The sequence below is a fragment of the Bifidobacterium longum subsp. infantis ATCC 15697 = JCM 1222 = DSM 20088 genome (assembly GCF_000269965.1).
GTDB lineage: Bacteria > Actinomycetota > Actinomycetes > Actinomycetales > Bifidobacteriaceae > Bifidobacterium > Bifidobacterium infantis.
Map to the genome: position 1 here is coordinate 1,544,494 of NC_017219.1, position 54,736 is coordinate 1,599,229.

Below are 54,736 nucleotides of genomic sequence, written 5' to 3' on the forward strand. Positions count from 1 at the left end.
ATTCTGACCGGCCTGCCGTTCCCCGCGCTGAACGCCGGTCTGCTCGGCTTTCTCTACGGCAAGACGCCCGACAATATTCAGGGTCGGGCTTCTGCCGTATTTGAAACCACGGTCGGCATACTGGGCGCGGCATGCCCGGCGATGGTCGGCTGGCTGTTGCAACAGCCAGATCTCGGTTTCACGGCGGTGATGGGCGTGGCCGTGGCCTGTTCCGTAGCGGGATTGGCCATATCGTTGGCCGGCCCGCTGCGCAGCATTCCGACTCCCGAACGATGGTCGGAGGTTGCCCTGTAACGCCAAACGGCGGAGCGCCGGTCTTATATGAGGTCGTACGGCATCTGATGCTTGACCAGCCAGAAGATGCCGAGGCCGATGAACACCAGCAGATTGAATCCGCCGCTATGCCATGGCAGCACGATGACTAGCGTCGCCATACGCGCCACATAGAACGCCGCACGCCGCCAGCCTTCTCGCGGCCGGGTTTCCACTGTCATGTGCGTGAAACTGCCGCCGAACGTGCAGCCGCCGCGCAACCATGGCACCACGCCCTCGAAGAGGATGAGCGCCGCCAGGAAGAGGATCGAACCGGTCCAGTCGAACGGTTCCATCGACTGCCATGAGCCATTGGAGCCCGAGGGCAGGTTCGAGCGGACGATCATGACGAACAGATGCGTCGGCATCACGGCGAACGCGATCAGCGTCATGTCGATGATGAACGTGATCAGCCGCCTCATGAAGCCTGGTGTGGTGGTCGGCGTCATATCGGCGACCCGCGCCGGAATCAGGCGCAGCGAAAGCATGGCCAGCGCGAATCCGATCAGCGCGCCGGTCGTGTTCCACAGGAGATCGTCCACGTCGAACAGACGGTAAGCGCACGGGAACACGCCCATGAGGCCGGTCAGCTGCATCGTCTCCAGAAATAGCGACGTGGCGAACGACAGTACTGCGGTAACCGGCAGCGGCCAACGCCATATGCGGCCCATGATGAAGCCCAACGGCAGGAAGAACACGATATTAAACGCGATTTGCAGTACGGCGGTGAGACCATCGGTACGGATGTCACCGATGAACTGCAGTGGGTTGAGCTGCGGTGTCAGATGGTGCGCGGCGCAATAGGCCGCCGCATCGGCCGGCATCGGATACAGTGTGAAGCACAGCAGGCCGAGCAAGTACAGCACCGTGCCATACGCCACTATGGCCGACGACAGTAGGATGCGATTGTCGCGGTGATACAGCAGCGCCAGCACCGGCACGGTCAGCAGCATGGACACAAACGGCCACAGCGCCATCGCGAACGCAAACGGTTCGGAAAAGTTCTTAAGAAATCCCATCTTCAATGCTCCCTGCTTCGGCCCGCTCCGTTCGGTTTCGGACCTTGACTCTCGACTTCTGATTCCAAGGTACGGAACATGACGGCATGCGGGTATCGGCCACGAGAGCGAAATCATTGGGATGAAAGACGATTCGTATCATTCGCATGGATGAGGGAGATGCGCCAGTTACCATTGACGCCGACGAGGATGGCGTGGTCGACGCCGTGACCGCGCAGATGAGCGAGCGTACGTCGTTCATCGTGTTGGACCAGATCACTTCCGCCACCGCTATGCTGTTTCCGGCCCAGCGCATCGCCGCCGAAGCCCATCGCCGCGGCATCCGCATTTTGGTTGGTGGCGCGCACGCTCCCGCCCAACTGGCCGATCCGGTCGGCGGACTGCAGTCCGATTGGTGGGGCGGCAATTTTCATAAGTTCCCGTGTGCGCCGCGTGGCACGGCATTGCTGGTGATTCCGCCCGAAGGCGGTCAGGATGGTCAGGATTTGTGGCCACTGATCGACTCGTGGGGTTTCGCCGACCCGTTCCCGGAGCGATTCGATGAGCAAGGCACCCAGGATTTATGCGGTCCGATTGCCGCGCCCGAGTCCCTGCGCGAGATCGAGCGACTGTGGGGCTGGGATGTCGTGCGCCGGTACATGTCCGATCTTGCCGATTACGCGGAGCGTCGGGTATCCGAGGCGGCCAGCGAGGTCGGCGGCGAACTGTACCTGCGCCTCACCGCCCACGCCTACGTCACCACCGACGCCATAGACCGCTTCGCCGAACAATCTATCCCAACCATCGTCGGATGGCTGCGTGGGTAAGCGAATCGTATGTTGCGTGGTGCCTTAACTATGGATGATTAAGGCGCCAATGCAACAGTATTAGAGTTTTGCGGGTTGTAGAGCTGCTTACAGAAAATTTGCGGTTGAACGGCAGCCCCAATCTTCCGTCACAGTGGCTTGACGAAATCTTCGCCATTGAAGTAGCCGGCGATGGCGTTGTGCTCGATGATGAGCTGCGGGTCGATGGCAAGCGTGTGATGTGGGTCTTCAGTGCCGCTGATTCCCCCTAATGGTCGATTATCTCTTCCTCGATAATCAATATGCTGTCATGTGATCGCATGACAGCATATTGACATTCCCCGAACAAAGTGTTCTACTATGAACGGTATGACGATTCGTATTGTTCCGATTGAGCCGCAATGGTTTGAGGAAAAGGCCCAAGTTCAGTCGTACACGTGGCGCGAACTCAATCAGGGGCATATTCCGCAGGAAATCGTGGATGCGATCACTCCCGAATTCGCGCTCAAACTGACGCGCAGCCACGCCAAAGAACCCAATCAGGTCGTATTGGTCGCTTTGGAGAACAACCACGTGATTGGTTTTGCTGAGCTTCTGCAAACGCCGCGCTCGCCAATCAAACGGTCCGAGGCTGCGGAACTGGCTTCGCTATATGTGTTGGAATCTTGCCATCGTCATGGCGTTGGCCGTGCTTTGGTTGAGGCGGGCCAACGCGCCATCGGCAACGATCGGCTCGCCTTGTGGGTCGCCGGATTCAACACCAACGCCCAAAGTTTCTACCGTCACATCGGCTTCCATGAGACCGGCCTGACTCAAACCGAAGACATGGGCCCGGAACTCGAAATGATCAACTACTCTGACGGCGTATTCCAGTGAGCAGCGCGCGGCGACTATCCGCGAATTTCAGGAGAACATGAGCCGGCTGGGTCTGACCGCCGAACGGATCGGCAAGGATTTTGGCGTCAGCGGCAGCAGAGTGGAGCAAATCATCACCCTCAAGTCGGGCGCGCTGGAGTATCCGTGGATTATCCGCGCCTATCTGCTGAGCAAAGCCGCGGCGCAGGGCGTGGAACTGACGCCGCTCACGGCGCTACGCGGAAATCCACACGATTATTGGTTCCTCGACGGCGACTTTATCGACCGAGGCGAAATCGATTAAAACCGATTGATAATCGGCCATTTATACGCGAGAGGCGCCGTCAATCGCCTCGCGCATAGAGGCCATCGCTCTCCGTGCAGGTGGCGATGCGTGTGTAGTATTCCGTCTTGTCCTCATGGTCGATACGTGCGCCGCAATGCTGCTGCACCGCAAGACTTGCCGGATTGGTTTTGTGGACACTCAGGTAAGCCTCTTTGATGCCGAGCTCGCGGGCCTTGGCAAGCGTGAGCTTGAGCCCGGCGGTCGCGTAGCCGTGGCCGCGGTATTCGCGGGCGACACCGTAGCCGATGTGGCCCGGACCGTTGCGCAGGAAGTCGGTGAGCCGGTGACGCAGGTTGAAGATGCCCACATAGTCGCCCTCATCGTTGACGAGAATGTATGTGGTGGCTGGCACCCAGCCGTCCGGCAGGCCGACGCCAAGCGACTCATCACGCAACCCTCGCACATATGCGGCGAACCGTTCACGATTCATGCCGGCCGCTGGGTTCTCGAATCCCATCTCCTCCGCCGGGAATTTCGCGAACAAGTCAAACGCGCGTTCCTGGTCCGCCAGCCATGTCTCGATCAGCCGCATTGGTCACACTCCTCCTGTTTGACATAGCAAACCACACTACTACTGCTCGGCCAACGGCCGCAAGCCTTATCTAGGGTGTGTTTGCTCTAGTTGGTTTTGCTGGTGTTTTTGAGTTGGATGGTGATGAGGATGAGTTGGAGGTTGGCGAGGAAGGTGGCGTCGAGCCTGTCGTAGCGGGTGGCGGCCTTGCGGTGGTGCTTCATGCGGTTGAAGACGCGTTCGACCATGTTCCGTCCCTTGTGCGCCTGCCTGTCGTAGTCCCATGGGTCCGTGCGGTTCCTCTTGGGCGGCACGACCGGCGTCAGGCCGAACGACTCGGCCAGCAGGCTCATGGACCCCCCTCGTGCGCGCGGTCCATGAGCAGGCGCGCGCCCATGAACGCGCCGGGCGCGGCCATGGAGCGGCTCCCGTGGCGTGCTGGTGGACCTTCACGCTCGTGGAGTCCATGGCGGGCACCCGAACCTCGACGGCGATGATCCGCTCCTCCTGCAATGCCGTGAACAGGCGTTCCATCGCGCCGTTCCCGGACCAGCGGTTGAACCGCCGGCAGACGGTGATCCACTTGCCATAGCACTCCGGCAAATCCCTCCACGGAGCCCCGTCCTGCACATCCACAGCAGGGCGTTGACGAACCTGTAGTTGTCGACCGCCACGTTGCCCCTCTGTCGCGGCAACAGGTGCGCGACCCTCATGAACCGGTCAAGCGTGATGCCATACCCCGGCGTACGCATACGCCAATCATCACACAAAACCTAAATAATGTAAACACACCCTAACTATTCTGTTCGATGTTCATTTGATACGTATCGACGGCCATACTCGGTTTGTGTGTTTTTGACGGTTTTTGTGAGGTTGTAATCGCTTTCCAAAATGGTGAATACGCTTCAGCGGGAGAGGCTCAATGTTCAAATGACACTGTGCCGGTCTCACGAAATGCAAGCAAGATATGCGCGATTGAGGCAAATCGTTTCAGAAGCATCCGGCAAAGCCGTGTATCGCCTCCTTGAAATTTTTTGTATTTGGGACTAATTTGAGCACTTGGCAACGCAATCAGTGACATTTGCTGTCTGATTGCTTACACCCACGCAAAATATATTCAAGGAAGAAAGAGGGAGCGGCATGATTGATCTTGCTGCTGGAGAATCCGCGATTCGCCTGTCGCTGAGTTGGGTGGATTGGCTGATTCTCATCATCTATTTCGCCATGATCGTGTGGATTGGTTACTCCATCCACAAGCAGCAGAAGTCCAGTGAAGACTTTCTGCTCGCCGGCCGTTCCATGCCGGCGTGGATTGCAGGCTTGGCATTCTGTGCCGCCAACCTAGGCGCCACCGAGATTCTGGGTATGGCCGCTAACGGTGCCCAGATCGGTATGCCGACCATCCACTACTACCTGATCGGTGCCGTGCCGGGCATGGTGTTCCTCGGCATCTTCATGATGCCGTTCTACTACGGCTCCGGCGTGCGCTCGGTGCCTGAGTTCATGTACCAGCGCTTCGGCAAGGGCGCGCACATCATCGTATCGCTGTGCTTCGCCGTCTCCACGATTCTGCAGGCCGGCATCAACCTGTACGCCATGGCCCTGATTCTTCAGGCCATGCTGGGTTGGACCCAATGGACCGCCATCATCGTGTCCGCCGTGTTCGTGCTCGCCTACATCACGCTGGGTGGTCTGACCTCCGCAATCTACAACGAGGTCATGCAGTTCTTCGTCATCGTCGCGGCCCTCATCCCGGTCACTGTCATCGGTCTGTCCCACGTGGGCGGCTGGTCCGGCCTGACCGCCAAGCTCGACAGCATGCAGGACTGGAGCGGTTCCATCCACGCTTGGGCCGGCACCGGCCTCGGCAACGTGACCAACCCGGTCGGTGGCGACTGGTTCTCCATCCTTATGGGCCTCGGCTTCGTGCTCGGCTTCGGCTACTGGACCACGAACTTCACCGAGGTGCAGCGCGCCTTCGCCGCGAAGAGCATGACCGCAGCCCGTATGACGCCTATCCTGGGCGCCATCCCGAAGATGCTCATCTGGATTATCATCATCATCCCTGGCCTGATCGCCGCCGCTACCGTGGGCAACCTGTTCGCTGGTGACCACCCGGTGCTGCAGTACAACGAAGCCATTCCGTACCTGTTCAAGATGTACCTGCCGAACGGCGTGCTCGGCGTGGCAATCACCGGTATGATGGCCTCCTTCATGGCCGGCATGGCCGCGAACGTCTCCTCGTTCAACACTGTGTTCACCTACGATCTGTGGCAGGACTACGTCAAGCCCGGCAAGGACGACAAGTACTACCTGAACATGGGCCGCTGGATCACCGTCATCGGCGTGTTCATCTCCGTGTTCACCGCTTGGATCGCCTCGCAGTTCGGCAACATCATGACATACCTGCAAACGCTGTTCAGCTTCTTCAACGCCCCGCTGTTCGCCGTGTTCATCCTCGGCTTGGTGTGGAAGCGCGTCTCCAACGTCGCCGGCACCGTCGGCTACGTGTGCGGCATTCTCGCCCCGCTCGTCACCTACATCCTGTACTTGCAGTCCGTCGCGGCCGGCAACCCGATTTTCGGTTCCGCCACCGCCGAGACTTGGTACGGCGCCATCATCTCCTGCCTCGCGACCTGGATCGCGGCGGCTGTGCTTACGCCGTTCACCAAGTCCAAGACCGATGAGGAGCTCGAGGGCCTGACCTTCGGCACCAACGGCATCAAGTACTTCAAGGAGGCCTCCGCCGAGGAACTTGAGGACGCCAAGCACGCCGCCAAGGAAGCCGGAAAGGATGTCTCTACAGTGAAGGTTCCGTGGTACAAGAAGCCGCTCATTCTCGGCTCCGTGATCTTCACCCTCGGTCTCGTGTTCTACATCCCGTTCTTCTAAACCGCAGGTGGAAAGATTTAAGGAGTGTATGAAATGACTGATGAAACGCAAGAAACCAAGAGCCTGCTGACCCAGGCCGAAAAGGATCAGGCCGTTAAGGCGGCCCGCACCAACGACCTGCGTCGTCTGATCGCGATCCTGTTCGTCATCTACGGTGTGATCGTGACGATCGTTGGCATCGTGGCACCGAACATGAACGGTGCCGACACCAACGGCATTGCGATCAACCTGTGGACCGGCATCATCATGCTGGTCATCGGAATCCTCTTCGAGGTGTGGTGCCGCGTCAAGCCGCTGTCGGCCGACGACATCATCGCCTCCGCCGAGGAGTCGGCGCGTAAGGCGCAGGTTAAGCACGAAGGCGACAAGAAGTGATTCTCGCCTGACCTTCGTCGGTCGAAACGGGTCCGTGATCGGACGTGGTTCATAACCGACGCAAAAGGGACCATCGGAGCAATCCGACGGTCCCTTTTCGTGTTCGTTGTGTGCATACAATGCCGAAATATCCCATCAGTCGCACTAGGGTGTGTTTACATTATTTTTCCAATAAGAAACTGGAATATGAAACGCGCTCGGTAAAATCGTTGAAGGATGAGCAGCGCCGGATATGCTCATTTATCCGTTTTTTTGAAGATTTTTTTTCATACCTTATTTTGAATCAATACTTGAATGACGAGATGGCAACTCTTCTTCAAAGAATCGCTGATCTGTTTAGGCAGAGGCTTCAGAACATCAATATCATGGTCATCCAAGCAAATCGATTCAAAATAATTAACAAGGATGAGTACTACGAACTTCTTTCACTATTGACTAAAATGAAAGAAATTGTAGGAAAGCAAATACGTTTGCTTTCAAGCAATGGATACCTATTTGACCAATTTGAGGCATTCGTACGCAGCAATAACATAGGGTATCCAGTCAAAATTCCTACAGAACGGTGCGGCAGTTGCTGTTCAAAAACAGATTTCTTTGATTTTTCAAAACGCATTCTTACCAACTATGCATGAGGACATGTCCCATCTGCGGAATCTATTCCATCCAAGTGGGCAGCGAAAAGTTCATTCAGCATTATTCTGTGACTAATGAAGCAGGGAATACAGCATTCTCGATAGCCACTACAGGGTATGAATTTTACTATTTCCGACTGTATGATAAAACTCATGACACTCTTGCATATGAGCAATTCGGAGAGTGTGGTGAGAACATCAGAATGCACACGGACAGTCTGTCTCCCGATGTACACTCTTATAAGGTTTGGTAGGGATGGGGTCGCGTATTCACATGGAAAATTTATCAAGGAGGGGGAATAACTGGGTTTATCTGCTTTCCGTTGTAAGCGATAATCTCGGCAGTTCGTTGATGACTTTCGTGTTGCCGCTTATCGTGCTCGACCTTACCGGTTCCGGTATTCATCTTTCGATCATCTCTTCGTTCGAGACGCTGCCGTTCTTGCTGCTGGGTCTGCCTTTCGGCGCTATTGTGGACAGGTGCGACGTCAGGAAGGTGCTCATCCGTTCCGATGCCATCAGATTCGGAGGATACGCGTTGCTCGCGGCGGTTCTTTCGGCTCGGAGCAACGCGACCATGACGCTGATAGCCATCTATCTCGTCACCTTGGTCATAGGGTGCACCAATGTGTTCAGCTCCGTTTCCGAGATGACGTTCATCTCGTATTTCGTGTCGAAATCGGATTATTCGAAGATGAACAGCATCGTGTACGGCATCCAGTACACGGCCGGGCTGCTCATCCCGCTTGCCGGCGGGGCGCTCTACTCCGTGGTGCCGATGGGGCTGCTGGCCCTGATCTGCGCCGCGTGTTTTCTTCTCAGTGCGGGTGCCATTCTCCTGATGAGGGTCGGTTCCTCGAAGGGCGCCGGCGGGTTGAGGGGCCCCGTGCCGGCCGCGGTGCGAACGGTCATCGGCGACACCCGGCAGGGGCTTTCCTATCTGAAGACCAGGCGTGTGGTTCTCTACCCGCTTGTGCTGGCCGCGTTGTTCAACGTGCTGACCGGGAATTTCCAGAACGACAGCCTCGTCATCATGCGCAAGAGTCTGAGCTTCACGTCGGGCCAGGTCGGCTTGGTCATGTCGGTTACGGCCATGGGCGCGTTGGCGGGGACCTTCATCGTCAACCTGCTGAACAGAAGCTTCAAGTTCGAAACGGTCCTGATCGCGAACTTCCTCGTCCAGATGTGCTTCCGTCTCCTGTTTGTGGCGTTCGGCAACATCTTCGCGGTGGCGGCGACGCTGTTCGTGGTGGACCTGTGCCAGTCCGTGCTGAACATCATCATTATCACGAACCGGCAGAATCTGGTCGAAACCCGTTACCTCGGGAGGGTGACGAGCATATACAAGGCGGTTCTGATCGGGGTCAATTCGCTCGGTTTCATATACGGAGGCACCCTGTCGAACACCTTCGGCCAGAGGAACGCCGTCCTATGGTCAGGCGTCGAAATCCTGATACTGACCATGATTGGTATCGGAGCCTACGCTCATCTCAACAAAGAAAGAACCACCGATGAGTAATGTCAAAATCAAAGAAATTCCTGAAGATTTCATAGTACATGAAATCTCAATTCCGACTTCCGACGGAGTATACACTCATTCAAGATATCGTCTAGCAAAAAGGATATAGCCCATTTGAAGCAATCGAGTGCATGTCAAGTTTCTTCGCACTCTCTTCTTCGCAGATAACCTATTGCGGTCTAAAAGACGAAGAGGGAATTACCACCCAAGAGGTGTCCATCAAAGTCCATATTCCTGATGAAGCTTTAGAGCGATTCAATGCAACGATGTATGCCAGTTCAGCATATATTGAACTAACTTATATTGGACAATCAAATTCACAGGAAATAGGAAAATTGCTCGGGAACGCATTCACTGTCACATTACGAAATTTAAGTGGTGACGATGCAGAGGCCTTTTCAGAAATTCATAAAAGAGACTATGCATTCCTGAATTATTATGACTATCAACGTTTTGGCATTCCCGGATACCCTCAAGTCACGCATCTTTTAGGGAAGGCTTTACTGGATCAAGACTATCAGCGCGCATTCAAGTTATATAGACTTAGCGGAAACACAAAAATTGATTCAGTAAAGGACCCGGAGAAGTTCTTCACAAGTGACGTTGATGCTCGAAAGTTATCATTTTTCAAAAATGCCTATTCTTCAAGCATTTGGAACAACGAACTCATGTACCTTGTACAACGCAACGTACCGAACACCGTAATTGATGATTCAACGGGAATAACCTACAGATTCTGCAAAAATCTGAAAGATGTACTTTTGCTCTTGCGACAGGGGGATAATTTACCGTATCTGAAATATGACGTGCAAGGTTCTCATCAATCCGAAAGGTCTCTCATAACTCATACGAGGGTTGAATGTCTAAATACATCTGACGACGAAAGGCACGCTAACTGCAAAAACGCAACAGTTACCTTCATTTTGCCGTCTGGCTGCTACGCAACAACTTTTATACGTCAGCTTTGCACATGTCTCATGCATCAAGGAACGTACCCCTTCGTCTGCTGCACACGGAAGCTACCAGATGAACTCACAAACTGCAACCTATCCTGTAGTTTCCATTCAATCCAAGCTATCAACGGTAGTATTATTGCAATAGTTCCCTCATGGATAAAAGGCAAATGTTTTCGCTTACCAGAAAGTCTCTTAGTCTTAGGTTTTGTGTGATGATTGGCGTGTGTGTACGCCGGGGTATGGCATCACGCTTGACCGGTTCATGAGGGTCGCGCACCTGTTGCCGCGACAGAGGGGCAACGTGGCGGTCGACAACTACAGGTTCGTCAACGCCCTGCTGTGGATGTGCAGGACGGGAGCCCCGTGGAGGGACCTGCCGGAGTGCTATGGCAAGTGGATCACCGTCTGCCGGCGGTTCAACCGCTGGTCCGGGAACGGCGCGATGGAACGCCTGTTCACGGCATTGCAGGAGGAGCGGATCATCGCCGTCGAGGTTTGGGTGCTCGCCATGGACTCCACGAGCGTGAAGGTCCACCAGCACGCGGTCGTGCCGCCCAAGAGGAACCGCACGGGCCCATGGGACTACGACAGGCAGGCGTACAAGGGGCGGAACATGGTCGAACGCGTCTTTCAACCGCATGAAGCACCACCGCAAGGCCGCCACCCGCTACGACAGGCTCGACGCCACCTTCCTCGCCAACCTCCAGCTCATCCTCATCGCCATCCAACTCAAAAACGCCAGCAAAACCAACTAGCGTAAACACACCATAGGTTACTTTCCCCGATACACGGCAGCGACGCCGAATATGATGAACAGTCCCAGCAGGAAGATCAGAGCTCCCGGCCGGTACGTGCGGTAGAAGTCGACCATATCCGGCTGCGCCAAAGGTACTGCCATGATATACACCAGCGCAGCGAACACGGCGCCGAGCGCGGAAACAACCAAGAACGCGCCTACGGCAAAACGCAGCAGGCCACGATCCGAGGTCCTCCGGCGCAGACCACGGCATCCCACGAAGACGAATACCGAGATCAGCAGGTAGAACAGCAGCCCGTACGTGGGCAGCATGTCGATAATCAGCAGATCGTTCATGGCATATCCTTTCGTGGCGCAATCCCATTCAACCTGCGCATGGCCGCAAGCGCAACATCGTGTCAAGTAATCGCATGACAGCAGGTTTCGTCCGGCTGCGACCGTGGCCACGATGAGCGGCATGGGACATGATAACATGACCGGGGCTGCGGCGCGGTCGATCCGTATCGCCCGTATTGGACAATGATCCGTTCGCCCTGGATGCGATGTGCGCGATGATCTCGGCCGTTTCCAAGGACTTCCATGTCATGTGGGGCACGGGTTCGCCCGCGGTGGCGATCGAGCATTGCCATAACCCGCATACCAGGCCGGACGTGCCGGTGTCGGATCCTAAGGAATCTGTTGGTGTCGCTGCAGCTCATTGCCATTCCCACTGAAGAGATGATTGGCGAAAACGATACTCACTACCTATTCATTAGGCTTCAGCTCGTGTTCGAGCACAAGTTTCATCTTGCTGTTATCCATCAACCATGCGTGTAGGTCTCGGTCCAGGATCATCGCCAGAGCGAAGCACGCCTGCGTCGCATTCTCCAATGCAATCCGTCGATTCTCACCCGGCAGAGGTATGCCGTTGACAAGCGGCTCATGGTGAGCGACCCGATTACGCAGGGCATGCACTGTTTTTACGATATCCAGCGCGTACTTTCTCGTCCAGCGTTCTTCCACTGCACGGGCATACTGGCGCCCATTGGAGAATGTCTTATCGAGTCCTTTGCGCCATAAATCGTTCTCATAATCTGCACGGCGCTGGTCTGGCCACTTCGTGTGGATTGTTCCGCCGTCTTCCAAGAGATTGCGCCAAAATCCGAATGTCAATGACGCTATGAGATGGCCATGCGTATGATTTTTTCGCTGGTGCGGGGTGAGATGGTTCCACGCTTCACGAATCTGGTACTGGGTTCGGTCATCGAATTGTAGCCCTGCCATATACCAGTCTTCAGTGCCATTCTGCTCCAGAGCGAGGAGGGAGAGTTGCCGGTCCATGCGGTTGCGCAGAGCGACCTCGAGGATGGCGATGTCGCCCATACAGGCGCTGGCCATGTCGTGATCCCACAGGTACAGCTCTAGCGCTGGGCATGAACGTCTTTGAGCCTCATAATTGTAGGTGGCAAGCCGTTCATCGGTAATGCACGCGCGCAGCGCCTTCTCCCGCGGACTTCCTTTCCTTGGAGTCCGTGAGAGGAAATCAGTTGTTGAATTTGACTGTCGGCTCATGGCTCATTATGATATATCAAGAATTCCCCCAAAGGGCCTCTCCGGACGGTCTTCGACTCAGCCGTGATGCACTGGGGGTTTCTTTTTATCTGGATAATCGGGGCTTGGTTGGTCTGGGCTCTTCTTCAGGACAATCGCATATGTTTCGGGAGTGCTCAGCTTTCAGACGAGGCATTCGAAGAAATGCCATTCCGAGGAATCGGCATCATGGATGATGATCAGCGTGCCGCCCTCATTGGTTATCTCCTTATGAGGCCGGTCGTAGAGCGCATCGAGCTGTGTTCCCAGGTTCAATCGCAGGGTCGCATCCGCTTCCTTGATTATGCGGATGTTCTCCTGGGGCAGTTGGCCACTGGAGTAATCCCTGCCGTCCAGAATGGTGCCGTCGACTTGTTCTGGGTCAGCGGCGACCTTCACGTACCGGTATCCGTCCCCATGAAAGCTTTCCTCGTCCTTGCTGACGATTGCCCGCGCATCCTCGGAAAATGAGATCGAGAACGTCTGCGACAGATTCGAAACCGGACTATAGCCCTAGTATCGAGTCCATCCGAACCATACTCCCGCCACTACCAACGCCGCGATGCCCAAAGCGATGATCGTTCCGGCCCGGCCACCGGCGGAAGGCTCACCTTTCCATACGCGGTTTCCCATCGTCGGCCTCCTAGCCTTAGCCGTAGGGTCTGCTAGATCAAAGTGTGTATTACTGATTAGCGTGAGGTCGCCGCCACTACGTGAGCGGTCGAAAACCTCATGCCACCCGGCAAATCCGAGAAGCGGTCGGAGAACTATTCGAAGCCGTCAGCTAATCCAGTGTTGAACGTACGCGACGACACCCAGAAACGCTCCTATACCCGCTCCGAGGAAGACGAATCCCCATCCCAACCAGTCAGCAAATCGATTGACCGGGGATTTCGCAAAGCCCTCCATCACCGAATTCGTTCCAGTCGAGCCCTCCCCTGATTCATGGTTGTCCTCCTCGGCATCCCTACATAAAACCCGTTAGTCCAATTCAATCCGTTCGCGCCCGCAAGCGCAACATCGTGTCAAGTAATCGCATGACAGCAGGTTTTGTCCGGCTGCGACCGTGGCCACGATGAGCGGCATGGGACATGATAACATGACCGGGGCTGCGGCGCGGTCGATCCGTATCGCCCGTATTGGACAATGATCCGTTCGCCCTGGATGCGATGTGCGCGATGATCTCGGCCGTTTCCAAGGACTTCCATGTCATGTGGGGCACGGGTTCGCCCGCGGTGGCGATCGAGCATTGCCATAACCCGCATACCAGGCCGGATGCGCTGGTGTTGGATATGGCGTGGGGGGAAAAATCACGGGCGCTGACGTGTGCCGGCGCATCCGTCGCAGGAGCGGCGGGACGGGCAGCGTGTTCACGTACGTGCACCGCGTGGCCGACAAGCTGGGAGTCGCCAGCCGCAAGGAGGTGCTGGACGCATGCGCCAGATACGATCTGCTCTGCCCCGGCTTTCCGAGCGGCTTGGCCTGCGGCATGCCGGGCATCCGGTGATCGCGGCGTCCTGCGCCGTATTGTCCGTGGCGGTGCTCGCGGAGTACGTGTTCTCGATGGCGGCACGGGTCCCCGGCACCGCGACCGTGCGCGATATCATGTTGGCTCTGGCTGTGCTTGCCGGCCTGGTCGGCGGCATGTTCCGCCCGGACCGGTTCCTGTGGCCGGCGCTTGTCACGGGCGTAATCCTCATGCTGGATGTCCCGATGGTCACGCCGGGACCGACGGCATGCCCGCCGACGAACACGAATACCAGCAACAGCTCGACGAATTGCGCGACGCCGCCAGCCGGGCCATGGGCCACACGCACGAGGTCATCGACTCGCTCGAAGAACACACACCAGCGCAAGCCAGCCGGACACCGAACAAGCCCACTGGCAGCTGGAGGCCGTCATTCCCTTTACCGGCGTGTTACAGACAATGGAATGGTGATGTTCGCGTTCCAGTTGTCGGAATCATCGGTGATGTCGAACGTCCCGGACATGGATTCGATAACGGTTCGGTATCTCTTGAGGCCGCTGCCGAGTCCGAGCCGTACCGCTTCGTCCTTTAGTACGTCGCTTGCCGAAATGATGACGTGCCGCCGGTCGAAGGAGATCGTGACGGCGTACCATTCGTGCGGGGCGGCGTGCTTGGCGATGTTCGCGTACAGTTCGTTGAGCAGTCCTTCGAGAAGGTCGAGGATGTCGTCCGCCAGTGGATGGTCGAACGTCCCGAGGATGTCGTCACCTTGGAATCCGAGGCCGCCAAGGCGACGTCGTTGCGATTGAATGATGCCGTCAAGCCGTTCACGCTGCTGTTCGATTTTCCTGTCGGTTTTGTCGTCGTTATTTGTTTTGACGATGCGGCTGCGATCGTCTGGTTTGTCGGTGCGTTCAAGTTGTCGTATCACCTGGTGGGTGTGGTCGAGCGCCGTTTCGGCGATGGCGCGCAGATCGGTGAGTTGGCGCTGATATTGCTCCCGATCGGCGGGGCAATCACTGCGGCTTGCCTGGTCGATGCGCAGGATCATGTAGGCGAGGTCGTTGCTGATGGTGTCGTGCAGGTGACGCGCCGTGTGTTCGCGGTCGAGTTGTTGCCTGAGTGTCGCGGTCGCCTGCCGTTGGGCGAACAGCAGGTTGAGACTGAACCCCAGCGACAATGGGCATAGGCACATGATGATCATGCCTACGATGTTCGACGAGGTGAGGTTGTTCTGCATGTTGTTCGCGGCGAGGGCGGCGAGGGCCGCCAGTGCGGAAGCGGCTCCAAGGCGGGGTTTGACGAACGAGAGGACCGCTATGGAGGTCAGTGCGGCGATCATGATGGTCGTCAACGGCGAGAACAGCCACAGCAACGCGTATCCTGAGACCGCGAACAGCAGACAGGCGGCCCATACCGGTGCCGCTCCGAGCATGGCGCACAGGACGGCGACGAGCCAGCGATATGCGTATGGTCGACCATGACAGCAGGTTCTGGGATGAGTACACGCCCATCTCTACGGGGATCGCCACTGCGAGGACCAACCCCGCGGCCAGTATGGCTGGGTGGTGTATACGGTTCAGAGCAGATCGTATCGGGCGCATATGGCGAGGGCCTCCTTGCGGTCGGCGGCATGGAGCTTGCGGCATGCCCTGTTGACGTAGGTGAAGACGCTGCCCTTGCTGACATTCAGGAGCGCGGCTATCTCGTCGGTGGATGATCCATGCGCGTAGAGGCGCAGTACGTCCCGTTCCCTGGAGGACAGCGATGGCTTGTCGTTTTCCGGCAGCCGGCCCTCGGTCGCGTGTCCTTCGTTGAGTTTGCGATTGGCTTCCCGTGCGGTGGGGAATCCGGTGCCGGGGACGGGCTCCCCTGTGCCGCGCATCGTATGGCCTGCGGGAGCTCTTTGACGATGTCATCTTTGGCTATCAGGCATTGTGCGCCCGCCTCGACCGCGTCTTGCCGATATGGATCAAGGTCATAGGAGGTGACGCACACCAAGCCGATCGTCGGAGTGCGCCGACGGATTCTGGCGCATATGTCCGCGCCGGTGATGCCTCCCAAGGCCATGTCGACGACCAGCACGTCGGGTCGCGCGCCGTGGGTCATACAGCGCTGCAATGCCATCGCCGGGGACGTGGTGCTCCAGATGATGTGGAACCGCGGGGAGAGACGGCTCGTCATCACGGCTATGGCGTTGAGGGCGAGCGAATCGTTGTCCAGCACCCCGATGGAGATGGTATGCGAGTCCGATAGGTCTGTCATGCCACCCATCGTATGCGCATCCCATGCTCCTCGACGTATCGTTGTCATGCGCGCGCATGACAGTCTTTTGCTCCCGGATCGCCGTCTGTGGGCTAATGGTTGGCGACAGTTGTGCAATCGTCCGAAGGAGCATGATGATGAAATCGGGAACACGACGCAGGGCCGCCATTCTGACCGCAGTGATGCTGCTGTCCGGTTGCGGGACGACTCCGAACGGCGGCACCTCGGGAAGTGGCGGCATGCTGACCTGGCAGCAGGCGAACGAGGAATACAAGGCGACCGTCGAGGATTTCCCCTTTGAACTGATGAACGGCGATGCGTTTCCAGCGAATATACCCAAGGCGCAGGCCGCGTCCTCGCTGTATGCCAAGGGAAGTGGGGAAGGACAGGCGTATGTCTACTGGCAGTGCTCGGTGGAACGCGACATTCTCGACAACAGCCAGACCAACGCGGAAGCAGCCCGAGGCGCCCTCCAGCAGCTGCGCAAGCTGCTGGATACCGACTGGTTCAAGAACTACTACGAGGACAAGGATGGCATATACGAGAACGATGTGATCGGCAAATCCGAACTCGGCGACTATTCGACCATGCGGGACTTCTACACCACGGACTGCACATGGTACCGGCATGAGAACGGACTGACGAAATGAATGCGATCGCACCGTTCAAATGCCTGTTGGCGTGCGTGACGGCCACGACGATGTGCGCGATGATGACGGCTTGCTCGCCGTCGCGGACGCCATCGTCCGACGCCTCCTCCACGGCGAAGCGGCCAGCATCCACGGTCGAGGTGCGTAGGGGCGGCATCACGCCGTTGTCCTCTTCCTCCACCGGCGTGCAGGTGGCTCCTGTGTTCTCGCTTACGACTCCGGCGAAAGGCTGGTTCCACTCCACGACTGATCAAGGAGCATACGTGCATGCGGGCGACGTGTTGGGTACCGTCGGCGATCAGCAGGTCACGGCTCCGGTCGACGGCGTGATCGAAACGGTCGCGCAGGCCAACGACATGGCCGCGGACTATCCGCTGTTCTCGATACGGTATGGCGGCATGAGCGCCAGCGTGGACGCGACCGCGCTGCTGGCGACCATAGACCCGGACCAGCCGTTGACGGGCCGATTCCAAATCACCGACGCGCAGGGGCCCACGGACTGTGCCGCGGTAGTGAATGACGGCGTCGCCACTCCGCCCTCATCAGCGGAAGATACGGCCGGATCGGCGACGACTGCGCATGGGACGGAATCGACTCGCACACTGCAATGCCTGTTCCCAAAGGACGTGCAGGCGCGTCCCGGGCAGAACGCCACCGTGGTACTGACCGCGACGGCGGTCGAGGACGCCTTGATCCTGCCTGTCACCGCAGTCGCCGGCAGGCTCGCCTCCGGCCAGGTCAGCAGGCGTGACGGAGATTCGTTCGCCACCGTGAACGTGAAGTTGGGGGCATCGGACGGCACGTCGATCATCATCCTCGACGGTCTCGAGGAAGGTGACATGGTGTCTGCGACAGCTCCGAATCTCACACCGGGAGCGCAATCATGAGCACACTCATCCGGTTGGAACATCTGAGCGCCGAAGTCCGGCTGCCCGACGGCGAACGCCTGACGACGGTGGACGATGTCAGCGCATCGTTCGAGAGGGGAACGTCCACCGCCATCATCGGGAAATCAGGATCCGGCAAAACCAGTCTCGCCTCCATCGTCGGGCTGCTCAACAACGACTATGACGGAACGCTCTCCTATGACGGGCGGGACTGCGCCGCGTGGAACGACGCCGACCGGGCGCGCTTCCGCTGCCGGCATGTCGGCTTCGTGTTCCAGAACTACTCCCTCATACCGCATCTGAGCGCATGGGAGAACGTGGCACTCCCATTGCAATACCGGGGAGGTATCCCCCTGCGGGTCATCAGAAGACGAGCCTCGCGCATGCTGCACACCGTCGGGCTCGGGAGCCGGACGGTGTGCAGCATGCCGTCGCGCCTGTCGGGAGGCGAACAGCAGCGCGTGGCCATCGCCCGAGCGCTGGTGGGCGATCCCGATCTGCTGATCTGCGACGAGCCAACCGGCGCGCTCGACACCGAAACCGGCGACATGGTCGCCGACATACTGTTCCGACATGTTCGTGAACTCGGGGTCACACTCATCCTCGTCACGCACGACCCGCAGCTCGCCGCCCGATGCGAACGCCGACTGACGATCGACAGGGGGCGACTGTCGTGATCCGCATGATCGCCAAGGATCTGCGCATCAACCCGTTGCGTACCAGCCTCACCGCCCTGTCGATGTTCATCGGCATCATCGCCCTCATCGCCGGCGTTCTCGACGGCACGCTCGGACGCGACTATCTGGAAGCGGTCAACGCGCGACTGGGAGGCAAGTCACCCACCTATAGCGCCATCGTCGACGTGCCATCATCGGTGAACATACAAGTCGTCACGGCTTTGCAGGAACGCCTCGCGCATTTCCGTCCGGGAATCGCATCGGCGCAATATCACCTCAACGACCTCGCCATATGGGCGTCGTCCGGTGACGGCAACACGGAGATACGCCGCGTCACCATCATCATCACCGACGCCGAACGGACAAGAATCATGCCCGCCCCCATCATCGAGGGTACATGGCTGACCGGAGCGGACGAACCCGCCACGCTGGAAACCGCAGTCAACGAAAGCGCCCGCCAATACGTGCATGATGGCACCGTGGCACTCGCCCGGACAGGAAATCCGCAACAGGTGCCGGCACGGGTGAACGGTGTCATCGCCGACGGGACGGACACACCCACCATCTACGTCAACGCGACCACACTGCAACGCTACTGGCCGCAAGCCTGGGAACTGGATGGGCTGACCATCCTCGTCCATCCCAATGAAGGCGTGGACGATCAACACGCCAAAACCGTGTTGGACGATCTGTTGTCCGACGTCGGGACCGGCAGCATATCGTCATGGAACCGTTCCGACAACGCCGATGATTACGAGCAGGTCATCGGTTTTCTCCAACTCGGCGTCACCGTCACCGCGATATTACTGTTGTCGGTATCCGCCATCGGCATGATCAACATCGGATTGGCCGGCATCGAGCAACGCTCGCACGAGCTGCTCATCCGCCGCGCACTGGGCGCGACCAGAGCCGGCATAGCCATACAGGTCATCGGCTCGTCCGTGCTGCTCGGCCTCATCATCGCCTTCGCCGCGGTGCTCATCTCCGCGGTGCTGGTCTGGGCAATTCCGTGGATGATGCCCGCCGACTCGCCGCTGGAACCGCCCGCATACCCATATACGGCGGCGATGATTGCGGCCTGTGCGTCCATCGTCACCTCGCTTGTCGGCTCTCTTGCCCCGGCCATCAAAGCCATACGGCTGCAACCCGCGCTGGCGTTGCGATGAACCAGAAGCCATTCTGGACAAGCCCGCCGACAGCTGGATGGTCGGCATTCCGATCATCGATTGCATCCGGTAAACGATCCGCTTGCGGGATGTGTACCATGGTCGAGATGCCGCAACCGCAGAATGTTGACTATTAGCATACAAATACATACTATTGTCTTACGTAATGATGTTGGAGGTTAATGTGAGCATGGCATCCGTCACAGTCCGCGTGGATGCGGACACCAAGCAGAAAGCCGCAAACATTGCCGAGGATCTCGGTCTGGACTTGTCTTCGGTCACCCGCGCCTTCTACAAGCAGATTGTCCGGGAGAGGCGCATTCCCCTAAACCTTTCCTATACGACCGTGCCGCCTGAAACCATGGAGGCCCTTGACGAGGCGAAGAACAGGCTCGCCGACGGCAAACCTCGTTTCAACAGTGCCGATGAGATGTTCGATTCGTTGGTAATCTGATCAATGCTCAAACCGGATTACACAGCGGCATTCCAGCGAGATATCAAGAAACTCAAACGCAAGCACACTGATTTACGCCCGCTGAAAGAAGTCATTCGTCTGGTTCTTGAGGACACGGCGGACTCCAAGGAAGTATTGAGGCGTAGGCATCGCGCCCACACACTTACCGGTGATTTAAACGGCGTATTGGAATGCCACATCGGCAATGCCGGCGACTGGCTGCTTCTATGGATTCGCGATGATGGTACCGCCATGTTCATGCGAACCGGCAGCCATGACGAACTGTTGGGCAAATAGCGGGTTTACATCCTGCTTTGAACCGGCCGATGGCGATTTGAGTGCGGCAGTCGGCCCGTGCCCGCAGAAGCCGGCATCGCCTCGCAGCGTGCCGGTCTGCAATCGCTGATCGACGAGGAGGAGTCCAGGCTCGAAGCCCCGGGATTCACCGGCGACAACCTGCTCGCCGAACCACACCGGCCGCTCACGCCGGAGACCATGCGACTGCTGTCGGGCTTGCCGGCGGAACTGTACGCGAACATCGCCGAACACGCCGACCGGGGCGAATGGTACGCCATCTGCGTCACCTTCGACACGGACGCCATCCACGTCTCCGCCAGCGACACCACCACACCCGCCGACATGGGACTCGGCCTGGGGCAGCGGCCTCGACCGCTACCGGACCATCATCGAAACACACGGCGGCACCTTCCAAACCCACACCGAACAAGCCCACTGGCAGCTGGATGTCAGCATTCCTGCCAAGAACTAGCCAGGCTTGGGACTCGGTAATGCACGCGCGCAACGATTTCTTCTGTGAGTTTCTGTTCTTCTACACAACTTAATCCGATATGCCTTCCGGGCGTGTCGTTGCTCGTGTCGTGAACCGTCGGTTCGTTTCTAGCTACATACATCAATGAACGTTTGTTTACGATGTGCCGTGGAAGGAGCCGCATACGCAGGATGACATGACCTCGCCCGGTGGGGCGGTGATGCGCGACGAGGATCTGCTCGCGCGGGTCGCCTCCGGGGACGAACGCGCCTTCGAGACCCTGTATGGGCGTCACGCTGCGGCGGTGCGGGCGCTCGTGCGCGTGCGCGTGCCGGATGCCGGCACGGCCGAGGAGGTGTGCGCCGACGTCTGGCTGGGCTGCTGGCGGTCGGCGAGGGCGTTCCGTGGTGATGCGAAGGTGCTGTCCTGGCTGCTGGGCATCGCGAAACGGCAGATCTACATGCGCGTGCGGCGCGTACGCCCGAATGTGACCGCGTTGGACGATGCGCCCGAACCGCGTGACGATGGACCGAGTCCGGAGACGGCCGTGCTGTCCGAAGCGGGCGTGGATGATCTGATGGCGTTGTTGCGCCGGCTGCCCGTCGAACTGGTGGAGACGGCCACGTTGGCGTGGCTGCACGGCCTGTCGTACCGGCAGATCGCCGATTTGTCGGACGTGCCGGAAGGCACGGTCAAATCCCGTATCTCGCGTGCGCGCCGTCTGCTGCGCGCGCAACTCGACCGCTAAAACGATGCGGATGGAAAGGAACGGTGAATCCTGATGACCGATCATCTTGACGAAACGATCGACCGTTTGACGGACGAGACGCCCGACGGGCGTCTGCTTGCGGCATTGGACGCCGTGGAACGATCCCGTTCGGGAGACGCGCCTCCCGCTGCGGCGGTGATGGCGCGCATCCGCGCGTCGCGGTCCCAGTTGGACGGACCGGCATGGTCGTGGGCGCGCAGTCTGCGGTTGTTCATGCTGCTGCTGGGCCGGCAGTCGCGGGTGGTGCCGTGGCAGGTGGTGCCGGCCACACTGGCGTTGATGGCGTTCGCCGGATTGGGGGCGCGGTTCTTCGCGGTCGGCTGGAGTGCGACGATCGTGTCCCATGCGTTCTGCTCGATGGTGCTGGCCGGCGTGCTGCTGAGCGTGACGATGGCGTTCGGGGATTCCCGCGCGGACATGATCTCGTCGGCCACCCCGTTGGGTACGGGGGCGGTCACGCTGGTCCGGCTGGTGTTCATACTCGCCTGCGACGTCGTGTTCGGCCTGATGGTGACCACCGTGATGGGCGCGCAGGGGTATGGGACGTTCGGCGTACTGCTGGTCGGATGGCTGTCGCCCCTGCTGCTGGTCGCCGGCGTGGGCGCGATGCTCGCGATCCGTTTCTCCTCGGGCGTCGGCTTCGGCGTCGGCCTGCTGTTGATTATCGCAATCCGGCTGAATCCGTTCGGGTTCGCGGGTCTGGCGGACGCAAGCCGGTCCGGTGCAGCACAATCCTCCGGACAGCTAGGTCTGGCCGTCGCGGGGCTGATGGCCTGTGTGGGGGCGGTGGCGCTGGCCGGACGATTGTCCGGGGCGCGCATGGCGGCCGCGACCGTCTGACCGACTCGAAGCCGATAACTCATCTGGTCGTTCGGCATGTCGCGTGAACTTCAGGACAGGCGGCCGCTACCTACTTGGTGACGAACAAAAAGAATGACCGTCAACTTCATCGGACTTCAAGGAGGGTCGGCATGACGGGAATGATTCGCGCTCAGGCAAGGCGCATCGGCATGGGATTGCTGGCAATGCCCGTGGCCTGTGGGATTGCGGTGGCGGCAGCCGGCGTCATGGTATCCGGCGTGTGGTCGCGTACGCAAACATTGATGGTGGTGAACTGGCTCGCCCAGCTGATGGTGATCGGCTCGGGCGTGTGCGTGGCGGTCGCATTGACCGGTGACCCGCTGGTCGAGGCGAGCGAGTCCACGCCCGTGGGTTGGAGGCGCGTGCAAACCACACGGTTCGCGCTCACGGCTGTATCCACTCTTGTGGGTGCCGTGCTTATGTTCGCGCCGTTGCATGTATTGGGCCTATGGCCGCAGGATATGGGATGGATAAGTCTGATCGCGCCGGCCGGCGCGATACTGGTCGTGGGCCTGGCCGGGTTCGCGGCCGCCGCATGGTCCGCGTCCGCACAGGCCACGGTCATGGCGGTGGTCGCCGTATGGATGTTCCTCGCCCTGCTGTGGGACCCGTACGTGCTCGATCCGGTCACGCAACGCGGCATCCCAATCGCCGTCTCCATGATCGCCGTAGTGTTCGCGTGGCGTCTGCTGGGCGACGAGGAACGCAACGTGACGCTCGCAAGGAGAAGCATATGAGTCCTTGCACCGGTTTCCGGCATCTGACCCGCGTCCACATGATCATCGTGTGGCGGCAACGTTCATTATGGGTCGCGGTTGTCCCGCTGGCCTTGCTCGCGGTTCTGCTGGGCGTGATCTCCCCGGCAGGACCGCATGACCACGGTGCGGGCGATTTGGCGTTCATGGCCAAGGCGATGGCCATGTTCATGCCGATCGCCTACATGGCCGCGTTCACCGACTTCCACACGCGGCACTCCCGACTTGGCATTGGTCAATTGGAGGATTCCACGCCCATCCCCGCGCCCATGCTGGCCGCGGCTCGCACGCTCGGCGCGTTTCTGATCCTCATCACCCCGTCGCTCCTGCTGCTGGAGTGCGCCGGCGTCGTCCAGACCCTGCACGGCTCGTGGCGGGCCATACCACAGGCATTGGCCGCCGGACTCGCGATCACCGGGCCGGCCGTGCTGACCGCGATGAGCCTGTCCTCGCTGCTCGGCGCGATCCTGCCCATGATCGTCGCGCGCATCACCGGCGTGCTCGCATGGTTCGCGCTCGTGTTCTCCTCGCCGATGCTGCCCGTGCCGACCGTCAACGGCACCATCCTCAACGTGATCGGCGACGCCGTCGGCGCCGGATGGTTCGGGCTCGGCCCCGTCTACCCGGCCACGGGAGGCATCCTCGCGGTCACCGGCACGCCCGCCAACGCGGCCATATCCCTGATCGCGCAGCTCGCCGTCGCCATGCTGCTCATGGCGTTGGGTGGATGGTGCTCGGCACACCCGCGCACAACGCGCTGAACGGCACCGGCGGAACCCCCACCGAAAAAACATCACACGGAAAGAAGACGTCATGTTCATCTCCATCAACCACCTGACCAAGGACTTCCTGAGGAAGCCCCGCGCGCTGGACGACGTGACCTGCGACCTGCCGCACGGCATGGTCGGTCTGATCGGGCCGAACGGCGCAGGCAAGACCACGCTCATGCGCATCCTCGCCGGCATCATCCGCCCCACATCGGGCCAGGTACTCATGGACGGCCACGATCTGAAGGACGAGAGGACCCGCCGTGCGCTCAAACGCACGCTCGGCTACCTGCCGCAGGACATCGAACCCTACCCGCAGCTCACCCCGCTCGAATTCCTCGACTACGTGGGCGTCCTCAAAGGCATCGACGACACGCGAAAGCGCATGCGCCAGGCGCACGAGCTCATCGAACGGGTCGGGCTCACGGACGTGGCCGACCGGCGCATCGGCGGCTTCTCCGGAGGCATGCGCCGCCGCGTCGGCATCGCCCAGGCCCTCATGGCGGATCCCCGGCTCATCATCGTGGACGAACCCACCGCCGGACTCGACCCCGAGGAACGCATGCGTTTCCGCACGCTGCTCGCCGGCCTCGGCGGCGACCGCACCGTGATCCTGTCCACCCACATCCTCGACGACATCGCCCAGACCTGCCCATACGTGTTCGTCCTGCGCCAAGGCCGCATCCGCTACGACGGGCCGACCGAACACCTCACCGAACACGCCACGGGCCGTGTCTGGCTCACCCAGCCATCCAACACCCCGCCACCGGCCGGCATGATCGTCGCCAACGCCGTCACCACCGCACGCGGCGTACGCTACCGCGTCATCACCGACACCCCGCCCGCCGACGCGCATCCCATGGACCCCACATTGGAGGACGGCTACATGGTCCTCATCGAGGAACACCCCGACCAGCATTGACGGCAGACGAACAAGCACCCCGACCACCACCGAACACGACAAAGGAAACCAGCATGACCAACACGACACACGCCATCCAAACCATCACCGCCACCGGCCTCGCCGCCATCATGGCCCTGGGACTGACCGCCTGCATGGACGGCATCGAACACCCCGAAAACTACCCTACCAACGGCAGCAAGAAAATCACCGCGACCAGCAACCCACAGGACATCAGCGCCGACCAACTCGGCCACACATGGCCCCTCACCGTCGACCACGGCACCGTCAGCTGCACGCACAACAGCAAAGGCGATCCCGTCATGCGCTTCACCGCGCCCGACGGCACCCAATACGCCCTCAACCAGACCAGCGACAACAAGGACCTGCCCGACATCAATCAGCTCCTCGCCGACGGCAAATCCACCGGCACCCTCACCAGCTTCGCCTTCACCGTCTGCGACGTGAAATAATCATGCGCCCGCTGCCGGCGGCCGTGTCGATGTCGACCACCGTGCGCATACCGCGAGAATCCTGTGACGCTGACGGTTCATCATCGTCTTGCAGTCAGGACCGGCGCGGTTCCGCCGCCGTTTTCTCCGTAACAATCGCGTATAGCACCAGTGCGACCAGCACGACGAGCCGGGTCCAATCGAAATTACGGATGAGCAGCCCGACGAGAATCAGGACGTCGTAGAACAGCGTGCGCGCCCACCGCCACGGGTATTCCTTACGGACGCGCATCGTCTCCGCCAATCCCCAGATCAGGGCGCAGACGGCGATGATACCGTTGAACCACAGCACTATGGGCCTGCCCTGCGGATCGGTGTCCGGCATAGCGAGATTGCTGAAGAACATCACCAGAGCACCCGTATATACGGCCTCGGGCGCGACCGACAATCTTCCGCCTTCAACGCGAGGATCTGACATGATTACCTCCTTATTGGGGGATCCGTCAACGCTAACGAATCATGCGAAAAACCATTATATTTGAATGGTATGAGCGGGGCTCAAGCATTCACAACATGCTGTCAAGCAATCGTATGACAAGAATCATCCGTTTACGGCATCGCCGCCGGATGACCACACCAGCAGGGCACCCGCGAGGGAGACGACGATGACGCCGATCACGGCCACCGCGGTGATGGTCTGTCGCAATATCAGCGCGGCGATAATCACGCTCATGGCGGGGTCGATGGAGAACAGCGTGCCGACCACGCGCGCCGACGTGATACGCCCGGACAACGTGTCCATCGTGTAGGGAATCGCAACTCCCAGCACCGCCGAGGCTGCGATGACGCCCCACTGGGCGGCCGACACATGCGGCGCGCGAGTGATGGATACCGGCGAAGTGGCCAGCGCCGCAACCGTGACCGACAGGGCGAGCCCGTCGAGCCCGGTGCCTGCCTTGCCGACCCGGTCGGCGAAGAGCGTGTACAGGCCGAAGCACACGGCCGAGCCCAGCGCGAACAGGTAGCCGGCCGGATTGAAGTAGCCGCCCGGCGTAAACGAGATCAAGCCCACACCCACCAGCGCGACCACCGCGCACAGGCCCTCGCGCCAGTGATGCGAACCGGCCAGGGCGACCACGCAGGGTCCGAGGAATTCCAGGGTGACGGCCACGCCCATCGGAATGCGGTCGATGGCCGAGTACAGGCAGACGTTCATCGCCGCCATCGCAAGCCCGTAGATTACGATGCCCAGCCATTCGCCTTTCGACCGGCCAGCCAGTTTCGGGCGGGTGAGTGCGAGAATGACGATCGCGGCGACCAGCATGCGCATCGAACTGACCGGAATTGGTCCCAACGCGCCGAACAACGACGCCGACAGGGACGACGACGTCTGGATACCCAACGACCCCACCATCACCATGCCGGCCGCCGCCATCACACGGCCACGCGCCGAACGCGGCGCCCGAAGCTTGCCCAATACCCCTCCCCTGTCACGGCCATTCCCACACGACCTCTGCGCCACCAATGATAGTGTTCGGCGAAGACTCGCGACGTGCGGAGTCGACTTTGTATGGCGGGATCAGCGGAAAGCGGCAGGCTCACTCCCGCAACGGAATACGGTGAGAAAGCTGGCTGCCGGACGATTACGATCCGAAACAGTGCACCCGTATACGGCTTCGGTCAGACACGTTTCACCGCCTTGAACAGCAGACATGCGCTTATCGCGGCGATGGCGACGCCGACCGGAATCACGTAACCGGCGAATTTCACCCCGTTCAACACCCATGTGGTTGGTATGACGGCGTACAGCATCGGCGCGTCCTCGAACATGCCGGAACTCACCGTAAGTCCGGCGACGATGAAGAAGGCGACGACGTTCCAGGCGACGAGAGGACTGACCCAGAGCCGCAGAACGAAGCATGCCAGGGAAAGAACGACGGCGGTGAACGCAAGCATCAGAATGGTACGCGACGAAAGCGTTTCGTTGACGACGAGCCCGACGGCAAGCCCGTACAGCAAAGTCAGGCAGACGTTGATCACGACGCCGAGCGACAGCGACTTCACGCTGAAGCGAAGCAGGAGCCGGTCGTGGATGCTGAAGGAACGGTACGAGGAGGGCACCCTCGCATGGGAGAAGACGAGACCGGCAGCGGTTACGGGAAGCGCCATCACCATCGCCGACTGCACCACCGCACCCGTGTTCCCGTAACGCAAAAAGAACAACGGAAACAGCAGCACAGCCACGAAGGCGAGCGTCGGCCAGCGGATCACCGCCACACGCTCAATACGCAATAGGGACTTCATTTCCTCTCCACTCCTTCGCGACGGAACCGGCTCAACAGCACATAGGCAACCAAAAGCACCACGATCGGGACGACGACCATCACGGGGCCGACGGACGCTCGACTCGCCGCTTCCGCCGGCGACATCACGGTGCCGTTCAGGTTCAGCCCGACGGTCCGTAGGGCGTTCGCGACGTAGGGCGTCGCATAGTCGGGAAGGTCGCCCGGCAGGAGAATCCATGCATAGCAAAGGATGGCCGAGACGATTCCGGCGGTTCTGGGATCGGCGGCGATCTCGACGATCGAGTAGATCAGGGAGGTCGCAAGGCTCTGCAGCACGACGAAGCACAGGACAGCTGCCAGATGCGGGTGCATTCCGGTACCCGTCAGGACCATGATGGCGTCGAAGCACAGTACGCCAATCAGGTTCACGGAGGTCAGGATCAGGGCCCGGAACACGGCCCTGAGCGAGCATGGCGTCCACGCGGAATACACGTGGCGCGGCAGGCCACCGTAGTGCGCCTTCGCGACCCTGGCATCGCATGCGAAGAGCAGCGAAAGACAGATCAACGGCTGGGTGGCGGTGAAATAGACGCAATACCCTCCGGTTATCGGGGTTCCGTTCGCCGCGCTTGAGATCCACGCACCCAGCAGAAGGGACGAGACGGCCCCAAACACCGCGGCGAGGAAATACCACGTGTTCCAGTAGTAGGCGACCAACGCGCGAACAGGGGAAACGGCGTTCAAGACCCTACCTCCCCTGATACAGATCCGCGAGGTTCACCCCGGTCAGATCCGTGACCTGCACGGCCCGGCCGTGACGAATCATGATGCACTCGTCCGGGACGCCCTGGATCTCATGAAGCAGATGCGTGGAGATGACGACGCAGTTCCCCTTGTCCCGGTAGGCGCGAAGCGTTTCGGACAAGGAGGCTATGCCATCGGGGTCCAGACCGTTCTGCGGCTCGTCGAGGAACAGGAACCTCGGATGCGGCACAAGGGCGAGGCACAGCTCCAGACGCTCTTTCATGCCCGTCGAGTAGTCCTTCGCCTTCCGCCCATACACCGCGCGATTGATGCCCACACCGTCCAACGCCGCCTCCGGGTCCACATCCAGACCCCAGAACGCGGAGACCACCTCGACGTTCTCTCTACCACTCAGGTAAGGAAAGAAACTGGGATGGTCTATCGCCGCGGACATCTCATTGATATTCGTCCCTGTGTACGTGACCTCTCCGCTCACGGGCTTTATCCGTCCGAGTAGCGTCTTCATCAACGTGGTTTTGCCCGCGCCGTTTGCCCCAAGCAGACAGATGATCCTACCCGTGCTCAACCGCAGGTTAATGTTGCTGACGATTGGGGAACCCTTGTACCCGATCGAGAGATTCGTAGCCGATATAACTGGCATAATCACCCTTCACGAAAGGCGGGCCTGAAGGCAAAGGCAGGATGCCTTGCCCAGACCCGCGCGTTGCAATGTCGCCGCCATTTTACCCTTCAGCGGCCGCAAACGTAACATCATGTCAGGCAATCGCATGACGGTTGCTCCATGCTCCCTCGATTTGCCGAAACTATCCATCGGCCAAAGGAATGAACCTGCGCATCATCCGCAAGGACGATGCATCCGACTCCCATCGCACACTTGCCGCCACCGGTCTCCCCATTACCATGTTTGGTAGGCCCCGATGGTCGGGGCCGGGTCGCCGGTTCCGGTATGACTTTCCTGCCCTGTCGTCGATGATCCGGGGGGTGTTGTCGCCGGGAACGGGGACGCCCGATGACCGCTGATAGGAACCAGGCCGGCTACACGGACGCTTCAGGGGCGCATGGCGCAGGTCTCGTCGTAATGTGGGTGCGGCGCGGGCGTCCGGACTCCTCCGAGCCCGCGGCGACCGGAAAACCTTCATGACGGGAGGAACGATGATGACCCCGGACGACATCGACGTGTGGGTCGGCCTGGACGTGGGCAAGAGCGCGCACCACGCGCACGCCCTCGACCATGACGGGAACACCCTGTACGACAAGCCGTTGAAACAGGACGAGAAGGCCATCCGCACGATGCTGGGCAAGCTCTCCAAGCATGGCCGTGTGCTGCTGGTCGTGGACCAGCCCAACACCATCGGCTCCCTGCCCCTGACGGTGGCGCGGAACATGGGGATCGCGGTTGCCTACCTTCCCGGCACGGCCATGCGCAGGACCGCGCAGCTGCTGCCCGGGGACGCGAAGACCGACCGCAGGGACGCGCATGTGATCGCGTGGGCCGCGCTCAAGCTGCCCGAGACGCTCAGGGACGCGGGCCCGGATGACGAGACCCTCGCCGCCCTGAAGCTGCTCGCCGGCCACGACGAGGACCTCGCCCACGAATCCACCCGCCACGTCAACCGCCTGCGGAGCCTGCTGCTGCAGACCCACCCCGCGTTCGAACGCGCGCTCAAGGGCGAGAGAATCACGCGCGACGCGACGCTCGCGCTGCTCGAACGATACGGCGGGCCCATGGGCGTGAAACGGGCCGGGATCGAGGACGTGAAGGACTGGGCCAAGTCCAACGGGCTTCGCGCCGGCCGCATCATCGACGACATGTTCAAGGCGATCGGCGAGCAGACCGTCACCGTGCCCGGCACCCTCATGGCCGAGACCATCATCCCCTCCATCGCCCACGACATCAAGACGATCAGGGACCGGCGGCGCGAGGTCGGCCGCCAGGTCGAGAAGCTCCTGGAGGACCACCCTCTTCTCACGGTCCTGACGTCGATGCCCGGGATAGGCGTCAGGACCGCAAGCAACATCCTGCTCGGCATCGGCGGCGACATCGCCAACTTCAAATCGTCCGCCCATCTGGCCGCCTACGCGGGCATATCGCCCGTCACCGGCCAATCCGGCACCAGCATCAAAGGCGAACGGCCCTCCAGGCGGGGCAACAAACGCCTCAAGAACGCGCTGTGGCAGACCGCGTTCGTCGCATCCACCAAACACCCGCCCTCCGTGGCCTATTACAAGCGCAAACGCGAACAGGGCAAACACCACAACGCCGCCATCATCTGCCTCGCGCGTCGGCGCTGCGACGTGATCTACAGCATGCTCAAAAACGGAACCCTCTACCAGGAACCAGCCCTCGTAGCCTGAACCGGGCCACACGGGAAAGGACGCCGGACGCCACCGGCAGGGCGAAGCGCGCCCACGACAGCCAACCGGAATCCCGACACGTCAACTCCCCAAGGAGTTGACAAAAACATAGGAACACCCCCCAAAAAAAAATGGCGAAGGGCGGGTTCCAGTGATCGTCGCAACGCCTGGCTGACTGATGGGAGGGCCAGGTGGACAGGTGGGTGTTCGAGGGTGTGGAGTACGCGACGCGTGGTGAGATGTGCGCGGCGAGGCGGCGCCGCTACGTCGAGCTGCTGGGGGCGGGCATGAACTTCACGCAGGCCGCGCGGGCGGTGGGCGTGTCCAAACGCACCGGCAAGGTGTGGCGCAACGGAAGGACACGATCGAACGGCAGGAACGAGAAGCCGTCGGTGGACTGGTATCGTTCCACCGTGGACGTTCCCCAGAAGATCAGTTCGAGGTATCTGGACCAGGACGAGCGCATCAGCATCGCCGACTGGCGGAAGGCCGGCATGGGCGTGCGCGGGATCGCGCGCAGGCTCAATCGTCTCGCGTCGACCGTCAGCCGCGAGCTGGCGCGCAACGCGAATCCCGCGACCGGCATGTACGAGCCGTACCGGCCCCAGCAGATGAGCGCGGACGGCTCAGACGACCCAAGCCCGCGAAGATCCATACGGTGCCCGGCCTGCTCGCATACATTCGCGCAGGATTGCGGGCGCATTGGAGTCCCGAGCAGATCGCGGGGCGCCTGCGCGCCGATTTCCCGGATAATGATGCTATGCATGTGTGCGCGGAGACGATCTACCAGGCCATCTACGTCCAGGCCAAAGGCGAACTGAAAAAGGACGTCATCAAGGCCCTGGGGAGCGGGCGCGCCCAACGCCGGCCGCACGGGCAGGCGGGTTCGCGCAGGCCCGTTTCCGCGAGCCCATGATCATGATCGGCGAGCGGCCCGCCGAAGTCGAGGACCGGGCGATACCCGGTCATTGGGAAGGCGACCTGATCTGCAGCGCGGCCAACAAAAGCGCGATCGGCACGCTCGTGGAACGCTCGACACGGTTCACGATCCTCCTGCACCTGCCCGACGGGCACGACGCCAAACACGTCCGGCAGGCCGTCATCCGGAAAATGCAATACCTGCCCAAGCTCCTGAGGAACTCGCTGACCTGGGACCAGGGAAGCGAGCTCACCCTGCACAAACGCATCTCGACCACGCTGGACATGCAGGTGTATTTCTGCGACCCGCATTCACCCTGGCAGCGCGGCACCAACGAGGACACCAACGGGCTCCTGCGCCAATGCTTCCCCAGGGGCACCGACCTGAGCGCATACCCCGAGGACTACCTCGACGCGGTCGCCGAGGAACTCAACGACCGGCCCCGCAAAACACTCGGCTACAGGAAACCATCCGAGAAAATACTCGAACTCATCAACACAGCATGATGCAATCGCACCAATCCAAGACCGCCATCAAGAGCGGCAAAACACACAGGTGTTGCAACCACCACTAAAATCCGCCAAGCCCACCTTGCCGAATGGGGTGTCGAACATGGAATCCGTCTTGGGGGGCGTGCGGTAGTCGCATTCGTAACAACAATCCGCTTGAATGAGCTGCTGAGCAAATAGCAGGTCTACATGCCTGCTTTGAACCAGCCGATGGCGATTTGAGTGCGATTGCGCAGGCCCAAAGTTGCGAGGATACGGGTCACGGCACGTTTGACGGAGGCAGGTTCGACGGTGAGTTGATTGGCGATTTCCTCGTTGATGAGCCCTTCGGAGATGAGTGCGCAGATTTCACGCTGGCGAGGGGTGAGTGCGTCGAAAGCTTTGCGCATTTCTTGCTGGCGCTGGCTGCTGGTGGGATGCGGAACGCCTCGTTCAAGCACTTGTCTGGTGATTCGTGGGGTGAGTATTGCGTCACCGTTGGCGATGGCGTGAACCGCGTCGATGAGGTTGTGCTTGGTGACGTCCTTGAGCAGGAAGCCGCTGGCTCCGGCGTCGAGACCGCCAAAGGCGTAATCGTCCTCGTCGTACGTGGTAAGGATGAGAATGCTGATGGTGGGCCAGCGTCTGGTGATGCGGCGAGTGGCTTCGATGCCGTCCATACCGGGCATCCGCACATCCATGAGGATTACATTCGGCAATGGACGATGCTGAACGGCGAGCTGTTCGAGCGTCTCGATGGCGGATCGGCCGTCAGCGGACTGGGCAGTGACGACGATGTCGGAAGCATCGTCAAGCATGAGTTGGAAGCCAAGTCGCGCGAAACGCTGGTCGTCTACGAGCATTATACGAATCATGCGGTGTGGTCCTTTTCGTTCACTCCGTTGGACGGGATGGTCGCCTCGACGACCCATTCGCCGTCTTCGTTTGGACCGTATTCGAAGATGCCGCTTGCCGATTCGACGCGGTGGAATAGACGGACGAGCCCAGTACCGTCATCCTTGCGCGCGTCCTTGCGCGCGGGACTGCCGTCATTGCGGATAATCACGGCGACGGTGCCGTTCTCGCTGTGGTTCCAGGCGATGCTGATATGCACCACGTTCTGTCCGTGACGTATGGCGTTGGTGATGGCTTCGCGAGTCACATCGAAACACAAATCAGCCTGAGCTTCGTCATCGGCGCGCGTACCAGTCTCGGTGAACACCGTGACGATGCCCAGCCGGCGTGCGTGCGCGAGAATCGGCCGAATGTCATCCCATGAATGCTGGTCTGATTCTTGGGTGTGCGTATCGTCACCGTTCGCCGCTCCATCGAACTCGGTCAGTGCGCGGACGGCTTTGCGCGTGTCGCCCAGACTCTCTCGTGCGATTTCGTTGATGCCGTGCAGCGCATCCTCCACGCGTGGGTCATCGGTTTTGCCGGCCAGACCCTCAGACAGTGCGATGATTACGGTCAGATCCTGGCCCACACTGTCGTGCAGTTGACCGGCTATGCGCGAACGGCGTATTGCGGCATCGCGTTGGAAGGCCAGCTCGGCTGCCCGCCGGCATTCCTCGGCAGCTTTGTGTTCGGCTTCCTTGGCCTGTTGCCTGCCACGTACTGCAAGCGCGCCGCCTCCCACGGCTGCCAACGTTACCACTCGACTCACCCATTCGGTCGCGAGAACGTCCGGATGCACCATGATGGCCGACGCGGTCATCGACAGCATCATGCCGATGCCTCCAACGCACAGCCCGCGCCCCCTCGCTGTCCGGGCGAACGCATAGCAGGCGACGAGCGTCTGAATCATCACGATTGAGTCCAACCGCCAGTACGAGGCAACTATTAACAATACCGCTTCAAGCGCCAAGGCAACGGCTGGCAGCCAGTAACGGACAAGCAGTATCGCACTGCTGGCTATGGTCATCGCCAGCAGCAGAGCCAATCCCAGCGGATCTTTGGCAAACGTATACATGGTGTCGGCCGGCGCTCCGATCGCATGCTCCCACAGCATCGCTGCACATTCGACCACGGCGATGACCAGTGGCACGGCCAGGACCGTGACCTTATTGGCCTGCGCGGATTGCGGTTTCATGGCTCCCATTGTGGCTCTTTTTGTATGATGTTGCGTGCATGTCAGCATGTGCGTATCGTGTCGGCCACGCTGCGGTGTAGCGCGGGGCGAATCTGCGTGAACTGGATGAGGAACAATGCCAGCCAGCAGGCCGTGCCCATGCCGATTACGCCCGGCCATGGGATTTCGGCCACGGGGATGCCGACGAGCGCCGCGGATCTTGCGGCGAAAACGCTTGCGCTGACGGCGACCGGGATGAGCGAGAGAATGACCGCGCCGGCGGCCAGCTGCAGGCTCTGCCAGAGATACATGCGGATCACACGACGTGGGGACAGGCCGATGCTGCGCAGCAATGCCTGGTCGGCGACCATGCTGCGGTTCGACAGGGCGATGACCGCCATGCTGGTGGCCAGGGACACGATGCACAGCATCGTTATGAGCAGCAGCGAGTCCGCGTAGTTCAGGCTCTTCGGATGGCCGCCCAAGGCGAGTATCCGGCCATAGGATCGCGCGCAGGTCAGCAGGGTGACCGACAGTCCCATGGCAAGGGCGAGCGGGGCAATCGTGTTCGTGTTGCTGGCGGCCTTCGCCTCGGCGGAACGGGCGGCGAGCACGCCGGTCGCGGACCCGCACAGGCGACACACGACACGTCCGATGCCCAACAGAATCGGAATCAGCATGCTGACAAGGATGTACATGCCGAACGAGGCGATGATGCCGGCCCACAGCGCGCTGTTGAATGTCTGCCCCGCCTCCTGGCCGAACGCGAGCGCCCGTGGCGTGCCCATGCCGGAGAACGCCAATGCCAGCGCCGCCGCCATGACAATCAAACCAAGTGCCCAGTGCGCCCAAGACCGCCAACCGTGCCGTATCCCGATGGCTCCCGTGCCGCGAATCACCTCGATGGGACGGATCTTCGCTGCGCGCAGCGAGGGGATGGACGCGCCCAACATGCACGTGGCCACACCCAACAGCAGGGATCCGAGCCACGCGGCCATCGACGGCGTGAACGCAGGAGGTGCGAACGAGCCGAATCCATCGGCGAAGCTTTCCGCAGCCATGGCGTTGAACTCGGGAACCGCCAGCAGGCTGGCCGGCACTGCAGCCAGAGAGCCGATCAGGGAACCGAACAGGCTCGCCACACCCACGAGCATCCACATGCTGGCAAGCACCTGACTCGGGCTGGCGCCCATAAGCCGCCATTGCGCGAACGTGCTGTGAATACGGTTGACCGTGGCCGAGCCGACCACCGTCAACGAGAAGAACGCGAGAAATGACACCACCACATAGATCGTGACCGACACCATGCCGAACTCGGCCGGATCAAGACCCGCCTGCCGCGCGGCCAATGTGAACGACGGAGACGAGGTCCACACGAATTGGTTCATGCATATGCCCACCAGCGTGGTCACCACTGCGACCACCAGAATCGTGGGTACCCATCCCGTGACATTGTCGCGGAACACACGCAGCACATACCTAGCCACGATGAGCCTCCTTCCGCTGCTGCGGATACGCCACGCGCTGGACCGGTCGGCCCGGTTGGACGGATTGGATAGGCTGGGCGTTCACCATCATCGGGCCGACAGACCGCGCCGCCGCAACCAACGGCGGCGACCCGGCCGGTACGAAAGTGCGGCGTATGCCATCGGCAATCTGCTCGGCGGTGAGTCTGCCAGCGATGTGGGTGACCTGACCGTCGCGCAGGAAGATCACGTGGTCGGCCAAAGCGGCGGCATCCGTGTCATGCGTGACCATGACCACGCTGGAGCCCGCATCCGCCAGCTCGCGCAGCACCTGCAGCACAAGCTCGCTGTTCGCGGTGTCGAGCGCGCCGGTCGGCTCGTCGGCGAACACCACCGCCGGACGCATGAGCAGCGCACGGCACAGGGCGACGCGCTGCTGTTCGCCACCGGACAGGGCGCTTACCGTCGTCTTCGCCCTCTGGCGAAGACCGAACCGGGACAGCAGCTGCGTGACCTGCACGTAGTCGGCCTTGCGATGGGCGAGCGAGAGCGGCAACATCACGTTCTCCTCGACCGTCAGATACGGCACGAGATTGTATTGCTGGAACACGAAACCGATATGCCCGCGAATGAACCGCGAACGCCGTTCCTCATTCAGTGCGTAGACGTCGGTACCGCCGATGGTCACCCGCCCGGAATCGGGCCTGTCCAATCCGGACAGCACATACAGCAGCGAGGTCTTGCCTGCGCCGGACGGACCGACGATCGCCGTCAAGCCCGCTCCATCGATATCCAACGAAACATTATTGAGAACAGTCTGCGTGTTTGCGGGTCGGGAGGCGGTTCGAGCATCGAACCCTGTCCGTTTCACCAGTCCGAGCGCCTGAATCGGTGTGCCGGCATTTTGCCAAGTCATGAGGTAGCCCCCTGTCGTGAAAGTTGACGCCGTTTTTCTCAACCTTCGCGCCAGGGGCATGGCAGGTCGAGGTAAACACGGAAAGTGACACCCTAGGGTGACAGATTCCAGTAGCGTTCCATGACCGGCACCCAATATGCCCTCAACCAGACCAGCGACAACGAGGACCTGCCCGGCATCGTCCAACTGCCCGCCTATGCCAAGTATGATGGACGGCTGCTCGTCATACTTGGTTCCTCCGGGAAGCGAATATCCTTCTGTCGTTTGCGGAAACAAGCCCTGCCGATGCCCAAGACCGCCAGATAAAGCAGGAACATCACGGGCACGACCCATGTCACGTACCGCCACGGGTCAATCTGGAACGTATCGAAGACGATGAACATGACGCCCCACACGTTGATGGCGACGATCGCCAGAATCTGGGCGGCCGCCGAATCGAACCTGGATTCGGCCGGGCTGGTATCGTTCGCGTCGGCCGGAACGTCAGGCGTCCGCCCGGCGCGACGCATGAAGCCGAGCGCCGCCCACACGATGGCCGCCACCAACGCCACGGCCGCCGGCACCACCAGCTTCCAGAACTCCCCGTCATTCCAGCCGTACCGGATGACGGCGCACGTGATGGCCGTGACGGCGGCCACGCCCAATGTGGCGGAAGCGCCGAAAAACCACAGCAGACCTTGATTCCGACGCCCACCATGGGAGGCCCGCACCTCATCGTCCGCAACCATATCGTCCCCGCATTCCATAAAGTCCGACGCGTACGCATGCCATCTCAATTATGGCACTCAAAGAGTCAATCAGACAACATGCTGTCAAGCGATCGCATGACAGGAATCGGCTATCCGTCAATGCCTTAGGGTGCTGTCGATGCATATCCGATTGACCGATGCTTCTACATGCGTGCCGACATGTGCCGGTCCTTCGCGTCCGCGTACGCATTCTTACATCACGACCTCAAACTAATCTACGAAAAACTTTAAACAGATATCTATTTGATTTTAATATTATTTATGGTATACTTAATTTTATTAAACCCGCCGTGAATTGAAGGAGGCAGGTATGGATACGACGATGATCCCGCCGTGGATGTCGAACCTCGATGACGAGGATATGACGTTCATCAAACGGTTTCTGCTCGCATCAGGCTCCATGAAGGAGGTCGCCGCGCAGTACGACGTCTCCTACCCCACCGTTCGGCTTCGGCTCGACCGGCTCATCCAGAAAATCAAGTTGGGCGAGCAGATCGAGAACGAGCCGTATATCGCGCTCATCAAACGGCTCGCGGTCGACGACAAGCTCGACTTCGACACCGCCAAAATCCTCATCAGCGAATATCGCAAGCAGCTCAAGCAAGGAGAGTAATCATGATTGGCGCCACAATATTTGCCGTAGTGTTTTTCGTGTTTCTCATCGCCATCTGCATCGGCTTCATCATATTGCAGATCAGGCTTTCGAAGATGGACAGCAAGTGGCCCGGTCTGGTATTGCCCGCCATCACATTGCTGCTGTCGCTTGTGGCGGCGATTACCGTCTTCGCCAGGGCGGACATCGGTGCGTATGGCAACATGTGGAACGTCGTGCTTTCCGCATTCATCGCGTTCCTGTCCAACAACGTATCCACCATCGTGCTGGCCGGCATCTACTTGTATCAGCGTGACAAGATCAATCGTCGCGCCGAGCTGGCCCGTATGAACGTTCAGGACCTGTAACTCACTGTGCAAAACACGCAGACTGAACCCTACGCCGCTTATGCCGACTCATCATCTTTTGCGCCGCTTCGCGCAGCTTGGATGATTAAGCCGGTGACGTGGTCGCAGGGTTCGTCGCGCAATCGGAGCCGGACGCCCTGTCATTTCGGCTGATTCCGTACATCCTGTTCCGCCGCGAACCGTTCGGCGATTTGCCGTGCGTGGATGTTCTTGGCTTCGTTGACGAAGTCGGCGCATGCCTTGCTGCCGTAGAGCGCCTCACCACACGGGTCGGCGAAACGCGGATCGCCGACCAGCGCGGAGCGAATGGCCCCGAACGAGCCGGACAGCGGCATGGCGTTCATCACGGTCGCGGTTTGATTCTGTGCCGCCCGGGTGCGGGCGGTCTTGACCAGACCGGTCTCGTCGCAGTAGCGCAACGTGCGCGTCGTCACGCCGCTGATCAATGCCGCCTGATCAATGGGCCACAACCGGCCCGTATCCAGCGGATTGCCCTCCACATCGAACGCGCCGGAACCGTTGACGGCGTTCGCCGTGTTGTCGTTCTCGTTCATGATCGATCATCCCCCTTGAAGCCGATTATCCTCTACCCGCCGTGCGTGTTTCGCGGCGTTGCCGTCAGGATAGACGTTTACGCAACGTCAACCGCAAGCGATAATGGGATGTATCGTTCAAGCCAGGCAATATGCCGTCAAGCAATCGCATGACAGCACCATGTTCGGCACATACCAGATGGAAGAATTGGCAAACCTTAAAAAATACCGCGGTTATTGCTGTGCCGAGAACGCCAATATGACCATAGACGTGCTTTCCCGCTACACGTTATTCACCTGTCATGCGCCGATATCAATCAAAAGACACTTGCATAACCACCGCTACGCATCGCCAATAACATACCGATGAGCCAGAATGAGGCCCAGGCCACGATGCTAATCCGTAAATAATACTGGTCAGAGTGGCAGGTACATTGGTCCTATGGCTAAGCGCAAACATATCGGCACTGTTGTTATTGCAATACTGGTCGCTATTCTGCTGACGGTGGGCGTTTCCGGCTGGCTATTCTGGCAGTCGGTACAACGGGTGATCGGCGAGGCGCAGCAGGCGGGCGAATATGCGGCTGAAGCACAGCAATCCGTCGGGCAGGGCGACTTCAAGCAGGCGCTTGAGCAGATGGACAGCGCTGGCAGTCACATCGTCGCGGCGCGAGACGAAACCCAGGGCATGCTATGGCAGGCCGCCGAATACGTGCTGTATTACGGTTCGGACGTGAAGGCGGTGCGCGGCATGCTGGATGCGGCCGCCGACGCCGCGACCAACGCCCTGCCTAAAATCGACAGTGCCGCGCAGGGCACGCTGGTGGACTTCAATATCGAAGAGCTGCTGTCCGGCATGAACTTCTCCGACGGCACGCTTTCCATTCCCAAAATCGCTTCCATCAAGCAGGACCTGTCCGACGCCGGTGCGGTCTTGAAGCGCGTCAAGACGTCGATTTATGCGCTGCCGCAACCCCGCACGGAACAGATCACCGAAATGGTCAACCAGGGCAAGCAGGTAGTGGACCAAATCGATGAGACTTTCGACACCTTGAACACCATCGTCGAAAAGATTCCGGGCTGACGTCGGTTTGTTCTTGTCAGGCGTACCATTCGGGTCGTCGCAGTTCCAGGAATGGCCGCTGTTTGCGCGCTGCTGCGGTCTGTGTGAGATCGATGTCGGCGATAATCAACTGTTCTTGGTCGTCGGCCTTGCTGACGACGTTGCCGTACGGGTCCACCACCACCGATTGGCCGGCGAACGTCACATCGCCTTCCTTGCCGACCCGGTTGCACATGACGATGGCCACCTGGTTCTGCATGGCCTGGACACGGATTTTCCACAGGAACGGCTTCGACGGTTCGGCGTCAATGTTCGGAACCGATGCTCGCCGTCGGCACGATGACCAGGCGGCGCCGCGCAACGCGCATGTGCGGATGCCTTCACGGGGTTCACTCAAATAGCGTCATCCAGTCGGGATCGCGGTGGGCCGCAAAACACATGGCGATTTGTTCCGCGGTGTTTCTTGTTTCCGAAAGCCGCGGCAACCGGTCTTCCTCGAAGTAGCGGATTTCCGTCGTTTCGATGTTGGCCGAGAACCAACCGCCGGCGCGGCTGCACAATACGAAGAACTTGAGCACCCCGTACGGATAGGTCAGCGCGTTGTGATTGGCGCAGTCCTGCACCGCGATGAGTCGCTCGCCCCTCACATCGAGCCCAGTCTCCTCCTTGACCTCCTTGACGGCGTTGGACCGAATGGACTGGTTCTCGTCGACCCAGCCTCCGGGCAGTGACCATTCCCCGCTGTTCTCATGCGTCATGAGGATCCTGCCTTCCTCATCGAAGATGGCCGCACGAGTGTCGAGTTTCGGCGTCGGATATCCGGCGCTGAGCAGTCGACTCACCTGTCCGGCCGGCGCATCAACCTGCGTGGAGAGCATGTCGACCGCCATCGCGCGGATACGCTCGTAGCGCTCCCGGTCGAAGGGATCCTTGCAGTACATCAGTCCGGTCTGGGCCAGCGCCTGCAATTCTCGGGCCTGTTCCAGTAACGTGCGGTTCGTGGCCATCATCGTTCATCCTGTCATCGTAAGGTCTTGGATCCGTTTGCGCTCAGGCATCGCAGCGTAGTGCAAGCAGTATAGCACTTCGAACCGTTCCGGGGACGAGGGTCTCAGCGCATCCCCCGTAACCTCTCCCATGTGCCATCAACGCTTGGCGAGCTGCACGTTCTTGCGCTGTCTGCGATTGCGGCTGGCGACCGACTTTTCACGCTCGCGGCGCACGTGGGCCTCCTCACGCGCGGCCGCCGCGCGCTCTTCTTCCAAAGACGGCAATCCGGAGGCGGCGCGGCGCCGGTTCTCCCGCTCATGGTCGCGTTCGGCCTTGCGCTCCCCCGCCTCGGATCCGGGCGCCGGAAACCATCGCAGTTGGCAGAGCGTCTGGCCGAAGTTCCACAGGTTATTGGTCAGCCAGTACAGCAGCACGCCGAACGGCAAGGTGCCGCCCGACACCACGTAGATGGCCGGGAACACAAACGCGGTCAGCTTCTGCGTGCGGAACTGCGGTGAATCCATGGCGTCCTTCGGCGTATTGCGATGGATGAGCAGCCACTGCATCGCGAACAACATCAGACACATCAACGCCACGGCCACGCCGATGACGACGTGCGACTGCGGCGAGACGACCGTGCCGAACGAGTCGGCGATGCGCACGCCGAATATGGACGATGATTCGATGTCGCCCGCCATGACGCGGTCGATGCCGCTCAACGGTTCCGCATTCCCGGCGGCGCTTGCGGGCAGGGATTGCAGCGTGTAGAACAGCGAGCACAGAATCGGCGCCTGAATCAGCGAAAGCAGGCATGAACCGAGCGGATTGGCGTTATGCCGCTGCTGCAAAGCCATAATTTCACGTTGCATGGCTTCTTTGGAACGCGGATCCTTACGCGCGGCGTACTTGCGTTGGATACGTTGGATTTGCGGTTGGAGCACCTGCATACGCTGCGTCGCGCGCATTTGGGAGAAGAAGAGAGGCAATAGACAGATACGGATGATGAGCACGAGGCACATAATCGCGATGCCTAAGCTGTGCGGCACCGCCTCCTCCTTCTACGGCGGCGGCATGGTCGTCGGCCAGCCCATCGGCACCATGATCGGCTCTCGCATGATCAACAATGCGTAAGCCGGCTTCATCATCGGCGCCGTGATCATGCTGGCTTCCGGATTCGTAGCGCTTGCCATCTGGCCGCGCGAGGAATCCTCAAAGGACATGGAACGCACCAAGATGACGCTCAAGGATCTCGCTGTCTCCTTCCACTTCCCGAAGTTCTCCACCTCGCGCGACTTCTACAAGGCGTTCGGCTGCCGAGTGTGCATGTTGCTCAGCTACCAGATGATCTCCGTGTACCAACTCTACATCGTCGAGGATTACGTGCACCAGACCAAGACCGAGGCTGCCGGCACCATCGCCACCATGTCCATCACCACCATGGTCGTTTCCCTGACCGCTTCGCTGATCTCCGGCCCGATCTCCGACAAGATGCACACGCGCAAGGTACCAGTCATCATCGCCTCGCTGCTGTTCGCGATTGGCACCGCGATGCCGTGGATCATGCCGAGCGTCACGGGCATGTACCTGTATGCGGGCATCGCCGGCTTCGGCTACGGCGTGTACTCAGCCATCGACCAAGCGCTCAACGTCGACGTGCTGCCGAACAAGGAAGAGGCCGGTAAGGACCTCGGCATCCTCAACCTGGCCACCACGCTCGGCCAGGCGGTGGGCCCCACCATCACCTCGACGGTAAAGACCGCGACCGGAGCTTTACGCCTGCATTCGCCATCTCCATCATCATGGCCGTGTGCGCCGCCGTGTTCGTGCTGCGCATTCAGAAGGTGAAGTAGACGCTGCAAAGTGCCCATCTCCGTTTCGAGGGGCTGATGCCAAAGTAGCTACTGGTCAAAAACAACGGAATGACATTGGAGTAATGCCATTTCTATCCGTAATCTGGCAGTTGACCAGCCCCTTGAAACGGGAGTAGACCTCCGACAAGCACGAAATCAGCCCCTCGAAACTGAATTTGGCTCAATGCATCGCCCGGCGCAACTATATCCCCGGTGCGGGTATACTATTTCGGGCCGTCACGATGACGTCCACGGAACGCACGCATGGCAAAGAGAGAAGCATGAGTCAGCCCGATACCGACATGGCAAAGCAGTCGCCGTCCTCGCAACAGGAAACGCAGATTAGGATGGATGCCCCGCAGCATAAGCCAAATCAGGCAGACGAATCGAGCGCATTAGGCGAGCAGTCAACTGAGCCGACTAGCCAGCACAATAAACACGCTCTGCACACGAACCTGAAGCGCGGCATGGAATCCCGCCACCTGCAAATGATCTCGTTGGGCGGCGTGATCGGCACCGGTCTGTTCCTGAGCTCCGGATATACCATTCAGCAGGCAGGCCCGATCGGTACGATTCTGGCGTACAGCATTGGTGCGCTCATCGTCTATCTGGTCATGCTCACGCTCGGCGAGCTCTCCGTGGCCATGCCGGTGACCGGTTCCTTCCATGTGTATGCCGAAAAGTTCATCGGCCCCGGCACCGGTTTCGTGATCGCGATCCAATATTGGCTCACTTGGACGGTGGCTCTCGGCTCCGAATTCACCGCCGCCGGTCTGCTCATGCAACGATGGCTTCCGGACAGCCCCACATGGGTATGGAGCGCGGCGTGCATCATCCTCATCTTTACCTTGAATGCCCTGTCCGTCCGATTCTTCGCCGAGGCGGAATTCTGGTTCGCTTCAATTAAGGTGTTCGCCATCTGCGCGTTCATCATCATCGGTCTACTCGCCATCTTCGGCATTATTCCTATCGCCGGATATCAGCATGCGCCGATGTTCGGCAATCTCATCAAGGACGGCGTCTTCCCCAACGGCTTCATGCCGGTGTTCGCCACGATTCTGACCGTCAACTTCGCGTTCTCCGGCACCGAACTCATCGGCGTGACCGCCGGTGAGACGCGCGACCCGCAAACCGCCGTGCCGAAAGCCATCCACACCACGCTGTGGCGTCTGGTGCTGTTCTTCATCGGCTCAATCACCGTGATGTGCGCGCTGATTCCGTGGCGCCAGGCCGGCGTGAGCGAAAGCCCGTTCGTGCTCGTGTTCAACAGCATCGGCATCCCCTATGCGGGCGACATCATGAATTTCGTGGTGCTCACGGCCGTGCTCTCCGCCTCGAATTCAGGCTTGTACGCCTCCACGCGCATGGTATGGTCGATGGGCAACGAGGGCATGATTCCGCGCTGGTTCGCCAAGACGAACCGCCGAGGCGTGCCGATGCTCGCATTGTGCGCCGCGATGGCGGGAGGCCTTCTGGCGCTGCTCTCGTCCGTGGTGGCCGCCTCGACCGTCTATCTGGTGCTGGTGGCCCTTTCCGGCCTGTCCGCCGTGGTGGTATGGATCGCCATCGCCTACTGCCAGATCGTGTTCCGCCGCCGTTGGCTGGCGGCCGGCCATGGCGTGGACGAGCTCAAATACCGTACGCCCGGCTACCCGTATGTGTCCTGGGCGGCGTTCATCCTGTGCACCGCATCGTTCGTGCTGGTGGTTTTCGATGCCGAGCAGCGGTTCGCGCTCGTGGCCGAGCTTGTGTTCATCGTGGCCTGTTACGGCATTTACTTCCTGCAACAATGGTGGCGGAAACGCGGAAAAGCGTCTGACAGCGAAGACGATCTATCCATGCCGTGGGCCAATCAACACTGATTGAACGATTGCATTTTGTTCCGGGTTCCAGCTCCGGTTCTTTGCCTTGCGGATTGCGTATATCCGAACAATAGATACAACACAATAAAAAGCCATATTTGATTGGAATGCCGTCCATCCCCATTCATAGGTCAATAGAAGGCCGGCAAACAGATAATAAACCGCGAGGGGCGGTGATGTTCGGATGATGATAACCGAACGCCACCGCCCCTCGCACTCATTGCGGGATCAAAGCCACGAATCAGCTCTCCGCATTCTCGCGGAGAGCCTCCTTGGCGTCGTTCTTGACCTCGGTGGCCTTCTTGGCGGCCTCGGCTTTGGCGACATCCGCCTTGGCTTTGGCCTCGTCGAGCGCATCCCCGGCCTTGTCCACCAGGTCAGAGGCCTTGTCGGTAGCCTTGTCTTTGATATCGCGGGCCGTATCGGCAACTTTGCTGCCGGCCTGTTTGGCAAGATCCTTCGCATCATCGATCAAACTCATGGTTGCTCCTTAGTACATGTGTGCATGGAACTACTGAAATTGCTGACAATACTGTTCGATTATTCTTGAGTTGTGGTGAGCCTTACTTGCGACGTTCCCGCGCAAATATCCAGCTCACGAATAATTATACATAGCGTGAGTGAATGGAATCCGTCAACTCGGCAACCGTCAAATGAATTTCAACGGCTCATGCAGACTGCAATCTCAATGGTTCTCCACATTCCCGCAGCAACGGATTGCTCCTTGCCGTGCGCCGCCTCTTGACTTTTTATGAGCACGCGCCAATCATGGAATATATGGGGATTGCAATCAAGCGCATATATGAGGAGCCGGCGGCATCGGACGGGTTCCGCGTGCTGGTGGACCGCCTGTGGCCGCGCGGCATGACAAAGGAGCGCGCGGCCCTGGACCTGTGGCTGAAGGCCGTCTCCCCTTCTCCCTCGCTACGCAAATGGTTCGGCCATGACCCCGCGAAATTCGCGGAATTCCAAGCCCGGTACGTTGCCGAACTTGACGCCAATACCGCCGTCGAAGACCTGCGCTGTATCTGCGCGGAGTATCCCGACGTGACGCTGCTGTATGCGGCCAAAGACCCGCAAGTCAATCATGCCTTGGTACTGCGCGACTATCTCAATGAGTCACTTCAATAATCGGCAGCACAAGCAAATGTTCAAAAACGACATTCGCTTCTCGCGGCGATTTCGAATTCCAAAGTTCACACCAACGGCTTGCGTACATCCAGTTCGCAAGTGATGCCAGTCTCCTTGCGAGCCCATTCCGCCGCCTGCAATGCGGCGATGTTCCAGAGCGCGTGCGGCACACCGCCGAGATCTGGATGGGAACCCCAGAACGTGATGTCATCGGAGTATGCGGTGATGACCGAATCCTCCGTAACCGGCATAATCGTGCGGTAAAGTCGATCGGCCAGCGTGGACACGAATTCATTGGCCGCGGCAAACGTGTCGATGAGATGCTGCTCGGCAGTCACCGGCGGCCAACCAGCTCCCAGGATTCGACATCCGTAGCGCTCCATTGCGCGGCCTCGCCGTCCACCTCGCGCTGCAGTGAAACGAACAGCCTAGCGAACTCGTCCGAGGTCAGACCTGTAACTCGACGACGGGTCGAGAGTTCAATCGGAGTCATCAACTTCTCCTTTCCATGTATTTATGCATCATATGCTCTTAAGGGTCAAATTCGATTCATGCGGACGAACGAATCCATCTAGTAAACGAAAAGCATGGCTGCAATGCATTACAGAATTGACTCAAGATCCCCAGATGAATGCTTTTTCTTGTAAATCGGATATACTGGCGCGAGAACAGTGCGAGAAAGAGGCGAGGATGACCGAGAAACAATCGCGGAAGCAAACGGCAACATACGTCAACCTGCAGAATGACCAGTCCGGTCAGCCACAGCAAGGCAAGCCGCGCAAGCCGTCGCTGCATGCACGCTGGAAAACCATGGGCCAGGCCATGCGCATGGAGATCCGCGAGCATAAAAGCTCGTTCGCGGTCTACGCCGTGCTGCGCATACTGGTGCTCGTCATGGCCGTGCTCCAGTTCTTCAACGGGAACTATGAGAACGTGTTCCTGTGCATCCTGACGTTGCTGCTGCTGTTGGCGCCGGCGTTCATCCAAGTGCGGTTCCGCATCGAGCTGCCTTCGGTGCTTGAGGTCATCGTGCTGGTGTTCGTGTTCTCGTCCGAGATTCTTGGCGAGATCAGTTCGTTCTATGAGATCTTCCCGTTCTGGGACACGGTGTTGCATACGATGAACGGCTTCCTCGCCGCGGCGATCGGCTTCTCGCTGGTCGACCTGCTCAACCGGTCCAGTCGGGTGAAGTTCGAGCTTTCGCCCCTGTATCTGGCAATCGTCTCCTTCTGCTTCTCCATGACCATCGGCGTGATCTGGGAGTTCTTCGAATTCGGCATGGACCAGATGTTCGGGGTCGACATGCAGAAGGACGCCATCGTACACTCCATCAGCTCGGTGATGCTCGACCCCACGCACACCAATCACGTGATCCACCTCAACAACATCACGCAGGCCGCGGTCAACGGCCACGACCTAGGTCTTGGCGGGTATCTCGACATCGGTCTGATCGACACGATGGAGGATCTCATCGTCAACTTCATCGGCGCGGTCGTGTTCTCCGTGTTCGGCTTCCTGTATGTGAAAAACCGCGGCAAGAAGGACTCCATCATCAGTCGTTTCGTGCCGCAACGCAAGTCCGCCGACCGCGACTATCTGCGACTGGTGATCGATGGCGGGAGCGCGGCTGATGCCAAGGCCAAAGCCGGCGGTGTCAGCGCTGACGATAGTGCTAACGCCAGTGCGGCCGGCACCGATTCAGCTGATGCAGCTGGAGCCAAAGCCGGCAATGCCGACGCCGCCCCGACCGTCACCGCCAAGCCTTGAGCACGTTCTGCGGCACTTTCGAAGCGTCGAGACGGTAGTGCCCGGTGACCGTCACGTGCTTCTTGAAGGCGAAGTAGTCGTTTTCCCGCTGCTGCTGCGCCATGTTGTGAATCACATACGGTGCACGCCCCGCGGTCAGCCGTGACACACTCGCCGATAACTGCGACTGCAGCACGCCGCCCAGATGGCGTACCACCAACGCGCCGCCCACCGTCAACGCCATGATCAGCACGATGGCGACGATTCGCCCTGTTCGCCGCCCGGCCCGTCGGCCCGTCTCATATCCCGTTTCCGTCAGATGCCGCGCCATCCCCGATTTCGCCTCGCCGTGTGATTCGATGATTCATGAACGTATTCGGGTCACACTGTGATCGTCCGACCCGCCGCCCGCACCTCCCAATCCGCCCGGTGCTTGAACTTGTGGGGCTTTGGCGGTATCGCGACCGCAGCATCGCCATGCTCATCTCCAGCCATCAGCTCAACGAATTGCAGGAGTTGTGCGGGTGATTCCTGTTCATCAAAGGCGGCCGGCTTGCGGACGAATTCGCCGGCGAACAGAAGCGGATCACGGTTATCGAGCTTGGCCGGCCGCTCGGTGTCGCGAAACGTGCGGCGGTCGCGGCTTTGGATCCGGCCGCCGTCATTCATACTGATTCTGCCGGCCGTGAACCTGTTCAACTCCGATTTCATGAAAGTCAGCGGAAAGACCGGTTCGGTGAGTGTGCTGGATTTCCTCGCTGGCGAGTTCGTCGTACAGAACATGCTGATGCTGCCACCCGGTTCTCGACCGGCAGTACGAGAGCGCGGACCACACCGTGCACCTCGATGTGAAGGTGGACGAGGACACGGTGTGGCTTAACAGACAGCAATTGGCATTGCTGTTTGGCCGCGATATCAAAACAATCGGCAAGCATATAGGCAATGCATTGAGGGAAGAGCTCAATGGATTTTCAGTTGTCGCAGAATTTGCGACAACTGCATCTGACGGTAAGACATACCAAGTCGAGCATTACAACTTGGATATGATCCTGTCGGTCGGATACCGCGTCAAGTCCAAGGAAGGCATCTATTTCCGGCGATGGGCCAACTCAGTTCTGAAGCAGCATCTCGTTGATGGTTATATATCATCACTCGCAAGCAGCTTGACGCACTTCACGCCGTCGTCAAGGTGCTATCGAGATCCACCGAACCGGAGATTGCTGGCACCGCCGAGATCCTGGAACGATATTTGCCGAGTCTTGTGCTGCTTAACGACTATGGCACAGGCAATGTCCCTATACCCAAGGGCGACGAGTCCCAATGGGTCTTGACCTATGAGGACGCGATGCTGTTCATCCGGTCGATGCCGTTCTACACGCAATCCGATCTGTTCGGGAGGGAACGCAACGGTTCGTCCCAGGGAATCGTCGCAGGACTCTACCAGACGTTCGGAGGCGAAGAACTGTACCGTTCCACCCAGGAGAAAGCCGCTAACCTGCTGTATCAAGTTGTCAAGGATCACCCGTTCTCCGACAGCAATAAACGTTGTGCCGCCGCACTGTTCGTGTATTTCCTGAACGGCAACGGTACACTGTGCGACGATGACTCCCTGCTTGTGGAGAGCAACGCCCTGGCGGCGATGACGCTGATGATTGCACTGTCCGCACCTGCAGAGAAGGACACGATGATCGCACTAGTCGAGAACTTCCTCATACGGCACGAATCACAGGAGATCAATTGAGAGACCGTCAATGAAGGGTGTGCATCAATCACGTTCTTGCATTGCGCGACTATCTGTACGAGTCGTCTGAACGACCTGCTGGGAGTGCCCTTCGCGGAAAACCAACAGCAGACCGGAGGCCGCATCCACTATGTGTTGTTCAACCCTTGGACCGTGCGCAGCAATGGGGCATTGAACAGTTGCGATTCGCCACTGATGAAGCTGCTGGTGCGTGCCATTTACGCCATTGTGGGCGTCAGCGTCGAGGAAGCGATCGTTTCCATCGCCCATCTGATCGACAACCCGCCGCACGCGGCGCTGTCGGCGTTCATCAAGACCAAACCCGTCGATCTCACTATGAACACCTTCAACAGGGGCACGGCGGTTCGGTTGGACGATATCACCAAAAAGCTGCTGAATCGCTAGCTGTCATAGCACAAGGCCTTAGGCAGAACACCCGGAAATCGAATGGGTAGATGGATCGTGTCTCCCCTTGACTTCCGGCAAGCGCACGCCAATCATGGGTCGTATGGGGATTGCAATCAAACACATATATGAAGAACCGACTGCGTCGGACGGGTATCGGGTGCTGGTGGATCGCCTGTGGCCGCGCGGCATGACGAAGGAACGCGCGACGCTGGACCTGTGGATGAAGGACGTCGCTCCCTCTCCCCTCCTGCGCAAATGGTTCGGCCACGATCCCACAAGATTCGCCGAATTCCGCACGCGTTACATCGCAGAGCTCGATGCCAATGCCACAGTGGACAGTCTGCGCCGCATCTGCGCGCAACATCCCGACGTGACCCTGCTCTACGCCGCCAAAGACCCGCATATCAATCACGCCCTCGTGCTGCGCGATTATCTTGATTGAATATTGAATCAAGACAATCGTCGTTTCAGTCCATCTGCGAGATTTTCGCCGATTTTCGTATCCTTGAATCGAAGCGCACAGTCGTCACTCCTTGGATTGCCAAGCAAAGGGATGCCCCCAAACCAAATCAACCCGTCATCGATTATGGCGAAATCGGAACACGATTCGGCGGTCCGGACAATGCACCCAATAGCACGCAGCCGATTGATATTCCGCTCTATTCGTGTTCTGGTTGCCGCCGCAGCAGTCGCCGGCAAACGAACATAAACTTCGATGAGCGCTTTCCTGTCGGCCAGTCGGAGCAATTCATCGTCAATTGCGCTGAGTCCCTGTTGCGACACATATTCAGCCGAGATAATCAGGGAACGTGCGCAACCGGCAATATCCTTGCGAAGTATCTCTGCATAATTCGTGGCCGTAACGATGCTGCCTTCGAATAATCCGTCAGACCGTGTGTCGAGCAACGCATCCGCAGCATCTTCGCCCTGCGTCGCAGCCGTCATGCGAGCGCGCAACGCTTCCGCCTTTGCACTGAGCATGTCCATTTTCTCAGCATGGTCAGGATTTACCGAATATCCTTGATTTGCGTATGCCTTCAGCCGTTTTCGATACGTGACAGCAGATAACGGCACCGTCACATCGATGTAATCATAGACACGAACCTCGGTCTTGCCATCATTCTCGCGATGAAGTCGCCCCACATATTGCGAGAGAGTACCCTCAAACGAGACCGGAGCGGCAAGCAGAAGTGTGTCAAAACGCTTCTGGTCGAATCCTTCTCCGATATAGCTGCCCGTAGCCATTACAGTCAGGCTCTCATTATTCGGCACCCAGGATAAATCATGCAATTTCTGTTGACGATCTTTCCTTGAACCGCCACCATGCAGCAACATCACATGGGTGCAACCGCTCTTTTCCAAAGCTTGCGACAATACTTTTGCGGTTATTCGCTGTTTGCGGTGGGGCGGGCATAGGTTAGTGTTTCGGGTTCGATTCCCTGTCAGAAAAATAATCGAGTGCGGGATTACGGCCGGTAAAGCTCCTGCTGTGGATGCGGATGCGCGTCAGCCTTACGGTGGTGCTTTCCCAAAACGCGGATTGTACGAGGTGTGGGACGGCACGCGGATTCGGCCGTTTTCTCCCCGCCGTCCCACAGCGCTCGCAATGAACGGTTGTGGCTAATCATGGAGCTGCAGCGGGAATCGGCGTTATTCCGCGGTTTCAACAGTCGCCGGTGTGGGACGCTACGGACGTTAAACGGTTGACTTGTCTGCCATCCCGCGTTCTTGAGGGACGGCACGGACGACAAACGATTGACTTGTCTGCCGTCCCACAGATATTGGGATGCGCGCGGCCGCCTGCTGCCCATAGCGGGTGTCGGTCACCCCCACCGGTCACCCCCCTGCTTCCGAAATACGCGACTCGACTTTCTGTAGGCATCATGACGGCATGACGACGGCGGACAGTCGAAAAGACCCCATGATGCCTCAACAGCCATCAACCGCAAATATCAAGAGGCCGAAAATCTATGAGACAAGCAGCCTCGGAAAGTGACCTCGGAAAACCTCAGACCCTACAAATGGCTTTATTGCAAGGGTATATGCCGGTTCAAACTCCACTAATAGAACTAATAGAACAAATAGAACAGCCGGCTTAGGCACGGCGCGGCAAATGGCGCAAACCGGCCGCGATAGTAGTAGCGTGGTGCATACCAGTACAACCATGCGAGGAGAACAGCCATGATCAATGAGGAATACAAGGCCATGCTTGGCGGCAAGTCCGTGATTCGCGAACTGAGCGAGTACGCCACGAGCCGCGGTGCTGAAATCGGCTACCAGAACATGTTCGATTACAGCCTTGGCAATCCCTCAGTGCCGGCTCCGAAATCCTTCACCGACGCCATGGTCGACCTCTACGAAAACGGCGATCCTGCGGCCATCCACGGCTACTCCCCCTCGCTCGGCATCCCGTCCGTCAAGGACGCGATCGCCGAAAACCTCAACGAACGTTTCGGCATGGCATACACCGGCAACCATATCTTCCCGACCACGGGCGCGGCGGGCGCGCTGTCCCACGCGATGCGCGCGGTGACCAAGCCGGGCGACGAGATCATCACCTTCGCCCCCTACTTCCCCGAATACCAGCCGTACGTCAAGGGCATCGGCGCCAAGCTGACCATCGTGCCGGCCGACACCGAGAACTTCCAGATCAACTTCGAGGCGTTCGAGGCCGCGCTCAACCCGAACGTGCAGGCCGCGCTCATCAACACCCCGAACAACCCGTCCGGCGCGGTGTATTCGGCGGACACGCTCAAGCGTCTGGCCGCGATCCTGACCGCCAAGCAGGCCGAGTACGGCCACGACATCTTCCTGATCAGCGACGAACCGTACCGCGAAATCGTGTTCGACGGCGCCACCCAGCCCTACCCGGCCAGCTTCTACGCGAACACCCTGACCTGCTACTCGTGGTCGAAATCGCTGAGCCTGCCGGGCGAACGCATCGGCTATGTCGCGGTGAACCCCACAGCCACCGACGCCGACCTGCTCGTGCCCATGATGGGCCAGATCTCGCGCGGCATCGGCCACAACTGCCCGCCGAGCTCGATTCAGCTGGGCGTGGCCAAGGTCATCGACCAAACCGCCGATCTCAACGTCTACGAGACGAACATGAACCTGCTCTACGATGCGCTGACCGGTATCGGCTTCGACGTGGTGCGCCCTGGCGGCACGTTCTACATCTTCCCCAAGGCGTTGGAGGACGACGCCGTGGCGTTCTGCATGAAGGCCAAGGAATACGACCTGATCCTCGTGCCGTCCGACAGTTTCGGCGTGCCCGGATACTTCCGCATGGCCTACTGCATCGACACGGAGAAGGTCAAGCGCTCGATCCCCGTGCTCGAAAAGTTCGCCCACGAGGTGTACGGCCTGTAAACACGGACCGCAAGTAACAAACACAGGAAAGGGGTTGCCATGGAATACACCGAAGACGCCGATCGTCGCGAACTGCTACTGCACAGCGCCTATGACTCCGATACGGTCCGAGCCATGGAGCGACCCCTGCTGGACAAAGGCGTGCCGCTGATGCGCATGGCCGCCCAGGCCGCGGCCCACATGGCGGCCGGTATGCTGGACGACGAGGATCTGGCGCTGGAGGACACGTCGATCGTGCTGCTGGCCGGGGCCGGAGACAATGGTGGCGATGGTCTGTTCGCGGCCGCCGCGCTGGCCCAGGAGGGCGCGAACGTCACCGCCATCGCCGTGGGCCGGTCGTTGCATGAGGCCGGACTCGCCTCGTTCGTGCGCGCCGGAGGCAAGGTGCTGGTGCTTGATCCCGCGGCTGATATTCCCGGTTGCGCGTCCGGGTTTTCCGCCGGTGAGGCCGGCGAGCGACTGCAGACCGCCATCGTCGTGGCCAGGAAATCACATCTGATCATCGACGCGATGACCGGCATCGGCATCCAAGGCTCGCTACGCGGCATTCCCGCCGCACTCGCCTCCGCCCTTGGTCTCGACGGCGAGGCTCCCGATGAGCCCGCCTTGCCGAACCGTGAGTCGTCAGGCGATTTTCCGCTGGTACTTGCTGTGGATACGCCATCCGGCGTCGGTGTGAACGATGGTTCTCTGCCCGGCCCGTACATTCCGGCCACGGTCACGGTCACGTTCGGCGCGATGAAGCCGTGCGCGGTGCTGCCGCCCGCCACGTTCGCCTGCGGCCGTATCGAGTTGTTCGATTTCGGATTCGATATCGACGACAAGGATCCGGACGTCGAGGTGGTGGATAATTCGTTCGCGTCCGACGCGGTCCGTCTCCCCCGGTTCGAGGATTCCAAATACTCCCGGGGCGTGGTTGGTCTGGTGACCGGCTCGCAGCGCTACCCCGGTGCCGCCGTGCTCACCACCAGCGCCGCCGCCCGCGCGAACACCGGCATGGTCCGGTATCTGGGCCCGGAGCGCGCGCAGAACATGGTGCTCACCGCACTGCCGGAAGCCGTGATCGGCAAGGGACATGTGCAGTCCTGGGTCGTGGGGTCCGGCGTGCCCGAGGCTAGCGTCGAGGACGCCGACGGCGATATGCAGCGGGACACCATCGCCGCATTGCTCAAGCATTACACGCTCGGCAGCGAGGATGAGAACAAGGACGCCTACGACATGCCGCCAATCGTGGTGGATGCCGGCGCACTTGACCTGCTGCCGGAGCGTGTGCCCGGCCAGGTGGTGATCACGCCACATGCCGGCGAGATGGCGAAACTGCTCAACCGGTTCGAAATCGCCGCCAGCACCGCGGAGCATGCCGATTCGCACGAGCCATACACCGCCGACGACGTGCGGTTGAACCCGTTGGCCAGCGCGAAGCGCGCCCACGAGCTCACCGGCGCCACCGTATTGCTGAAGGGCGCGGTGACCATCGTGGTGGATGAGGACCACGTCTATGCGTCGGGCAGCGCGCCGGCCTGGCTGGGCACCGCCGGCGCGGGCGACGTGCTGGCCGGTCTGACCGGCGCCCTGCTCGCCCAGCAGGATGACATGGCCACCACGGCCGAGACCGTGGCCTCGGCCGCATACCTGCATGGCCTGGCGGCGGCGATCGCCTCCGAATCCGAGCAGCAGGGCTGGCAGGAGCCGGAACT

General features: G+C 59.8%; 65 protein-coding genes and 5 pseudogenes (2 of these 70 running past the window's edge). 40 read left to right on the forward strand and 30 right to left on the reverse strand.

Annotated elements, in window-relative coordinates; all coding sequences use genetic code 11:
* Positions 1-294, forward strand: the 3' portion of a protein-coding gene (locus BLIJ_RS07155; RefSeq protein WP_014484906.1) for an MFS transporter. Its footprint begins 255 nt before the window's first position; only the last 294 of its 549 coding nucleotides appear in the window; the start codon falls outside the window, past its left edge; it ends in the stop codon at positions 292-294.
* Positions 295-317: 23 nt separating this feature from the next.
* On the opposite strand, the gene BLIJ_RS07160 is transcribed toward BLIJ_RS07155, so the two are convergent.
* Positions 318-1,331, reverse strand: a complete 1,014-nt coding sequence (locus BLIJ_RS07160) for a VanZ family protein (RefSeq protein ID WP_012577715.1) — start codon at positions 1,329-1,331, stop codon at positions 318-320.
* Positions 1,332-1,477: 146 nt separating this feature from the next.
* Between BLIJ_RS07160 and BLIJ_RS07165 the strand changes: the two genes are divergently transcribed.
* The 3 genes from BLIJ_RS07165 to BLIJ_RS07175 all read left to right on the forward strand — a co-directional run bounded on the left by BLIJ_RS07165 (position 1,478) and on the right by BLIJ_RS07175 (position 3,275).
* Complete coding sequence (locus BLIJ_RS07165; protein ID WP_012577716.1) at positions 1,478-2,137, forward strand: aminotransferase class V-fold PLP-dependent enzyme; 660 nt, start codon at positions 1,478-1,480, stop codon at positions 2,135-2,137.
* 339 nt (positions 2,138-2,476) lie between these two features.
* On the forward strand, positions 2,477-2,992 hold the full coding sequence (locus BLIJ_RS07170; protein WP_012577717.1) for a GNAT family N-acetyltransferase: 516 nt from the start codon (positions 2,477-2,479) through the stop codon (positions 2,990-2,992).
* Positions 2,993-3,029: 37 nt separating this feature from the next.
* Positions 3,030-3,275: a DUF2316 family protein gene (locus BLIJ_RS07175; RefSeq protein ID WP_012577718.1), complete on the forward strand. Its 246-nt coding sequence runs from the start codon at positions 3,030-3,032 to the stop codon at positions 3,273-3,275.
* A 40-nt stretch (positions 3,276-3,315) separates the two neighbouring features.
* On the opposite strand, the gene BLIJ_RS07180 is transcribed toward BLIJ_RS07175, so the two are convergent.
* Both BLIJ_RS07180 and BLIJ_RS14330 read right to left on the reverse strand, forming a co-directional pair.
* Positions 3,316-3,849: a GNAT family N-acetyltransferase gene (locus BLIJ_RS07180; RefSeq protein WP_012577719.1), complete on the reverse strand. Its 534-nt coding sequence runs from the start codon at positions 3,847-3,849 to the stop codon at positions 3,316-3,318.
* Positions 3,850-3,935: 86 nt separating this feature from the next.
* Positions 3,936-4,181: a transposase gene (locus BLIJ_RS14330; RefSeq protein ID WP_012577720.1), complete on the reverse strand. Its 246-nt coding sequence runs from the start codon at positions 4,179-4,181 to the stop codon at positions 3,936-3,938.
* A gap of 77 nt (positions 4,182-4,258) precedes the next feature.
* Here BLIJ_RS14330 and BLIJ_RS15010 point away from each other — a divergent pair, with 77 nt between their 5' ends.
* Positions 4,259-4,420, forward strand: a complete 162-nt coding sequence (locus tag BLIJ_RS15010) for a hypothetical protein (RefSeq protein ID WP_155392798.1) — start codon at positions 4,259-4,261, stop codon at positions 4,418-4,420.
* On the opposite strand, the pseudogene BLIJ_RS15295 reads toward BLIJ_RS15010, so the two are convergent.
* Positions 4,399-4,464: pseudogene (locus BLIJ_RS15295) on the reverse strand (hypothetical protein); the annotation flags it as partial. The gene BLIJ_RS15010 and the pseudogene BLIJ_RS15295 sit on opposite strands and share 22 nt — an antisense overlap.
* A gap of 504 nt (positions 4,465-4,968) precedes the next feature.
* Between BLIJ_RS15295 and BLIJ_RS07195 the strand changes: the two are divergent.
* The 6 genes and pseudogenes from BLIJ_RS07195 to BLIJ_RS15300 all read left to right on the forward strand — a co-directional run.
* The gene (locus BLIJ_RS07195) at positions 4,969-6,720 is read left to right on the forward strand and encodes a sodium:solute symporter family protein (protein WP_012577721.1); all 1,752 of its coding nucleotides are present in this window, start codon (positions 4,969-4,971) and stop codon (positions 6,718-6,720) included.
* A gap of 33 nt (positions 6,721-6,753) precedes the next feature.
* The gene (locus BLIJ_RS07200) at positions 6,754-7,095 is read left to right on the forward strand and encodes a hypothetical protein (protein ID WP_012577722.1); all 342 of its coding nucleotides are present in this window, start codon (positions 6,754-6,756) and stop codon (positions 7,093-7,095) included.
* Positions 7,096-7,397: 302 nt separating this feature from the next.
* Entirely contained in the window at positions 7,398-7,727 is a 330-nt protein-coding gene (locus BLIJ_RS14340; protein WP_126386323.1) for a hypothetical protein, read from the forward strand.
* A gap of 274 nt (positions 7,728-8,001) precedes the next feature.
* A complete protein-coding gene (locus BLIJ_RS07210; protein WP_012577724.1) occupies positions 8,002-9,246 on the forward strand; it encodes an MFS transporter in 1,245 nt (414 codons plus the stop codon).
* Positions 9,247-9,368: 122 nt separating this feature from the next.
* Positions 9,369-10,415, forward strand: a complete 1,047-nt coding sequence (truD, locus tag BLIJ_RS13625) for a tRNA pseudouridine(13) synthase TruD (RefSeq protein WP_256756192.1) — start codon at positions 9,369-9,371, stop codon at positions 10,413-10,415.
* Between the two features lie 49 nt (positions 10,416-10,464).
* Positions 10,465-10,599 (forward strand): annotated as a pseudogene (locus BLIJ_RS15300) (transposase); the annotation flags it as partial.
* Here BLIJ_RS15300 and BLIJ_RS15180 read toward each other — a convergent pair.
* From BLIJ_RS15180 to BLIJ_RS14690, 4 genes are all read right to left on the reverse strand, one after another.
* Positions 10,587-10,712, reverse strand: coding sequence for a hypothetical protein (locus BLIJ_RS15180; RefSeq protein ID WP_256756191.1), 126 nt, complete (start codon positions 10,710-10,712; stop codon positions 10,587-10,589). The pseudogene BLIJ_RS15300 and the gene BLIJ_RS15180 overlap by 13 nt on opposite strands.
* A 262-nt stretch (positions 10,713-10,974) precedes the next feature.
* Positions 10,975-11,295, reverse strand: coding sequence for a hypothetical protein (locus tag BLIJ_RS07220; protein ID WP_012577727.1), 321 nt, complete (start codon positions 11,293-11,295; stop codon positions 10,975-10,977).
* Positions 11,296-11,703: 408 nt separating this feature from the next.
* A complete protein-coding gene (locus tag BLIJ_RS07225; RefSeq protein ID WP_011068121.1) occupies positions 11,704-12,510 on the reverse strand; it encodes an Abi family protein in 807 nt (268 codons plus the stop codon).
* A gap of 162 nt (positions 12,511-12,672) precedes the next feature.
* On the reverse strand, positions 12,673-12,927 hold the full coding sequence (locus BLIJ_RS14690; protein ID WP_003829406.1) for a hypothetical protein: 255 nt from the start codon (positions 12,925-12,927) through the stop codon (positions 12,673-12,675).
* Positions 12,928-13,825: 898 nt separating this feature from the next.
* Between BLIJ_RS14690 and BLIJ_RS14355 the strand changes: the two genes are divergently transcribed.
* The gene (locus BLIJ_RS14355; RefSeq protein WP_143247670.1) at positions 13,826-14,035 is read left to right on the forward strand and encodes a hypothetical protein; all 210 of its coding nucleotides are present in this window, start codon (positions 13,826-13,828) and stop codon (positions 14,033-14,035) included.
* Positions 14,036-14,435: 400 nt separating this feature from the next.
* Here the strand turns inward: BLIJ_RS14355 and BLIJ_RS07235 are convergent, their stop codons facing one another.
* From BLIJ_RS07235 to BLIJ_RS15305, 3 genes and pseudogenes are all read right to left on the reverse strand, one after another.
* Entirely contained in the window at positions 14,436-15,431 is a 996-nt protein-coding gene (locus BLIJ_RS07235; RefSeq protein ID WP_012577729.1) for a histidine kinase, read from the reverse strand.
* Positions 15,432-15,575: 144 nt separating this feature from the next.
* Positions 15,576-15,881: a response regulator transcription factor gene (locus tag BLIJ_RS15015; RefSeq protein WP_231837816.1), complete on the reverse strand. Its 306-nt coding sequence runs from the start codon at positions 15,879-15,881 to the stop codon at positions 15,576-15,578.
* Positions 15,882-15,943: 62 nt separating this feature from the next.
* Positions 15,944-16,309, reverse strand: a pseudogene (locus tag BLIJ_RS15305) (response regulator); the annotation flags it as partial.
* 86 nt (positions 16,310-16,395) lie between these two features.
* Here BLIJ_RS15305 and BLIJ_RS07245 point away from each other — a divergent pair.
* The 13 genes from BLIJ_RS07245 (at position 16,396) to BLIJ_RS07305 (ending at position 25,390) form a co-directional block, all read left to right on the forward strand.
* Positions 16,396-16,911 (forward strand): hypothetical protein, encoded by a 516-nt coding sequence (locus BLIJ_RS07245; RefSeq protein ID WP_013140733.1) that lies wholly within the window; start codon positions 16,396-16,398, stop codon positions 16,909-16,911.
* Complete coding sequence (locus BLIJ_RS07250) at positions 16,908-17,798, forward strand: efflux RND transporter periplasmic adaptor subunit (RefSeq protein WP_014484913.1); 891 nt, start codon at positions 16,908-16,910, stop codon at positions 17,796-17,798. The genes BLIJ_RS07245 and BLIJ_RS07250 overlap by 4 nt, the downstream gene beginning before the upstream one ends.
* On the forward strand, positions 17,795-18,475 hold the full coding sequence (locus BLIJ_RS07255; protein ID WP_003829413.1) for an ABC transporter ATP-binding protein: 681 nt from the start codon (positions 17,795-17,797) through the stop codon (positions 18,473-18,475). Before BLIJ_RS07250 ends, BLIJ_RS07255 begins: the two co-directional genes overlap by 4 nt.
* Positions 18,472-19,641, forward strand: coding sequence for an ABC transporter permease (locus tag BLIJ_RS07260; protein ID WP_012577732.1), 1,170 nt, complete (start codon positions 18,472-18,474; stop codon positions 19,639-19,641). Before BLIJ_RS07255 ends, BLIJ_RS07260 begins: the two co-directional genes overlap by 4 nt.
* Positions 19,642-19,825: 184 nt before the next feature.
* Positions 19,826-20,095, forward strand: coding sequence for a type II toxin-antitoxin system RelB/DinJ family antitoxin (locus tag BLIJ_RS07265; RefSeq protein ID WP_014484914.1), 270 nt, complete (start codon positions 19,826-19,828; stop codon positions 20,093-20,095).
* Positions 20,096-20,098: 3 nt separating this feature from the next.
* Positions 20,099-20,392: a type II toxin-antitoxin system RelE/ParE family toxin gene (locus BLIJ_RS07270; RefSeq protein WP_003831807.1), complete on the forward strand. Its 294-nt coding sequence runs from the start codon at positions 20,099-20,101 to the stop codon at positions 20,390-20,392.
* A gap of 57 nt (positions 20,393-20,449) precedes the next feature.
* Complete coding sequence (locus BLIJ_RS15025) at positions 20,450-20,884, forward strand: hypothetical protein (RefSeq protein ID WP_012577734.1); 435 nt, start codon at positions 20,450-20,452, stop codon at positions 20,882-20,884.
* A gap of 176 nt (positions 20,885-21,060) precedes the next feature.
* The gene (locus BLIJ_RS07280) at positions 21,061-21,612 is read left to right on the forward strand and encodes an RNA polymerase sigma factor (RefSeq protein WP_012577735.1); all 552 of its coding nucleotides are present in this window, start codon (positions 21,061-21,063) and stop codon (positions 21,610-21,612) included.
* A gap of 33 nt (positions 21,613-21,645) precedes the next feature.
* Positions 21,646-22,473, forward strand: coding sequence for a hypothetical protein (locus BLIJ_RS07285; protein WP_012577736.1), 828 nt, complete (start codon positions 21,646-21,648; stop codon positions 22,471-22,473).
* Between the two features lie 131 nt (positions 22,474-22,604).
* Positions 22,605-23,231: a hypothetical protein gene (locus BLIJ_RS07290; RefSeq protein WP_012577737.1), complete on the forward strand. Its 627-nt coding sequence runs from the start codon at positions 22,605-22,607 to the stop codon at positions 23,229-23,231.
* Positions 23,228-24,010, forward strand: a complete 783-nt coding sequence (locus tag BLIJ_RS07295; protein ID WP_012577738.1) for a hypothetical protein — start codon at positions 23,228-23,230, stop codon at positions 24,008-24,010. The genes BLIJ_RS07290 and BLIJ_RS07295 overlap by 4 nt, the downstream gene beginning before the upstream one ends.
* Positions 24,011-24,062: 52 nt before the next feature.
* Positions 24,063-24,938: an ABC transporter ATP-binding protein gene (locus BLIJ_RS07300; RefSeq protein ID WP_003829425.1), complete on the forward strand. Its 876-nt coding sequence runs from the start codon at positions 24,063-24,065 to the stop codon at positions 24,936-24,938.
* 53 nt (positions 24,939-24,991) lie between these two features.
* The gene (locus BLIJ_RS07305) at positions 24,992-25,390 is read left to right on the forward strand and encodes a superoxide dismutase (protein ID WP_003829426.1); all 399 of its coding nucleotides are present in this window, start codon (positions 24,992-24,994) and stop codon (positions 25,388-25,390) included.
* 94 nt (positions 25,391-25,484) lie between these two features.
* Here the strand turns inward: BLIJ_RS07305 and BLIJ_RS07310 are convergent, their stop codons facing one another.
* The 5 genes from BLIJ_RS07310 to BLIJ_RS07330 form a co-directional block, all read right to left on the reverse strand.
* Complete coding sequence (locus tag BLIJ_RS07310) at positions 25,485-25,847, reverse strand: hypothetical protein (RefSeq protein ID WP_003829427.1); 363 nt, start codon at positions 25,845-25,847, stop codon at positions 25,485-25,487.
* A gap of 123 nt (positions 25,848-25,970) precedes the next feature.
* Entirely contained in the window at positions 25,971-26,846 is an 876-nt protein-coding gene (locus BLIJ_RS07315) for an EamA family transporter (protein WP_014484916.1), read from the reverse strand.
* Positions 26,847-27,049: 203 nt separating this feature from the next.
* Complete coding sequence (locus BLIJ_RS07320; protein WP_012577740.1) at positions 27,050-27,673, reverse strand: hypothetical protein; 624 nt, start codon at positions 27,671-27,673, stop codon at positions 27,050-27,052.
* Complete coding sequence (locus tag BLIJ_RS07325; protein ID WP_012577741.1) at positions 27,670-28,398, reverse strand: hypothetical protein; 729 nt, start codon at positions 28,396-28,398, stop codon at positions 27,670-27,672. The genes BLIJ_RS07320 and BLIJ_RS07325 overlap by 4 nt, the downstream gene beginning before the upstream one ends.
* A 4-nt stretch (positions 28,399-28,402) precedes the next feature.
* Complete coding sequence (locus BLIJ_RS07330) at positions 28,403-29,059, reverse strand: ABC transporter ATP-binding protein (RefSeq protein ID WP_003829431.1); 657 nt, start codon at positions 29,057-29,059, stop codon at positions 28,403-28,405.
* 512 nt (positions 29,060-29,571) lie between these two features.
* Here BLIJ_RS07330 and BLIJ_RS07335 point away from each other — a divergent pair.
* The gene (locus BLIJ_RS07335) at positions 29,572-30,774 is read left to right on the forward strand and encodes an IS110 family RNA-guided transposase (protein WP_007054094.1); all 1,203 of its coding nucleotides are present in this window, start codon (positions 29,572-29,574) and stop codon (positions 30,772-30,774) included.
* A 239-nt stretch (positions 30,775-31,013) separates the two neighbouring features.
* Positions 31,014-32,199 (forward strand): annotated as a pseudogene (locus BLIJ_RS07340) (IS30 family transposase).
* Positions 32,200-32,387: 188 nt separating this feature from the next.
* Here BLIJ_RS07340 and BLIJ_RS07345 read toward each other — a convergent pair.
* The 5 genes from BLIJ_RS07345 to BLIJ_RS07365 all read right to left on the reverse strand — a co-directional run bounded on the left by BLIJ_RS07345 (position 32,388) and on the right by BLIJ_RS07365 (position 37,362).
* Positions 32,388-33,056 (reverse strand): response regulator transcription factor, encoded by a 669-nt coding sequence (locus BLIJ_RS07345; RefSeq protein WP_012577742.1) that lies wholly within the window; start codon positions 33,054-33,056, stop codon positions 32,388-32,390.
* A complete protein-coding gene (locus BLIJ_RS07350) occupies positions 33,053-34,282 on the reverse strand; it encodes a sensor histidine kinase (protein WP_003829436.1) in 1,230 nt (409 codons plus the stop codon). Before BLIJ_RS07350 ends, BLIJ_RS07345 begins: the two co-directional genes overlap by 4 nt.
* A 32-nt stretch (positions 34,283-34,314) precedes the next feature.
* The gene (locus tag BLIJ_RS07355) at positions 34,315-35,739 is read right to left on the reverse strand and encodes an FtsX-like permease family protein (protein WP_012577744.1); all 1,425 of its coding nucleotides are present in this window, start codon (positions 35,737-35,739) and stop codon (positions 34,315-34,317) included.
* On the reverse strand, positions 35,732-36,694 hold the full coding sequence (locus BLIJ_RS07360; RefSeq protein ID WP_003829438.1) for an ABC transporter ATP-binding protein: 963 nt from the start codon (positions 36,692-36,694) through the stop codon (positions 35,732-35,734). The genes BLIJ_RS07355 and BLIJ_RS07360 overlap by 8 nt, the downstream gene beginning before the upstream one ends.
* A 134-nt stretch (positions 36,695-36,828) precedes the next feature.
* A complete protein-coding gene (locus tag BLIJ_RS07365; RefSeq protein WP_012577746.1) occupies positions 36,829-37,362 on the reverse strand; it encodes a hypothetical protein in 534 nt (177 codons plus the stop codon).
* Positions 37,363-37,693: 331 nt separating this feature from the next.
* Between BLIJ_RS07365 and BLIJ_RS07370 the strand changes: the two genes are divergently transcribed.
* On the forward strand, positions 37,694-37,996 hold the full coding sequence (locus BLIJ_RS07370; protein ID WP_003829440.1) for a DUF2089 family protein: 303 nt from the start codon (positions 37,694-37,696) through the stop codon (positions 37,994-37,996).
* A 2-nt stretch (positions 37,997-37,998) separates the two neighbouring features.
* A complete protein-coding gene (locus BLIJ_RS07375; RefSeq protein WP_007052254.1) occupies positions 37,999-38,343 on the forward strand; it encodes a hypothetical protein in 345 nt (114 codons plus the stop codon).
* A 140-nt stretch (positions 38,344-38,483) separates the two neighbouring features.
* Here the strand turns inward: BLIJ_RS07375 and BLIJ_RS07380 are convergent, their stop codons facing one another.
* Entirely contained in the window at positions 38,484-38,897 is a 414-nt protein-coding gene (locus tag BLIJ_RS07380) for a MerR family DNA-binding transcriptional regulator (RefSeq protein WP_003829442.1), read from the reverse strand.
* 421 nt (positions 38,898-39,318) lie between these two features.
* On the opposite strand from BLIJ_RS07380, the gene BLIJ_RS07385 reads away from it, so the two are divergent.
* Entirely contained in the window at positions 39,319-39,960 is a 642-nt protein-coding gene (locus tag BLIJ_RS07385; protein ID WP_012577747.1) for a hypothetical protein, read from the forward strand.
* 16 nt (positions 39,961-39,976) lie between these two features.
* Here BLIJ_RS07385 and BLIJ_RS07390 read toward each other — a convergent pair whose 3' ends face one another.
* The 3 genes from BLIJ_RS07390 to yidC form a co-directional block, all read right to left on the reverse strand.
* Positions 39,977-40,336, reverse strand: a complete 360-nt coding sequence (locus BLIJ_RS07390) for a carbon-nitrogen hydrolase family protein (RefSeq protein WP_231837817.1) — start codon at positions 40,334-40,336, stop codon at positions 39,977-39,979.
* Entirely contained in the window at positions 40,329-40,949 is a 621-nt protein-coding gene (locus BLIJ_RS07395) for an NUDIX hydrolase (protein WP_007054239.1), read from the reverse strand. Before BLIJ_RS07395 ends, BLIJ_RS07390 begins: the two co-directional genes overlap by 8 nt.
* Before the next feature lie 135 nt (positions 40,950-41,084).
* The gene (gene yidC, locus BLIJ_RS13045) at positions 41,085-41,975 is read right to left on the reverse strand and encodes a membrane protein insertase YidC (protein WP_012577749.1); all 891 of its coding nucleotides are present in this window, start codon (positions 41,973-41,975) and stop codon (positions 41,085-41,087) included.
* A 112-nt stretch (positions 41,976-42,087) separates the two neighbouring features.
* Here yidC and BLIJ_RS07405 point away from each other — a divergent pair, with 112 nt between their 5' ends.
* Positions 42,088-42,774, forward strand: coding sequence for an MFS transporter (locus BLIJ_RS07405; protein WP_012577750.1), 687 nt, complete (start codon positions 42,088-42,090; stop codon positions 42,772-42,774).
* A gap of 286 nt (positions 42,775-43,060) precedes the next feature.
* Positions 43,061-44,641, forward strand: coding sequence for an amino acid permease (locus BLIJ_RS07410; protein WP_012577751.1), 1,581 nt, complete (start codon positions 43,061-43,063; stop codon positions 44,639-44,641).
* Between the two features lie 241 nt (positions 44,642-44,882).
* Here BLIJ_RS07410 and BLIJ_RS07415 read toward each other — a convergent pair whose 3' ends face one another.
* A complete protein-coding gene (locus BLIJ_RS07415) occupies positions 44,883-45,122 on the reverse strand; it encodes a hypothetical protein (RefSeq protein ID WP_012577752.1) in 240 nt (79 codons plus the stop codon).
* A gap of 296 nt (positions 45,123-45,418) precedes the next feature.
* On the opposite strand from BLIJ_RS07415, the gene BLIJ_RS07420 reads away from it, so the two are divergent.
* On the forward strand, positions 45,419-45,772 hold the full coding sequence (locus BLIJ_RS07420) for a DUF488 domain-containing protein (RefSeq protein WP_014484924.1): 354 nt from the start codon (positions 45,419-45,421) through the stop codon (positions 45,770-45,772).
* Between the two features lie 65 nt (positions 45,773-45,837).
* On the opposite strand, the pseudogene BLIJ_RS14695 reads toward BLIJ_RS07420, so the two are convergent.
* Positions 45,838-46,265 (reverse strand): annotated as a pseudogene (locus BLIJ_RS14695) (hypothetical protein).
* Between the two features lie 317 nt (positions 46,266-46,582).
* Here BLIJ_RS14695 and BLIJ_RS07430 point away from each other — a divergent pair.
* Positions 46,583-47,539: a DUF2238 domain-containing protein gene (locus BLIJ_RS07430; RefSeq protein WP_041981980.1), complete on the forward strand. Its 957-nt coding sequence runs from the start codon at positions 46,583-46,585 to the stop codon at positions 47,537-47,539.
* Here the strand turns inward: BLIJ_RS07430 and BLIJ_RS14780 are convergent.
* Positions 47,523-47,849, reverse strand: a complete 327-nt coding sequence (locus tag BLIJ_RS14780) for a hypothetical protein (protein WP_012577756.1) — start codon at positions 47,847-47,849, stop codon at positions 47,523-47,525. The genes BLIJ_RS07430 and BLIJ_RS14780 overlap by 17 nt on opposite strands.
* Before the next feature lie 50 nt (positions 47,850-47,899).
* Positions 47,900-48,187 (reverse strand): hypothetical protein, encoded by a 288-nt coding sequence (locus BLIJ_RS07440; RefSeq protein WP_230581185.1) that lies wholly within the window; start codon positions 48,185-48,187, stop codon positions 47,900-47,902.
* Positions 48,188-48,387: 200 nt separating this feature from the next.
* Here BLIJ_RS07440 and rhuM point away from each other — a divergent pair, with 200 nt between their 5' ends.
* The 4 genes from rhuM (at position 48,388) to BLIJ_RS07455 (ending at position 50,109) form a co-directional block, all read left to right on the forward strand.
* Positions 48,388-48,849: a RhuM family protein gene (rhuM, locus tag BLIJ_RS15030; RefSeq protein WP_231837882.1), complete on the forward strand. Its 462-nt coding sequence runs from the start codon at positions 48,388-48,390 to the stop codon at positions 48,847-48,849.
* Positions 48,768-49,259 (forward strand): type II toxin-antitoxin system death-on-curing family toxin, encoded by a 492-nt coding sequence (locus BLIJ_RS07445; RefSeq protein WP_231837818.1) that lies wholly within the window; start codon positions 48,768-48,770, stop codon positions 49,257-49,259. Before rhuM ends, BLIJ_RS07445 begins: the two co-directional genes overlap by 82 nt.
* An 84-nt stretch (positions 49,260-49,343) precedes the next feature.
* The gene (locus tag BLIJ_RS07450) at positions 49,344-49,664 is read left to right on the forward strand and encodes a hypothetical protein (protein WP_014484927.1); all 321 of its coding nucleotides are present in this window, start codon (positions 49,344-49,346) and stop codon (positions 49,662-49,664) included.
* Positions 49,665-49,767: 103 nt separating this feature from the next.
* Positions 49,768-50,109: a DUF488 domain-containing protein gene (locus BLIJ_RS07455; protein WP_041981982.1), complete on the forward strand. Its 342-nt coding sequence runs from the start codon at positions 49,768-49,770 to the stop codon at positions 50,107-50,109.
* 8 nt (positions 50,110-50,117) lie between these two features.
* Here BLIJ_RS07455 and BLIJ_RS07460 read toward each other — a convergent pair whose 3' ends face one another.
* Positions 50,118-51,002: an RNA helicase gene (locus BLIJ_RS07460; protein ID WP_012577761.1), complete on the reverse strand. Its 885-nt coding sequence runs from the start codon at positions 51,000-51,002 to the stop codon at positions 50,118-50,120.
* Between the two features lie 846 nt (positions 51,003-51,848).
* Here BLIJ_RS07460 and BLIJ_RS07465 point away from each other — a divergent pair.
* The gene (locus BLIJ_RS07465) at positions 51,849-53,039 is read left to right on the forward strand and encodes a pyridoxal phosphate-dependent aminotransferase (RefSeq protein WP_012577762.1); all 1,191 of its coding nucleotides are present in this window, start codon (positions 51,849-51,851) and stop codon (positions 53,037-53,039) included.
* Between the two features lie 39 nt (positions 53,040-53,078).
* Positions 53,079-54,736 carry the 5' portion of a bifunctional ADP-dependent NAD(P)H-hydrate dehydratase/NAD(P)H-hydrate epimerase gene (locus tag BLIJ_RS07470; RefSeq protein WP_012577763.1) on the forward strand. It continues 106 nt past the right edge of the window, so the window shows 1,658 of its 1,764 coding nt (coding positions 1-1,658); its start codon is at positions 53,079-53,081; its stop codon lies off the right edge, out of view.

Coding starts and splice junctions, on each gene's coding strand:
- BLIJ_RS07160 (WP_012577715.1), bottom strand. CDS start 1,331: ATGGGATTTCTTAAGAACTTTTCCGAACCGTTTGCGTTCGCGATGGCG.
- BLIJ_RS07165 (WP_012577716.1), top strand. CDS start 1,478: ATGGATGAGGGAGATGCGCCAGTTACCATTGACGCCGACGAGGATGGC.
- BLIJ_RS07170 (WP_012577717.1), top strand. CDS start 2,477: ATGAACGGTATGACGATTCGTATTGTTCCGATTGAGCCGCAATGGTTT.
- BLIJ_RS07175 (WP_012577718.1), top strand. CDS start 3,030: ATGAGCCGGCTGGGTCTGACCGCCGAACGGATCGGCAAGGATTTTGGC.
- BLIJ_RS07180 (WP_012577719.1), bottom strand. CDS start 3,849: ATGCGGCTGATCGAGACATGGCTGGCGGACCAGGAACGCGCGTTTGAC.
- BLIJ_RS14330 (WP_012577720.1), bottom strand. CDS start 4,181: ATGAGCCTGCTGGCCGAGTCGTTCGGCCTGACGCCGGTCGTGCCGCCC.
- BLIJ_RS07195 (WP_012577721.1), top strand. CDS start 4,969: ATGATTGATCTTGCTGCTGGAGAATCCGCGATTCGCCTGTCGCTGAGT.
- BLIJ_RS07200 (WP_012577722.1), top strand. CDS start 6,754: ATGACTGATGAAACGCAAGAAACCAAGAGCCTGCTGACCCAGGCCGAA.
- BLIJ_RS14340 (WP_126386323.1), top strand. CDS start 7,398: ATGGCAACTCTTCTTCAAAGAATCGCTGATCTGTTTAGGCAGAGGCTT.
- BLIJ_RS07210 (WP_012577724.1), top strand. CDS start 8,002: ATGGAAAATTTATCAAGGAGGGGGAATAACTGGGTTTATCTGCTTTCC.
- BLIJ_RS15180 (WP_256756191.1), bottom strand. CDS start 10,712: ATGGCGAGCACCCAAACCTCGACGGCGATGATCCGCTCCTCCTGCAAT.
- BLIJ_RS07220 (WP_012577727.1), bottom strand. CDS start 11,295: ATGAACGATCTGCTGATTATCGACATGCTGCCCACGTACGGGCTGCTG.
- BLIJ_RS07225 (WP_011068121.1), bottom strand. CDS start 12,510: ATGAGCCGACAGTCAAATTCAACAACTGATTTCCTCTCACGGACTCCA.
- BLIJ_RS07235 (WP_012577729.1), bottom strand. CDS start 15,431: ATGCTCGGAGCGGCACCGGTATGGGCCGCCTGTCTGCTGTTCGCGGTC.
- BLIJ_RS15015 (WP_231837816.1), bottom strand. CDS start 15,881: ATGCGCGGCACAGGGGAGCCCGTCCCCGGCACCGGATTCCCCACCGCA.
- BLIJ_RS07245 (WP_013140733.1), top strand. CDS start 16,396: ATGATGAAATCGGGAACACGACGCAGGGCCGCCATTCTGACCGCAGTG.
- BLIJ_RS07250 (WP_014484913.1), top strand. CDS start 16,908: ATGAATGCGATCGCACCGTTCAAATGCCTGTTGGCGTGCGTGACGGCC.
- BLIJ_RS07255 (WP_003829413.1), top strand. CDS start 17,795: ATGAGCACACTCATCCGGTTGGAACATCTGAGCGCCGAAGTCCGGCTG.
- BLIJ_RS07270 (WP_003831807.1), top strand. CDS start 20,099: ATGCTCAAACCGGATTACACAGCGGCATTCCAGCGAGATATCAAGAAA.
- BLIJ_RS07280 (WP_012577735.1), top strand. CDS start 21,061: ATGACCTCGCCCGGTGGGGCGGTGATGCGCGACGAGGATCTGCTCGCG.
- BLIJ_RS07285 (WP_012577736.1), top strand. CDS start 21,646: ATGACCGATCATCTTGACGAAACGATCGACCGTTTGACGGACGAGACG.
- BLIJ_RS07290 (WP_012577737.1), top strand. CDS start 22,605: ATGACGGGAATGATTCGCGCTCAGGCAAGGCGCATCGGCATGGGATTG.
- BLIJ_RS07295 (WP_012577738.1), top strand. CDS start 23,228: ATGAGTCCTTGCACCGGTTTCCGGCATCTGACCCGCGTCCACATGATC.
- BLIJ_RS07300 (WP_003829425.1), top strand. CDS start 24,063: ATGTTCATCTCCATCAACCACCTGACCAAGGACTTCCTGAGGAAGCCC.
- BLIJ_RS07305 (WP_003829426.1), top strand. CDS start 24,992: ATGACCAACACGACACACGCCATCCAAACCATCACCGCCACCGGCCTC.
- BLIJ_RS07310 (WP_003829427.1), bottom strand. CDS start 25,847: ATGTCAGATCCTCGCGTTGAAGGCGGAAGATTGTCGGTCGCGCCCGAG.
- BLIJ_RS07320 (WP_012577740.1), bottom strand. CDS start 27,673: ATGAAGTCCCTATTGCGTATTGAGCGTGTGGCGGTGATCCGCTGGCCG.
- BLIJ_RS07330 (WP_003829431.1), bottom strand. CDS start 29,059: ATGCCAGTTATATCGGCTACGAATCTCTCGATCGGGTACAAGGGTTCC.
- BLIJ_RS07335 (WP_007054094.1), top strand. CDS start 29,572: ATGATGACCCCGGACGACATCGACGTGTGGGTCGGCCTGGACGTGGGC.
- BLIJ_RS07345 (WP_012577742.1), bottom strand. CDS start 33,056: ATGATTCGTATAATGCTCGTAGACGACCAGCGTTTCGCGCGACTTGGC.
- BLIJ_RS07350 (WP_003829436.1), bottom strand. CDS start 34,282: ATGGGAGCCATGAAACCGCAATCCGCGCAGGCCAATAAGGTCACGGTC.
- BLIJ_RS07360 (WP_003829438.1), bottom strand. CDS start 36,694: ATGCCCCTGGCGCGAAGGTTGAGAAAAACGGCGTCAACTTTCACGACA.
- BLIJ_RS07365 (WP_012577746.1), bottom strand. CDS start 37,362: ATGGTTGCGGACGATGAGGTGCGGGCCTCCCATGGTGGGCGTCGGAAT.
- BLIJ_RS07370 (WP_003829440.1), top strand. CDS start 37,694: ATGGATACGACGATGATCCCGCCGTGGATGTCGAACCTCGATGACGAG.
- BLIJ_RS07375 (WP_007052254.1), top strand. CDS start 37,999: ATGATTGGCGCCACAATATTTGCCGTAGTGTTTTTCGTGTTTCTCATC.
- BLIJ_RS07380 (WP_003829442.1), bottom strand. CDS start 38,897: ATGAACGAGAACGACAACACGGCGAACGCCGTCAACGGTTCCGGCGCG.
- BLIJ_RS07385 (WP_012577747.1), top strand. CDS start 39,319: ATGGCTAAGCGCAAACATATCGGCACTGTTGTTATTGCAATACTGGTC.
- BLIJ_RS07395 (WP_007054239.1), bottom strand. CDS start 40,949: ATGATGGCCACGAACCGCACGTTACTGGAACAGGCCCGAGAATTGCAG.
- BLIJ_RS07405 (WP_012577750.1), top strand. CDS start 42,088: ATGCTGGCTTCCGGATTCGTAGCGCTTGCCATCTGGCCGCGCGAGGAA.
- BLIJ_RS07410 (WP_012577751.1), top strand. CDS start 43,061: ATGAGTCAGCCCGATACCGACATGGCAAAGCAGTCGCCGTCCTCGCAA.
- BLIJ_RS07415 (WP_012577752.1), bottom strand. CDS start 45,122: ATGAGTTTGATCGATGATGCGAAGGATCTTGCCAAACAGGCCGGCAGC.
- BLIJ_RS07420 (WP_014484924.1), top strand. CDS start 45,419: ATGGGGATTGCAATCAAGCGCATATATGAGGAGCCGGCGGCATCGGAC.
- BLIJ_RS07430 (WP_041981980.1), top strand. CDS start 46,583: ATGGGCCAGGCCATGCGCATGGAGATCCGCGAGCATAAAAGCTCGTTC.
- BLIJ_RS14780 (WP_012577756.1), bottom strand. CDS start 47,849: ATGGCGCGGCATCTGACGGAAACGGGATATGAGACGGGCCGACGGGCC.
- BLIJ_RS07440 (WP_230581185.1), bottom strand. CDS start 48,187: ATGAATGACGGCGGCCGGATCCAAAGCCGCGACCGCCGCACGTTTCGC.
- BLIJ_RS07455 (WP_041981982.1), top strand. CDS start 49,768: ATGGGGATTGCAATCAAACACATATATGAAGAACCGACTGCGTCGGAC.
- BLIJ_RS07460 (WP_012577761.1), bottom strand. CDS start 51,002: ATGTTGCTGCATGGTGGCGGTTCAAGGAAAGATCGTCAACAGAAATTG.
- BLIJ_RS07465 (WP_012577762.1), top strand. CDS start 51,849: ATGATCAATGAGGAATACAAGGCCATGCTTGGCGGCAAGTCCGTGATT.